The sequence below is a fragment of the Nonomuraea sp. NPDC049758 genome (genome assembly GCF_040674635.1).
Classification (GTDB): domain Bacteria; phylum Actinomycetota; class Actinomycetes; order Streptosporangiales; family Streptosporangiaceae; genus Nonomuraea.
This window is the reverse complement of record NZ_JBFAMZ010000004.1, coordinates 480,661-536,049: the sequence shown is the minus strand read 5'-3', so window position 1 is coordinate 536,049 and position 55,389 is coordinate 480,661. Positions and strand designations below refer to the sequence as shown.

Here is a 55,389-nt window from a genome sequence, read left to right as displayed (position 1 = left end):
CGCCCCTGGCGCCCCTGGACGACACGTCGAGCGCGCCGTCGTGGTCGGTGGCGAGCTTGATGCGGTCGGGCGTCCAGAACTGCACGGCCTGCTCGGCGGGGGTCGCCGCGTTCCTGGACACGACGTCGGGGGCCGAGGTCGTCTCCGCAGCGGCGCCGGTGGTCGTGCCGGCGGCCAGGGCGGCGGCCACCAGTGCGGCGAGGGGGATCGCGATGCGCCTTGCTCGGGAATACATGGAACTCCTCTCGGTTCTCGGCGGCCCAGAGCGGGGTGCTGCGCCCCGGTGGGCCAGGAAAACGTTGAGCACGCTAATGAATGGCGCAACCCGTCAGCCAGAAAGCGGCGCGAAAAGGTCGGCCCCGGTCCCGTTTCGTTATGGAAATAGCGAAATCGCATGTATTCAAAAAGGGCATCTGCCCAGGTCAGATGCATGGCAAAGAGTCTGCAGCACCAGCGGTAACGCTGATTATCAAACGCCACTGCTTATCAACAGAATGTTGTTCTGGTTAGATGTCGGTATGGATCCACGCACCCCCTGTCTCATCGGCGTCGCACAACGCACCGTGCGCGAACAGCCCGGCCCGGAACCGCTCGATCTGTGGGAATCGGTCGCCCGCGAGGCGGCCGAAGACGCCCGGCTGCCCGCCGGGCGGCTCGACTCGATCCAGATCGTCCACACCGACTCCTGGCAGTACGACTCGCCCACCGGGCGGCTGGCCGAGCGCCTGGGCGCCACGCCGCGCCACACCGCCTACTCCAAGGTCAGCGGCACGGCTCCGCAGCTCCTCATCGGCGCGGCCGCGGCCCGGATCGCGGCGGGCGACCTGGACTGCGCGCTGATCACCGGGGCCGAGGCGCTGGCCACCCGGCGGGCCTACCGGCGGGCGGGCGAGCACGTGCCGTGGAGCCACGCCGCCGATCCCAAGCCGCCCTACGGCTGGGAACGGCCCCCGCACCCCGCCGAGCTGGCGCACGACCTGTTCCTGCCCGTGCACACGTACGCGATCATGGAGACCGCGCGGCGGGCGGCGGCCGGGATGACGGTCGAGGAGGAGATGCTCGACCGGGGCCGGATGATGGCGCCGATGACCGAGGTGGCCGCGGCCAACCCGCACGCGTGGCGGCGGGCCGTGCGCACGCCCGAGGAGCTGGTGAAGGGCAACCGGTTCGTCGGCTGGCCGTACACCAGGAACACCGTGGCGGTCATGGAGGTCGATCAGGCGGCGGCCGTCGTCCTGGCCTGCGCGGAGCTGGCCGACCGGCTGGGGGTGCCGGACGAGCGGCGGGTCTACCTGCGCGGCTGGGCGTACGCCGAGGACACCTGGGAGGTGGCGGCGCGGCCCGCGCTCGGCTCGTCGCAGGCGATCGGGGCCGCCGCCGAGGCCGCCTTCCGGCGCGCCGGGCTCGGCCTCGCCGACATGGACGCCCTCGACCTGTACAGCTGCTTCGCCGTCGCGTTGCGGCAGGCGTGCGACGCGATCGGGCTCGACCCGTACGACCGGCGCGGCCTGACGGTCACCGGCGGCCTGCCGTACGCCGGCGGCCCGGCCAGCGACTATGTGCTGCACTCGACGGCCACGATGGCCGGGCTGCTGCGCACGCAGTCGGGCCACGGGCTGGTGACCGGCGTGGGGATGCACCTGACGAAGCACACGTACGCGGTGTGGTCCAGCGAGCCCGGCGGGCCGCCCGGGGACGCCGTACCGGTGTTCACGGCGGCCGGGGTGCCCGTCGTGGGCTCGTACGCCGGGCCCGCCACCGTGGCCGGCTACACGGTCGCGCACGGCCCGGACGGCGAGCCGGACAAGGGCATCCTCGTGGTCGACCTGCCGGCCCGCGGGCGGGCGCACGCGCACGTGCTGGAGCCGGAGCTGCTGGCCGACGCCATGTCCCGGGAGCTCGTGGGGCAGCGGGTCGGCCTGGTCGCGGGCGACGGGCCCAACGTGGCCACCTGGTGATCCCGCCGAGGTTGTGAAGTTGTGACCTCGTACGGCGACTTCGCCGGGTTCGAGGGCTTGCGCGGGCGGATGTCGCTCAACTGAACTGGGGGTGAAGGGCGCAACCCGCACTAACCCGGCGAGGCACGTCGTGTCCGACCAGTTCGACGTCATCGAGGCAGGGGGGCGCGGCCGCCGCCGGTGGATCGGGCTCGCGGTGGTGCTGGCTCTGCTGGTGATCCCGGCCGTCAGCCTGCTGCTCAGTCGCGACCCGCGGCAGGAGCCGCCCCCGCCGTCCGCCACCACGCCCATCCGCTCGCTCACCACGATCGACAACGGCCCCAACGCCCTGCGGATCCCGGCCAGGACCAAGGGCCACGACGAGATCATCGACGTCGTCTTCCCCGACGGGCTGAAGGCCGAGGTGCGCTACCCGGCCGACCTCGACCTCAACGAGCTGGGGGTGCGGCCGTTCCAGGGCGCGTGGATCGACGGGCGGTTCCGGCAGTTCAGCGTGCCGTACAACGGGGTCGCCGAGGTGACCGGCGGCGGCCGGCCGATCAGGAGCTACGGTCCCGGCGTCACCCTGTGGCCGCGCCAGCCGGGCGGGGGCAGCGGGCAGGTGCTGCTCTTCGCGTTCGGACGCTGGCGGGTGGCGATGCAGGACAGAGGCGAGGGGCTGACCTTCGACCAGCGCGCGGCCCTGGCGCGGGATCTGCACGGCAAGGTGACCAGGGACGGCTACCTGGTGCTGTCCGGCGAGGGATCCGTGCGGCTGGCGCCGCCGGGGGCCGTCACTCAGGAGGGGCCGGCCGGGCCGCAGCTCTGGTTCGGCGGCGGAGTGCGGGAGATGGTCGTGCTGGCGCCCACGCCTGACTGCGTCAGGAAGGCCCGGCTGCCGAAGGCGATCGAGGGGCGCGGGCGTCCGGGGGAGTGGACGTGCCGGGGGGACGTGGAGGTCGCCGTCACCGGCTCCGAGGAGTTCCGGCGCCGCGCCCTGGCGGGGATCCGGGTGACGGTCCGGCGGTGAGCGGCGGGGCGGTGTCGGAGGTGGCGGCGGGTCGGTTAGTAGGGTGCGGCCATGTTCGCCGTAACCGCCACACAGACCGATCCCGACAATCCGCTCGCCGGGCTGACGCTCGGTGAGCACCCCGACCCGAAGGCGCCCGACGGCTGGACGACCGTCTCGGTACGCGCCGCCGCCCTCAACCACCACGACCTGTGGACGCTCAAGGGCGTGGGCATCAGGCAGGACCGGCTGCCGATCGTGCTCGGCTGCGACGCCTCCGGCGTGGACGAGGACGGCAACGACGTCATCGTGCACGCCGTCATCGGCACGGGCGCGGACGAGACGCTCGACCCCAGGCGCTCCCTGCTGTCGGAGGTGCACGACGGGACGTTCGCCGAGCGGGTGGCCGTGCCGCGGCGCAACCTCGTGCCCAAGCCGGCCGCGCTCAGCTTCGCGGAGGCCGCCTGCCTGCCCACGGCCTGGCTGACGGCGTACCGCATGCTGTTCGACAAGGCCGGGCTCGAACCGGGCTCGACCGTGCTGGTGCAGGGCGCCGGCGGCGGCGTCGCCACCGCGCTGATCGCGCTCGGCCGCGCGGGCGGCTTCCGGGTCTGGGCGACCAGCCGGTCGGAGGACAAGCGCGAGCGGGCCCGCGAGCTCGGCGCCGACCAGGTCTTCGAGACGGGCGCGCGGCTGCCCGAGCGGGTGGACGCGGTCATGGAGACGGTCGGCCAGGCCACCTGGGACCATTCGCTCAAGTCGCTCAGGCCGGGCGGTCGCATCGTGGTCTCCGGGGCCACCAGCGGCGCGGTCCCGTCCGCCGACCTCAACCGCGTCTTCTTCCTGCAGCTGTCCGTGGTCGGCACCACCATGGGCACCCGCGACCAGCTCCAGCGGCTGGCGGTGTTCCTGGAGCAGACGGGCGTGCGGCCGATGATCGACCGGACGCTGCCGATGACCGAGGCCCGGGACGGCTTCGCGGCCATGGCCGAAGGCGAGATCTTCGGAAAGATCGTCTTTACCAGCTGAATAAGTGAAGGGTTACTTGTCCGCCTTCCGGGTGATACAGGAAGAATGACGTCGTATCACCCTGGAGGGCGTTCACCATGAACGTTGAGCCGTTCGGCCCGGGTTCGATGCATTGGGACACCGCGGGCGAATACCGCAACCTGCTCGTGGCCGGCAGCGCGCTGGTCCTCCAGACCATGCATCCGGCGGTCGGCGCGGCCGTGGCCGAGCACTCGACGTACAAGGACGACCCGTGGGGGCGGCTCAACCGCACGCTCGCCTCCGTCCAGAAGTGGGTCTACGGCGGTGAGGGCGGCCTGGCCGAGGGACGGCGGCTGCGCGAGCTGCACCGCTCCATCAGCGGCGTGGACGAGCACGGCCGCGCCTACCACGCCCTGAACGGCGAGGCGTGGGCCTGGGTGCACCTGTCGCTGTTCGAGCGGTTCATCACGCTCAACCGCTACTTCGGCACCCCGTACACCGAGGAACAGCAGCGCCGCATGTACGCCGAGTCGAGGCAGCTCGGCGCGATCCTGCAGGTGCCGGAGCGGGAGATGCCGGCGGACCTGGAGGCGTTCTGGCGCTACTTCGACACGATGATCGCCGAACGGCTGGAGCCGCACCCGACCGCGCTGGAGGTGCTCGCCGTCATGCGCGGCACGCCCGCCCCGCCCGGCCTGCCGAGGCCGCTGCGCCGCCTGTGGACGCCGGTGGGGCTGGGGTCGGGGGAGTTCAACCACTTCGTCACCGTCGGGACCCTGCCGCCGGCCGCGCGCAGGAAGCTCGGCCTGCGCTGGACGGCCCGGGACGAGCGGCGGCTGCGGCACCTCGGGCACGCCGTGGCGATGCTGACCGAGCGCCTGCCCGAGCGCCTGCGCTACATGCCGGTCGCCTACCACGCCCGCAGAGCGGCCCGCGGCCACGGACGCCCGCAACGCTCATTGCGCTCGGCCTGACGACGGCTCGGCGACGGTTCGGCGACGGCCCAGCGTCGGCTCAGCGGCGGAGGATGTCGCGGATGCGGGCGGACGCCTCGTCGAGCACGGTGTGCAGCTCGTGCAGCTTCTGCGTGGTCAGGGCGGCGTCGGCGGCCTCCGTGCGGGCCTGGGCCACGAAGTCGGCCAGCAGTTCGCCCAGCTCGCTGTCGAGCTCGGTCCGGCGCACGGTGTCGCCGCCGAGCGTGGTCCAGATGTCCGACCAGATCCGCCGCCACTCACCGGCCAGCCGGTCGCTCTCCACCTGCCACTGGTTGGCGTGCGCCATCCACTGCCGCTTCTGCTGCTCCTTGAGCCGTTTGAGCTCCTCGGCGCGTGCCTTGGCGTCGTCGCGGGCGCCGGTGCGCACGTCCTTGGCCATCCGGGTCAGCTCGTCGCGCAGCGACTTCACCGTGTCGCGGACGTCCTCCTTGACCTCGCGGGCGATGTCCCGCACCGAGGCGGAGATCTCCTGCTCCAGGTCGTCGAGCTCGTCGAGCCGGGCGTTGAGCTCCTCGCGGCCCTTGTCGGTGATGGAGAACACCTTCTTGCCCTCGATCACCTCGTGCGTGACCAGGCCCTCCTCCTCCAGGCGGGCCAGCCGCGGGTAGATCGTGCCGGGCGAGGGGGAGTAGACGCCGAGGAAGCGGTCCTGGAGCAGCCGGATGACCTCGTATCCGTGCCGCGGGCTCTCCTCCAGCAGCTTGAGCAGGTACAGCCGGAGCCGGCCGTGACCGAAGACAGGGCTCATTCCTTCTCTCCCTTGAGCAGCGCGACCTCGCCCGAGACGGTGTACGCCGACAGTGAGGCCATGCCGCCCCCCAGCCGTCCGGACAGCGCCTTGGAGCCGGGGCTGTTGTTCGCCGACAGTCCGTCGAACGTGGAGCTCAGCCTGCCGGAGGTGGACCTCATGCTGACGTCGGACTCGACGTTCTCCGGCACCCGCACCAGGATGGCACCCGAGACGCTGTTGAGCGTCACATGACTCGTGGGCCGGAGCGTCAGGTCGGCGGTGATGCGGCCGGACACCGTGCTGGCCTTGAGCCGGCGCGGGCTGCCGTCGGCGAGGGTCAGCTCGCCCGAGACGGTCTTCAGCGCCAGGTCGCCCTCCATGGCCCGGCTCTCGATCGAGCCGGAGACCGTGGTGGCGCTCACCTCGCCGCTCACGCCGTCGAGGACGACCTCGGAGGACACGCTCTTGACCCGGGTGGACCGCTCGAACCCGGCCAGCACCGTGGACGCCGAGACCACCTCCGTGTTCACCCGGCAGCCCTTGGGCACGGTGAGCGTGAGGTTGGTCCTGCGCTTGTCGCGCCGCAGCCAGCCGAGCAGCCCGTCCAGGGTCAGGCCCTCGTAGGTGACGACCAGCTCCTTGGTCAGCGGGTCGTAGCTGACCAGCAGCGGCGCGGCCGACTCGATCTCCGTCAGCTCCAGCGTGGGCGGGCCCTCGCTGGCCAGGACGGCCAGCCTGCCGGCGACGATCCGCACGTCAAGTGACTCAACCGGCCCGAACGTGAGCTGTTCGGGAGCGTCCAGCGTCCACTTCTCCATGAACGTATGCCTCCTTGACGAGTACGTCTCCTACGAGAACACGATATGTCGCGTTACTCGAAAACTCAAGATGTATCGCGTCTCGGCGGCGGAATCCGTCAGTCGTCGTCCTCGTCGTCGAGGCGGGCCAGCCAGGTGGCCAGCCGCTCGATCGGGGTCTCGAACTCGGGATTGAGATCGACGAACTCGCGCAGCCGCTCGCCCAGCCAGAGCACGCTGACCTCTTCCTCGCCCCGCCGAGCGACCAGCTCCTCGATCCCTCGATCGGTGAAGTACATGGGTTCTCTCCTTCGTGCAGGCAGGGGCCTCACCCTGCCGGTCAACGCAGAAGCCCCCGGCCGGACGGCCGGGGGCTCACTGGCGGCCTGCTCAGCCGAAGAGCTGGTGGAGGATCTCCTCCAGCTCGGTGTCGTGCGAGTTGTGCGAACCCGTCGCGGGCGAGCTGTTCGGGGTCCGCGAGACGCGGCGCAGCGACCGGCCGCCGAGCGTCTGCGGGTCTTCGGCCAGCTTCAGCGTCAGGTAGGGCCACGGGCCCATGTTCACCGGCTCGTCCTGGGCCCACACCAGCTCGGCCTGCTGCCCGTAGCGGGCCAGCTCGGCGGTGAGCTCCTCGGTGGGGAACGGGTAGAGCCGCTCAAGACGGACGATCGCGACGTCGTCGCGGCCCGTCTTGTCGCGCTGCGCGGCCAGGTCGTAGTAGAGCTTGCCCGAGACCAGGACGATCCGGGTGACCTTGGCCGGGTCGACCGTGGTGTCGCCGATGACCGGCTGGAAGGTGCCGGTGGTGAAGTCGGACGCCTTCGACGTGGCCGCCTTGTGCCGCAGCAGCGACTTGGGCGTGAAGACCACCATCGGCTTGTGCCGGTTGGACTCCACCTGCCAGCGCAGCAGGTGGAAGTAGTTGGCCGGCGTGGACGGCTGCGCGACCGTCATGTTGTCGAGCGCGCAGACCTGCAGGAACCGTTCGATCCTGGCCGAGGAGTGGTCGGGGCCCTGGCCCTCGTAGCCGTGCGGCAGCAGCAGCACGACGGAGGAGCGCTGGCCCCACTTCTGCTCACCGGACGAGATGAACTCGTCGATGATCGTCTGGGCGCCGTTGACGAAGTCGCCGAACTGCGCCTCCCAGGCCACCAGGGCATCGGGACGCACGACGCTGTAGCCGTACTCGAAGCCGAGCGCCGCGAACTCGCTGAGCAGCGAGTCGTAGACGTAGAACTTCGTGGTGCCCTCGTTGAACTGCTTCAGCGGCGTGTGGTCGGCGCCGGTCATCCGGTCGACCAGCACCGCGTGCCGCTGGGTGAACGTGCCGCGCCGGGAGTCCTGGCCGACCAGGCGCACCGGGTGGCCGTCGATCAGCAGCGAGCCGAACGCCAGCGTCTCGCCCATCGCCCAGTCGATCGAGTCGGTCTCGACCATCTGGCCGCGGCGCTGCAGCACCGGCGCCAGGCGCGGGTGCGGCGTGAAGCCCTCGGGCAGGTTGAGCTGGGTGTCGACGATGCGCTTGAGCGTCTCGTCGCTGATCGCCGTCGGCGTGTCGGCGTGGGACCACTTGACGACCTCGGCCGGGGGCACCCGCATGGCGGCCGCCTCCTTGGGCTTCTTGGCCGCCTCGCGCGTCTCGGTGAACGCCTGCTCCAGCTTGGCCTGGTAGTCGCGCAGCGCCGACTCGGCCTCCTCGACCGTGATGTCGCCCCGGCCGATCAGCGCCTCGGTGTAGAGCTTGCGGGTCGAGCGCTTGGCGTCGATCAGGTCGTACATCAGCGGCTGGGTGAAGGCGGGGTTGTCGCCCTCGTTGTGGCCGCGGCGGCGGTAGCAGATGAGGTCGATGACGACGTCCTTGCGGAACGCCTGGCGGTATTCGTAGGCCAGCTGGCCCACGCGCACCACGGCCTCGGGGTCGTCGCCGTTGACGTGGAAGATCGGCGCCTGGATCATCCGCGCGACGTCGGTCGCGTAGACCGACGAGCGGGAGGAGGCCGGCGAGGTGGTGAAGCCCACCTGGTTGTTGACCACCACGTGCACGGTGCCGCCGGTGCGGTAGCCGCGCAGCTGCGACAGGTTGAGCGTCTCGGCCACCACGCCCTGGCCGGCGAAGGCCGCGTCGCCGTGGACGAGGACGGGAAGGACGGTGAAGCCCTCCTCGCCGCGCTCCAGGAGGTCCTGCTTGGCGCGGACGACGCCCTCCAGCACCGGGTCGACCGCCTCCAGGTGGGAGGGGTTGGCCACCACGGACGCCGTGATCATCTTGCCGCTCGGGGCGGTGAACTCGCCGCTCGCGCCCAGGTGGTACTTGACGTCGCCGGAGCCGTGGGCGGTGCGCGGGTCGATGTTGCCCTCGAACTCGCCGAAGATCTGCGCGTAGGACTTGCCCACGATGTTGGCCAGCACGTTGAGCCGGCCGCGGTGGGCCATGCCGATGACGACCTCGTCGAGGCCCTCGTCGGCGGCGTCGCTGATCACCGAGTCGAGCAGCGGGATCAGGGACTCGCCGCCCTCCAGCGAGAAGCGCTTCTGGCCGACGAACTTCGTCTGCAGGAACGTCTCGAACGCCTCGGCGGTGTTGAGCCGGGACAGGATGTTGAGCTGCTCGTCGCGCTCGGGCGAGGCGTGCGGCTTCTCCACCCGCGCCTGGATCCAGGCCCGCTCCTCGGGGTTCTGGATGTGCATGTACTCGATGCCGACCGTGCGGCAGTAGGAGTCGCGCAGCACGCCCAGGATCTCGCGGAGCTTCATCAGCGGACGGCCGCCGAAACCGCCCGTGGCGAACTCGCGCTCGAGGTCCCACAGGGTCAGCCCATGGGACTGGATGTCGAGGTCGGGGTGCTTGCGCTGCTTGTACTCCAGCGGGTCGGTCTCGGCCATCAGGTGGCCGCGCACGCGGTAGGCGTGGATCAGCTCGATGACCCGGGCCGACTTGGCCACGTCGTCGTCGTGCGAGGCCGAGATGTCCTGGACCCAGCGCACCGGCTCGTACGGGATGCGCAGCGCCTCGAAGATCTCGTCGTAGAAGCCGTCCTCGCCGAGCAGCAGCCGGTGGATCTGGCGCAGGAAGTCGCCCGACTGGGCGCCCTGGATGATCCGGTGGTCGTAGGTGCTGGTCAGCGTCATGACCTTGGAGACGGCCAGGCGCGACAGCGTGTCCGGCGAGGCACCCTGGTACTCGGCCGGGTATTCCATCGCGCCGACGCCGATGATCGTGCCCTGGCCGGGCATCAGGCGCGGAACGGAGTGGACGGTGCCGATCGTGCCGGGGTTGGTCAGCGAGATCGTGGTGCCGGAGAAGTCGTCGACGCCCAGCTTGCCCGCGCGGGCCTTGCGGACGACCTCTTCGTAGGCCACCCAGAACTGGCGGAAGTCCATCTCCTCGGCGCCCTTGATCGAAGGCACGAGGAGCTGGCGCTCACCGTTGCTCTTCTGGACGTCGATCGCCAGGCCGAACCCGACGTGCTCGGGCTTGACCAGCGTGGGCTTGCCGTCGACCTCCGTGTAGGAGTAGTTCATCTCCGGCATCGCCTTCAGCGCCTTGACGATCGCGAAGCCGATCAGGTGGGTGAAGGAGATCTTGCCGCCACGCCCCCGCTTGAGGTGATTGTTGATCACGATGCGGTTGTCGATGAGCAGCTTGGCCGGGATGGCCCGGACGCTGGTCGCCGTGGGGACCGTCAGGGACAGGTCCATGTTGGCGGCCGTGCGTGCGGCGGCGCCGCGCAGCTTCACCTCCTCGGCGCCCTTGGGCACCGGGGTGGCCGGCTGCTTCGGCTTCTCGGCTGCCGGAGGCGCCTTCGGGGGCGCCTTGGGAGGTGCGGGCGCGGTCGCAGTGCCGTTCGCCGCCTCCCTGACCGGGGTCCGGCCCGGTCCGTAATCAGGGTTGTAGTCAGCGAAGAAGTTCCACCAGGCCTTGTCGACAGACTCTGGATCTTGAAGGTACTTCTGGTACAGCTCGTCGACAAGCCACTCGTTCTGACCAAAGCTTGCCAGCGGGTTTGTCCGCGACGACTCAGACGACACGGCGGAAATCGCCCTCTTCCGCAGATCGGCGTTGATGTTAGAGAACCTGTCCAAGGCTACTCGCCCGGACCGGCAGCGCGCGCCGAAGAGCACGCGCCGCCTCGAACGATCCTCTCAGGACACGCCGAAGAGGTCACGCCCGCCTAGTCAATCCAGGGAGAGCCGCCATTGTTACTGTTTGGTATCAACGTATGGCCGGCAGGTTTATTTCCCTCCGGGCACGATTCTGCTGGTGATCCGCACCCCCGGTGACAGCTCCTCCAGCAGCTCCGCCAGCTCCTTGCCGGCCTGCTGGAGCTCCTCCATCGACATGGGCTCCAGCCGTTCGAGGAGGAAGATCGCGTTGGTCGTCTCCTCGGTGAGCCGGGTGCGCGCCACCTGACGCCAGTTCCACCGGCGGCAGGTCACGCCGGCGTCGTCGCGCCAGATCACCTCGCCGGGCTCGGGCTGCCCGAGCGCCTCCTCGGACTGCTCGTCGCCGGTCGCTCGCACCAGCCGGGCCGGGCCCTGGTAGCGGTCGAGGTCCTCGCCGCCGATGGGCAGCGCGTGCTTGACGCTGATCGTGTTGTACGCGTCGACCACCCGGTTGATCTCCGGCAGCGGCATGCGCCGGGTCAGGGCGTCGACCGAGGGCCTGGTGCGCTGCGGCTTGGCGCCGAAGGCGCGGTAGGCGTCCTTCCAGGCGTCGATCTTGCCGGCCTGGACCTCGCACGCCGACGCCTCGGCCAGCCAGGCGCGGGTGCGGTCGTCGGTGGGGCCGTTCCGCAGGCCGTGGGCCAGCATCACCAGCACGGCGAAGTCGGGGCGCAGGGCGAGGACGGCGTCGTCCACGCGGATGTCGTCGAGCATCCGCCCAGTTTAGAAGGTCGGGGAATTCGCAAAAATCACTTTGCAAAAAAGCTTTTGCGGTCTAGGGTCGTGCTCATGGAGGAGCAGTACAGGATCAGTGACCCGCAGGTGCTCAAAGTGGTCGCCCATCCCTTGCGGGTGCGGCTGCTCGGGCTGCTGCGCAGCGACGGCCCGGCCACCGCCAGCGAGCTGGGCCGCAAGGTCGGCGAGAGCTCCGGCTCGACCAGCTACCACCTGCGCGAGCTGTTCAAGTACGGATTCATCGAGGAGGACGCCGACCGGCGCGACGGCCGCGAGCGCCGCTGGCGGGCCCGCCACCGCTACACCTCCTGGGACAGCGGCCAGCTGTCCGGCACCGAGGAGGGCCGCGAGGCGGTCCGGATCATGCGGATGCGCCAGGTCGAGGTCCTCGGCCGGGTCGCGCAGGAGCACGAGGAGCACGACTGGTCCCCCGAGTGGGCCCGCGCGGCCGGGCTGAGCGACCACATCGTCGAGCTGCCCGCGGCCGGGCTGAGGGAGTTCAACGACCGGGCCATGGAGCTGCTGCGCGACCTCGCCGCCCGCTACTCAGGCGACCCCGACGCCCGCCAGGTCAACATCTGGATGGGCGGTTTCCCCCGCGACGGTTCCCCCCGCGACGGTTCCCCCCGCGACGGTTCTCCCCGCGGCGGTTCCTCCACCGACGGTTCCCCCACCGACGGTTTTCCCAGCGACAAGGAGCAGGACCGATGACCGCTCGTTCCGCGTTACGGCGCTACATGCTCGTCAGCTTCCTGACCTGGCTGCCGCTGGGCCTGATGGCCGCCGTCATGGTGCTGCTGATGACCGACAGAGGGCTCAGCCTGACCCAGATCGGCCTGGCGGTGACCGTGTTCTCGGTCGTCACCGTCAGCCTGGAGCTGCCCACGGGCGGCCTGGCCGACGTCATCGGACGGCGGATGGTGCTGGCCGCCTCGGCGGTGTTCACCGCGGCGGCGCTCGCGCTGATGAGCGTCTCGACGACGTTCGGGATGTTCCTCGCCACCTGCGTGATCAAGGGCGTGGCCAGGGCGTTGTCCAGCGGCCCGGCCACCTCCTGGTACGTCGACACCCTGCACGAGCTCGAAGGCGAGGACGCCGACCTCAAGCCGGGCCTGGCGCGCGGCGGCGCGCTGGAGTCGGTGGCCATGTGCGCCGGGGTGCTGGTCGGCGGCGCCGTGCCGCTGCTGGTGCCGCCTGGGACGATCACGCCGCTGGCCGTGCCGCCGCTGCTGGGGGCCGTCGCGGCCGTCGTCCTGCTGGTCGTGGTGGTGTTCGCGCTGCCCGAGCCGGCCCACGCGCGGCGGTCGCTGGGGAGCGTGCTGCGCGAGGTGCCCTCGACGGTGGTCGGCGGGATCCGGCTGGCCGCCGGGGGAGCGGTGCTGCGCCGCCTGATGCTCGCCGCCGCCGCGTCCGGCGTGCTGCTGATGACGATCGAGCTGCTGACCCCCGGCCGTCTGGCCGAGCTGGCCGGCACGTCCGAGCGCGGCAGCCTGGCCTACGCCGTCGTGGCGGCCCTGGGATACGCCGCCAGCGCCACGGGCAGCGCGATCGCGCCCCGCGTGGCGCGCCTGGCGGGCGGCTCGGCCCGCGGCGCGGCCATGGGCGCGGTGCTCTGCGCGCTGTCGGTCGGCTCGCTGGCCGCCACCGCCGGGCTGGACGGCGTGCCCGGCCTGGTGACGGCCGGGCTGGCTTACCTGGTCATGTTCGCCGGGCTGTCGGTGACCGGGCTGCTCTGCCTGGAGATGCAGCACAACGCGGTCTCCGCCGCCGAGCGCACCACGGTCACCTCGACGTCCTCGCTCTCGTTGCAGGCGGGCGGGGTGCTGGCCAACTCCACGCTCGGCGTCCTGGCCGGGCAGGCGGGCGCGTCGGCCGCCTGGTGGGTGGCCTCGGGGGTGGTGCTGGCCTCGGCGCTGCTGTTCGTCGCGATGCCGAGGCCGGGGATCACAGGCTCCAGTCGAGTTCCGGTCCTACCGGAACGATCCTGCTCGGGTTGATGTTCGTCTGGGTCATGTAGTAGTGGCGTCTGATGTGGTCGAAGTCCGTGGTGTCGCGGAATGCGGGGATCGCGTAGAGCCTGCGGGTGTACGCCCACAACGCCGGATAGTCGGTCAGCCGCCTGATCGAGCACTTGAAGTGGCCGTGGTAGACCGTGTCGAACCTGACCAACGTGGTGAACAGCCGCACGTCGCTGTCGGTGAGCGTGCCGAAGAGGAACTCCGACTCGGCCAGGCGCACCTCCAGCAGGTCGAGCGTGGTGAACACGCGGGCGACCGCCTCCTCGTACGCCTGCTGCCCGCGGGCGAAGCCGGCCTCGTAGACCGCGTTGTTGAGGCCGTGGTAGAGGCGGTCGTTCATGATGTCGATGTCCGGGCGCAGGCGTTCGGGGTACAGGTCGGGCGCGCTGCCCCACGACGTCTCCAGATCGAGGGTGATCTGCGGGAAGTCGTTGGTGACCAGGCGTTCTTCCCGGCTGTCCCAGATGCACGGCACGGTGTAGCGGCCCGTGTAGCCCGGTTCGGTCGCGTGGTAGAGCTCCGACAGGTACGGCGGGTCGCCGTCGGGGATCCGCCAGCCCTTCTCGTCGCGGATGGGGTCGACGATCGTGACGTCCAGCAGGTCCTCCAGGCGGAGCAGGGCGCGGACGATCAGCACGCGCTGTGCCCACGGGCAGGCGTAGGAGGCGTAGAGCCGGTAGCGGCCGGGCTCGGGCGGCCCGAGCCGTTCGGTGAAGCGGTTCGGCTGCCGGACGAAGCGGCCATCGTCTGAGATCTCGCGGCTCAGCTTCATGACCCCTAGTAGAACATGATTCGGGACCAGAACTATATTCGGGGCCATGGCTAAGTTCGTGGTGACTCCTTCCAGCGTGGCCCAGCGTGAGGCGTGGATGAGCGGGGCGGTTCCCGAGGTCGAGCGGGTCCGGCCGGGGCTGTGGTCGATCCCGGTGCCCATCCCGGTCAACCCTCTGCGGTACGTGCTGGTCTACGCCCTCGAACTGCCCGACGGCGTGGCCATCGTGGACGCCGGATGGAACACCGACGAGGCCTACGACGCCCTCGCCGCCGGGCTGGCCGTGGCCGGCTACGGGATCGCCGACGTCAGGGCCGTCCTGGTCACCCACCTGCACCCCGACCATTACGGCCTGGCCGGACGCGTCCGCGAGGCGTCGGGCGCCTGGATCGGGCTGCACCCGGCCGACGCGAACCTCGTGCGCGAGCGGTACGACGACGACGCCATCGACTCGCTCGTCCAGCGGGAGCGGGCCCTGCTCCGGCGCTCCGGCGTGCCCGACCTGAGCCTGGACGAGCTGGCCGGGGCCTCCATGATGATCAGGCACATGGTCACGATGGCCCGTCCCGACCGGCTGATCGAGGACGGCGAGGACCTCGGCCTGCCCGGCTGGGACCTGCGGGCCCTCTGGACCCCTGGCCACACGCCCGGCCACCTGTGCTTCGTCTCGCCTGAGCGCAGGCTGCTGCTCTCCGGCGACCACGTGCTGGCGAAGATCACGCCGATCGTGGCCGTGCACCCCCAGTCGGGCCCCGACCCGCTGGCCGACTACCTCGGCTCGCTGGCCGCCGTGCGCGAGCTGGAGGTGGACGAGGTCCTGCCCGGCCACGAGTACCGGTTCCTGGAGCTGGCCGGACGCGTCGACCACGTGCTGGCGCACCACGACGAGCGGCTGGCCGAGATCGAACGGGTCGTCGGCGAGGACGACGGCGTGACCTGCTGGGACGTCGCCACCCGGCTGAGCTGGTCGCGCCCCTGGGAGACGATCCCGCCGTTCATGCGCCGGGCGGCCAACAACGAGACGCTGGCCCACCTGGTATGGCTGGCCGGACGGGGCAGGGTACGCCGGGAGGAGGGCGAGCCCGAGCTCTGGAGACGCGCCTGAGCCGGTCGGTTATCGTACTCCTACCAGAATGTTGTTCTCTTGCTCTGGAGGTTCGATGCTTCGGTTCGATGACAGGGTCGCGATCATCACGGGCGCCGGGCACGGCCTCGGCAGGGCGCACGCGCTCCTGCTCGCCGAGCGGGGCGCCAAGGTCGTGGTCAACGACCTCGGCGGCGCGCTCGACGGCACCGGCGCCTCCACCGGCCCCGCCGCCGAGGTGGTCGAGCTCATCACCAAGAACGGCGGCCAGGCCGTCGCCAACGCCGACAACGTCGCCACCCCCGAGGGCGCCAGGGCGCTCGTGCAGACGGCCGTCGACGCGTTCGGCCGGATCGACATCGTCGTCAACAACGCGGGCATCCTGCGGGACAAGTCGTTCGGGAAGATGACCGTCGAGGACTTCGACGGCGTGCTGGCCGTGCACGTGCGCGGGTCGTACCTGGTCAGCCAGGCCGCCTACCCGCTGATGAAGGAGGCCGGGTACGGGCGCATCGTCAACACCTCCAGCCCGGCCGGCCTGTTCGGCAACTTCGGCCAGGCCAACTACTCCACGGCCAAGATGGGCCTGGTCGGGCTGACCAAGACGCTGGCCATCGAGGGCGCGCGCAACGGCATCAAGGCCAACGCCATCGCCCCCATCGCCTGGACCAGGATGACCGAGGCGCTGCTGCCGGCCGAGTTCGAGGCCAAGTTCACGCCCGAGCGGGTGAGCGCGCTGGTCGCCTACCTCGTGCACGACTCGTGCGAGTCGAGCGGGGAGGTGTTCACCGTCGGCGGCGGGCGGGTGGCCCGCGTGTTCGTGGCCGAGGGGCCCGGCTGGAAGGCCGACGACCTCACCCCCGAGGCGATCGCCGACAACTGGGGCTCGGTGATGGCCGAGCAGCCGTACGTGCTGACGGCCGGCGACTCGATGAAGGCCATGCTCTAGCGCCGGAGCCTGCCGGAAGCCGGTCATCGCCCGCCGGGGCGGTGGCCGGCTTCCGCGCGTTCGGGAGGGTTGCGGCGAACGTCTCATGCCAGGCTTTGTTCGATCTTCGGCATAAGTCCGCGAGGTTCGGTCGAATCAGACTCTTGATTTGCCGCATGAGTGATCTTATTGTTCCCGCATGACCCCCCAGCCGGGCTCGGCTGCCGACGTCCTGACGCTCATCAGCGCCGGATCGGCGACCACCCGTTCCGATCTCGCGCGCCTCACCGGACTGGCCAGATCCACGATCTCCCAGCGGGTCGACGCGCTGATCGAGCGCGGCCTCGTCGAGGAGACCGAGAGCGGCGAGTCCACTGGCGGCCGTCCCCCGCGTCAGCTCCGCCTGCACACCGAGGAGCACGCCTTCGCCGGCGTCGACCTCGGCGCCACCCACTGCCGGGTCGCGCTCATGGACCTGACCGGCGGCCTGCTGGCCGAGTGCGAAGACCCGCTGGAGATCGGCGAGGGCCCCGACAAAGTGCTCGCCCACGTCGACCAGCGGCTCGACCGGCTGCTCGGCGAGGCAGGACGGCCCCGCGCCGCGCTGCGCGCCATGGGCATCGGCGTGCCCGGCCCGGTGGAGTTCGCCACCGGCCGCCCCAACAACCCGCCGATCATGCCGGGCTGGAACGACTACCCCGTCCCCGAATACTTCGACGGCATCCAGGTGCTGGTCGACAACGACGTCAACGTCATGGCGCTCGGCGAGCACCGCAACGCCTTCGCCGGCACCAGCCACCTGCTGTTCGTCAAGGTCGGCACCGGCATCGGCTGCGGCATCGTGGCCGACGGCAAACTCCACAGAGGAGCCCAGGGCTCGGCCGGCGACATCGGGCACATCCGCGTCAGCGGCCACGACGACGCCGGCTGCCGCTGCGGCAACAGCGCCTGCCTGGAGGCCGTGGCCGGCGGCGCCGCCATCGCCCGCCGGCTCGCCGAGCTCGGGCTGGCCGCCGAGACCGGCGCCGACGTCGTCGCGCTCGTCCAGGCGGGCAACACCCAGGCGCTGCGGCTGGTCAGGGAGGCCGGCCGGCTCATCGGCGAGGTGCTGGCCGGCCTGGTCAACTTCTTCAACCCCGAGGTCATCGTCATCGGCGGCGCGCTGTCCCGCGTCCACGAGCACCTCCTGGCCGGCGTCAGGGAGACCATCTACCGCCGGTCGCTGCCGCTGGCCACCCACCACCTGTCCATCACCCCGAGCCGCACCGGGATCAACGCCGCCGCTCTCGGCGCGGGCCTGCTCGCCATCGAGCACTATCTGTCACCGGACAACATCAACCGCATCGTCAACGCCTGAAGGGGACCCCCGATGCTGGTCATGAAGGGCATCGTCAAGCAGTTCCCCGGCGTGCGCGCGCTCGACGGGGTCGACCTCGACGTACGGGCGGGCGAGGTCCACTGCCTGCTCGGCCAGAACGGCGCGGGCAAATCCACCCTGATCAAGGTGCTGGCCGGCGTCCACCAGCCCGACGAGGGCACGATCGTCTTCAACGACGCGCCCGTCCGGCCCACCAGCCCCAACGACGCCATCCGGCTCGGCTTCGCCACCATCTACCAGGAACTCGACCTGGTCGACGGCCTCAGCGTCGCCGAGAACATCTTCCTCGGCCACGAGCACGCCCGCTTCGGGTTCGTCAACCGCCAGGCCGGCCGCCGGGCCGCCCGCGAGGTGCTGGAACGCCTCGGCCACGGCGAGATCCGCCCCTCCACCGAGGTCGGACGGCTCTCACCGGCCGCCAAGCAGGTCGTCTCGATGGCCCGCGCCCTCTCCCACGACGCCCGACTGATCATCATGGACGAGCCGTCGGCCGCCCTGGCCCACGACGAGGTCGCCAACCTGTTCCGCATCATCCGCGAGCTCACCGCCCAGGGCGTGGCCGTCGTCTACATCTCCCACCGGCTGGAGGAGATCCGCGAGATCGGCGACCGCGTCACCGTGCTCAAGGACGGGCGCACCGTCGCCGTCGGCCTGCCCGCCCGCGACACGCCCACCGCCCGCATCGTCTCCCTCATGACCGGCCGCAACGTCGAGTACGTCTTCCCGCCCCGCCCCACCCGGCCGCCCGGCGAGGAGGTGCTGCGCGTGGAGAACCTGACCGCGCCCGGCGTCTTCGCCGACGTCTCCTTCTCCGTGCGCGCCGGGGAGATCGTCGGGCTGGCCGGGCTCGTCGGCAGCGGACGCTCCGAGATCCTGGAGGCCGTCTACGGAGCCCGGCCCGCCGCCGGCCGCGTCACGCTCGCCGGCCGCCCGGCCCGCCGCCGCGTGACCGGCGCCGTCCGGCAGGGCATGGGCCTGGCCCCCGAGGAACGCAAGGCCCAGGCCCTGCTGCTCGACCAGAGCGTCACCGCCAACATCACGCTCGGCACCCTGCCGCAGTTCGCCAGGTTCGGATGGATCGACCGCGGCCGCGAGCGGGCCGAGGCCGCCCGCCTGGCCCAGCTCCTCGACATCCGCCCGCCCGACCCCGACCGCCCGATCAGGACCCTGTCGGGCGGCAACCAGCAGAAGGCCGTGCTCGCCCGCTGGCTGCTCGGCGGACGCAGACTGCTGCTGCTCGACGAGCCCACCCGCGGCGTCGACGTCGGCGCCCGCGCCGAGCTGTACGCCGTCATCCGCGACCTGGCCGACCAGGGCATCGGCGTGCTGCTGGTCTCCAGCGAGGTCCCCGAGGTGCTGGGGCTCGCCGACCGGGTGCTCGTGCTGCGCGAGGGCGCCGTCATCCACGAGGGCGAGGCGGCCGGCCTGGACGAGCACCGCGTACTGGACATGATCATGGATGGGAGGGCCGCGTGATGAGCGAGCCCATAGAGGCGCCCGAACGACCCGCCGCCGGGGTCGCCCGGCCGAGACCGTCCCTGCTGAACGGGGTCGCCGAGATCCGCCACCTCGGCCTGCTGGGCGCGCTGGCCCTGCTCGTGGTCGTCGGCCTGGTCACCCGGTTCGACAACTTCGCCACCACCTCCAACCTGGTCAGCATCCTGGCCCTGGCCGCCACGATCGGCGTGATCACCGTCGGGGCCACCTTCGTGATCATCGGCGGCGGCATCGACCTGTCCGTCGGCGCCGTCATGGCCCTCGCCTCGGTCTGGGCGACCACGCTGGCCACCCAGTCGTACGGGCCGGTGGTGATGGCCGTCTGCGCGATCCTCGTCGGCACCGGGGCCGGGCTGGTCAACGGGCTGCTGATCGCCTACGGGCGGATGGTCCCGTTCATCGCCACCCTGGCCATGCTGGTGGCCGCCCGCGGCCTGGCCCAGCGCATGTCCGACAGGAAGACGCAGCTCATCCACGTCGAGAGCATCGTGCAGCTGTCCACCACGCGGCTGCTCGGCATCCCGCTGCTGGTCTACGTGTTCGCCCTGGTCGTGGTGCTGGGGTGGATCGTCCTGAACCGCACCACGTTCGGCCGCCGCACGTACGCGGTCGGGGGCAACCCCGAGGCGGCCAGGCTGGCCGGCATCGACGTACGCAGGCACACGATGCTCCTGTACGCGCTGTCCGGCTTCTGCTGCGGCGTCGCCGCGATCCTCATCATGGCCCGTACGACGACAGGCTCGTCCACCCACGGCGACCTGTACGAGCTCGACGCCATCGCCGCCGTCATCATCGGCGGCACCCTGCTCACCGGAGGCCGGGGCACGATCATCGGCTCGATCCTGGGCCTGCTGATCTTCACCCTCATCACGAACCTGTTCATCCTCAACGGGCTCAACACCAGCGACCAGCTGATCGCCAAGGGCCTGATCATCGTCGTCGCCGTCCTTCTCCAGCGGCGGAACCTGAAAGCGAGAGCAACATGAGTGAGAACGTCGCGCGCAGGGGATTCCTCGTCGGCGGGGCTGTGCTGTTAGCGGCGGGTTGCACCAGCAACGAGCCGGCGGCCGCTCCCTCGTCGGCGGCGCCCGCGCCCGCCCCCGCCGCGAGCGGCAACGACGAACCCGGCCAGAAGGTGACGATCGGCTTCTCCGCGCCGGCCGCCGACCACGGCTGGATCGCGGCCATCGCCAAGAACGCCGAGAGCGCGGCCAAGCAGTACGGCGACGTCGACTTCAAGGCCGTCGAGCCGACCAACGACATCAACCAGCAGATCTCCGCCGTCGAGTCGCTGATCGCGGCCAAGGTGAACGCCCTGGTCATCCTGCCGAACGACGGCCAGCAGCTGAACCAGGTCGCGCTGCAGGCGACGCAGGCGGGCATCCCGGTCATCAACCTCGACCGGGTGTTCCCCGACAAGCTGGCCTACCGGACGTGGATCGGCGGCGACAACTACGGCATGGGCGTCGCGGCCGGGCACTACATCGGCAAGCAGCTCAAGGACAAGGGCGTCGCGAACCCGGTGATCGTCGAGATCCAGGGCATCGCCACGCTGCCGCTGACCCAGGACCGCAGCAAGGGCTTCGCCGACGCGCTGAAGACGTACGGGTTCAGCGTCACGGCCAAGCAGGACGCCAAGTTCACCGTCGAGACCGGCAACCAGGTGGCGACCTCGCTGCTGCAGGCGCACAAGAAGATCGACGCCCTGTGGAACCACGACGACGACCAGGGCGTCGGCGTGCTGGCCGCCATCAAGGAGGCCAACCGCGACGAGTTCGTCATGGTGGGCGGCGCCGGCTCGCTGAACGCCATGAAGGAGATTCAGGCCGGCACGTCGGTGCTCAAGGCCACCGTCACCTACAGCCCGACGATGGCCTCCTCGGCCATCCGGCTCGCCAGGTTGATCGCGCAGGGCAAGGGCATGAGTGACCTCGTGGAGAATCAGGTTCCCCAGTCGATCACCCTCGCGTCGGAGACGATCACCAAGGAGAACGTCGACAAGTATCTGGCGCTCGGATTCGAATCCTGATCGGGGGTTGCATGTCAGACAAGACCACCATCGGCGTGGGCATGATCGGCTACGCGTTCATGGGCCGCGTCCACTCCCAGGCCTGGCGGAGCGTCGGCGCGTTCTTCGACCTGCCGCTCGCGCCGCGCATGGCGGTGCTGGCGGGCCGGTCGAAGGAGCAGACCGCCGCCGCGGCGGCCCGGCTCGGCTGGGCCGACGTCGAGACGGACTGGCGGGAGCTGGTCCGGCGGGACGACGTGCAGATCGTCGACATCTGCACGCCGGGCGACTCGCATGCCGAGATCGCGATCGCCGCGTTGCGCGCCGGCAAGCACGTGATCTGTGAGAAACCGCTGGCCAACACCGTCGCCGAGGCCGAGGCCATGGTCGCGGCGGCGGCCGCGGCGCCGGGCAGGAGCATGGTGGCCTTCAACTACCGGCGGGTCCCGGCGGTCGCCCTGGCCCGCCGGTACGTCGAGGAGGGCAGGCTGGGCGAGATCCGGCACGTACGCGCCCAGTACCTCCAGGACTGGATCGTGGACCCGGAGTTCCCGCTGGTGTGGCGGTTGCAGAAGGACAAGGCGGGCGCGGGGGCGCTCGGCGACATCGGCTCGCACATCGTGGACGCCGCCGAGTTCGTCACCGGCCAGCGCGTGGCGGGCGTGTCGGGGCTGACGGAGACGTTCGTCAAGGAGCGTCCGCTGGCGGGGGAGTCGGCGGGGCTGGGCGGGTCCCGTACGGAGGAGAGGGGGACGGTCACCGTCGACGACGCCGCGCTGTTCATCGGCCGGATGTCGGGCGGCGCGCTGGCCTCCTTCGAGGCCACCAGGTTCGCGACCGGGCGCAAGAACGCGATGCGCATCGAGGTCAACGGGCAGCTCGGCAGCCTGGCGTTCGACTTCGAGTCCATGAACGAGCTGTGGTTCAGCGAGGGCGGGGGCGGGTTCGAGCGGATCCTGGTGACCGAGCCCGACCATCCCTACGTGGGGGCGTGGTGGCCGCCGGGGCACGGGCTCGGCTACGAGCACACCTTCACCCACGAGATCAAGGACTTCCTGGAGGCCGTCGCGACCGGCACCGACCCTTCGCCGTCGTTCGCCGACGGGCTGCGGGTGCAGCGTGTGCTGGCGGCGGTGGAGGCGAGCGCGGCCGACGGCGGCCGGTACACCCCTGTGGAGGACTGATGAGACCAGTAACGCTGTTCACCGGGCAGTGGGCGGACCTGCCGTTCGAGGAGGTGTGCAGGCTGGCGGCCGAATGGGGCTACGACGGCCTGGAGATCGCCTGCTCGGGCGACCACTTCGACGTGGCGCAGGCGGTGGCGGACCCGTCGTACGTGGAGCAGAAGCGCGCCCAGCTCGACAAGCACGGCCTGAAGGTGTGGACGATCTCCAACCACCTCGTCGGCCAGGCCGTCTGCGACCATCCGATCGACGAGCGGCACAAGGCGATCCTGCCGGCGCGCATCTGGGGCTCGGGCGACCCGGAGTCGGTGCGGCGGGCCGCGGCCGAGGACATGAAGGACACCGCGCGGGCGGCGGCGGCGCTCGGCGTGGACACGGTGGTGGGGTTCACCGGGTCGTCGATCTGGCACACCGTGGCCATGTTCCCGCCGGTGCCGGCGTCGATGGTGGAGGCCGGCTATCAGGACTTCGCCGACCGCTGGAACCCGATCCTCGACGTGTTCGACGAGGTAGGGGTGCGCTTCGCGCACGAGATCCACCCGAGCGAGATCGCCTACGACTACTACACGACGCAGCGGACGCTGGAGGCGATCGGGCATCGTCCGGCGTTCGGGCTGAACTGGGACCCGTCGCACATGGTGTGGCAGGACCTCGACCCGGTGGCGTTCATCCTCGACTTCAAGGACCGGATCTACCACGTCGACTGCAAGGACACCCGGGTCCGGATCGGCGACGGGCGCAAGGGGCGGCTGTCGTCGCACCTGCCCTGGGCGGACATGCGGCGGGGATGGGACTTCGTCTCCACCGGGCGCGGTGACGTGCCCTGGGAGGACTGCTTCCGGGCGCTCAACTCGATCGGGTACGACGGGCCGATCTCGATCGAGTGGGAGGACGCGGGGATGGACCGGCTGGACGGCGCCCGGGAGGCGCTGGGGTACATCCGGCGGCTGAACTCCATCACGCCGCCCGCCACGGCCTTCGACGCGGCCTTCTCCACCACGTAGAGCGTGCTGGTCACGGGCCGGGCGACCGCGCGTCCGGCCCGTGCCGGACGTCCGGGGCGGTCCGGCGCGCGGTCATCAGCCCGACGATCATGATCAGCCCGCAGACGAGGAACGGCCAGCCGTAGGGCCGTCGTGGCGCCCAGCCGTCGAAGGTGGTCGCCACCCCCACCAGCGTGACGGCCGCCGCCGCGAGCCACCCGAGTGCCCGCCCGGCCGCGCGGCCGCGCAGCGACGCCAGCAGGATCGCCAGGACGATCCCCGGCCACGCCATGAGGACGAAGTCCCAGACGTGGGCGGGCCCCGGCGCGTGGGCGCGGAGCGCGCCGTTCAGCGGGCCGGCGGCGAGGTAGAGCGGGAAGGCCATGACGGCCATGGCCAGGTCGCCGTACAGGCCGTCGCCCAGGCTGCCGTCCTGGGTCAGCCAGGTCAGCGTGAGCACCGCGGCGGCGTACGCGAATGCCGCCGACAGTTTCTGGACCCTGGCGATGGCTGCGATCATCGGACGCCTTCCCCTGCCACGTCACCGCTCCGGCGGTCCCACGGTAGAGCGCCCGGCGGGCCGTGGCCGGGCGCATGGGAAACCCTTGCCGGAACCGGTCAGGACCCTGGCGGCGCGGGTGGCGGGCCGTCCCCGTCCTTGGCGCACGCCGGCGCGTCCGCCTCCGCGCCGCCGGGGCCCTGCGGGACGCCCAGCTCGACGCAGCAGTGGCCCGGCCGCGGGATCAGGGGGGCCTGGACGGCCGGGGCGTCGAGGCCGTCGAGGAACCCGGCCAGGAACGCGTGGTTGATGCCGCAGACCAGCTCGGGGCCTTGGCGGCCAGGGGATGGAAGGGGCAGTTGCGCAGCCGGACCAGGGTCGGGGTGTCGCGGCTGGGCTCGGAACCGTGGCGTTCCAGGACCTGCTGGGCGCAGGTCAGCGCGCGCTCGGGGCCGAGCCGGGCACCGCGCAGCCCGCCCGGCTGTTCGTAGCGGGTGGCGAGCAGCCTGGCGTCCACCAGTTTGTCCAGGTGGAAGGCGGCGAGCTTGCGGGAGATCCCGACGCTCTGGGCCGCCTCGTCGCGGGTGACGGCCCGCCCGGGCTACCTGGGCGGCAAGCTCGCCTTCCGCTACGGCGTCCGGGTCGCCGGCGAGGACACCCAGGCCGAGGGGTTCACCACCACCCCGCCACGGTGAGGCGCCGCCTTCGGACACCCGCCTTCTGACATACGAACGGCTCATCCTGGAAAGAAGGAAGCTCGTGGAGATCGCGGCACCCGGCTCGGCTCCGGTCCGGCGGCGGCCGGCTCGCCGGTTCCGGCCGAACGGCACTTCCCCGTCGCGGTCGTGGCGGGTCATGGGCTGTTCGCGGTCGTGACCGTCGTCCTGGTGCTGCTCACCGCGCTCGGCGTGGGCGGGAGCTGACGTGCGCCGCGATCACCACGCCCTTCGCCCAGGAACAGGACAGAAAGAGGAGATCCGACCATGCCTGCACCCGCGACCATCGTGATCGCCGGCGGCGGCCTCGCCGCCGCCAAGGCCGCAGAGGCCCTGCGCGGCGAGGGCTTCGACGGCCGGCTCGTGCTGGTCGGCAGGGAGACACACCTGCCGTACGAGCGGCCGCCGCTGTCCAAGGACTACCTCCAGGGCGCCGGCGAACGCGACAAGATCTTCGTCCACGACCGTTCCTGGTACGACGAGCACGATGTCGAGCTGCGGCTGGGCGTCGAGGTCACCGGCATCGACCCGGCCGGCCACCGGGTCACCCTGAGCGACGGCGAGCAGCTCGGCTACGACCGGCTGCTGCTGGCCACCGGCTCCCGTCCGCGCCGCCCGGACCTCCCCGGGGCCGACCGGCCCGACGTGCTGTACCTGCGTACCGTCGACGACAGCGAACGCCTGCGCGCCACCCTGGCCGGCGCCGGCCGCGTCGCGATCCTCGGGGCCGGCTGGATCGGCCTGGAGGTGGCCGCCGCCGCCCGCGCCGCGGGGGCCGAGGTCACCGTGATCGAGACGGCGTCCGCGCCGCTGCTGCGCGTGCTGGGGCCGCACGTCGCCCAGGTGTTCACCGCGCTGCACCGCGAGCACGGCGTGAACTTCCTCTTCGACGCCCGCCCCGCCGAGATCACCGGCTCCGGGGTCCTGCTCGCCGACGGCGCCCACGTCGAGGCGGACGTCGTCGTGGCCGGCGTCGGCGCCGAACCGGACACCGACCTCGCGCGGGCCGCCGGGCTGACCGTCGAGGACGGCGTCAAGGTGGGGGCCGACCTGCGCACCTCCGACCCCGACATCTTCGCGGCCGGCGACGTCGCCAACGCCTACCACCCGCTGCTGGGCCACCACGTCCGGGTCGAGCACTGGGCGAACGCGCTCAACCAGCCCGCCACCGCCGCCCGCGCGATGCTCGGCCGGGCCGGCGACTACGACAACCTGCCCTATTTCTTTACCGACCAGTACGACCTGGGCATGGAGTACGTCGGCCACGTCCCGCCCGGCCGCACGCCCGACGTCGTGGTCCGCGGCGACCTGGAGGCCCGCGAGTTCATCGCCTTCTGGCTGGACGAGCAGGACAGGGTGCTGGCCGCGATGAACGTCAACATCTGGGACGTCACCGACCACACCCAGGCACTCATCCGGTCCCGCAAGCCCGTGGACCGGACCGCGCTCGCCGACCCCGGCACCCCTCTCGACCAGCTCCTGCCCTCCTGACCCCGGACGCGGCACGGGACGGTCGGTCCCGTGCCGCACCGGAGGAGGGTCAGCGCACGACGCGGCAGACCAGGGCGTCGGAGGTGCCCGCAGCGCGGACATCACCACGTCCGTGGTGAGGAACTTGCAGGCCAGGTACGGGTCACCCGAGCCCGCGTACGTCATCGGGCCGGGGCCGCCGGTGTAGCAGCGCAGGCCGCCGGACTCGTAGAAGCCGATCCACGAGGACGAGCTGACCTTGGCGTGACAGTAGTCGCCGATCGAGAGCGGCCCGAAGGTCACGTCCACGACGGCCGCCTGGGCGGGCGCGGCGAGAGCGAGCAGGCCGGCGGCGGCGAGGGAGAGCAGGGCGAGGCCGCGACGAAGCATGGATACTCCTTGGGGGGTGGTGGGCACTCAACCCGGAGTATCCGTTAGGAAACTTTCCTTAGCAATGGGTTGTGACCGGTTCGGCCGATCGCTGCCTGACCTGCCCGGGGCCGAGGAGCCGGAAGCCCGTTCTCCGGCCCCGGGCCGGGGTCAGTCCATGATGACGATCTGGCGGAGCACCTCGCCGCCGCGCAGGGCCGCGACGGCGTCGTTCAGGTCGCCGAGCCGGATGCGGGCGCTGATCAGCGATTCCAGGTCGAGCTGTCCCGCCTTGTGGAGCTTGGCGAAGTAGGGGAAGTCGTGCCGCACGTCGGCCTCGCCGTACAGGCTGGACAGCAGTCTCTTGCCCTCGAACAGCAGGCTGAAGGCGGAGATGGAGACCATGTCGTCCACCGCGCCGGCGCCCACCACGATGACGTCGCCGCCCGCCCGGGTGAGCTGCCAGGCGCTCTGGATGGTCGCCGACTTGCCGACGACCTCGAAGCCGTAGTCGAAGCCGCTGCCGCCGGTCAGCTCGTTCAGGGCCTCGGGGACCTGCTCGGGCGTGATCGCGTGCGTCGCGCCGACCTTCTTGGCCAGGGCGTGCTTGGACTCCAGCGGGTCGACGGCGAGGATCGTCCTGGCGCCGGAGACGCGGGCGCCCTGGATGACCGACAGGCCGACGCCGCCGCAGCCGATCACCACGACCGTGGAGCCGGGACGCACCTTGGCGGTGTTGATCGCGGCGCCCACGCCGGTCGTGATGCCGCAGCCGATCAGCGCCGCCGCCTCCCACGACACGTCGTCATCGATCTTGATCGCGCCCTGCCAGGGCACGATGACCTCCTCGGCCCAGGTGCCGCAGCCCGCCATGCCGAACGCCGTCGCGTTGTCGCCGCCGAAGCGGAAGTTGCCCTTGCTGAAGGACTCGATGACGTACTTCATGCACATGTACGGCTGCCCGCCCACGCACAGGTCGCAGGACTGGCAGGCCGGGCGCCAGCTGATCACGACGTGGTCGCCCGGCGCGACCGACGTGACGTGCTCGCCCACCTCGACCACCTCGCCCGCGCCCTCGTGGCCCGGGATCAGCGGCACCGGCTGCGGAAGCACGCCGGACATGGCCGACAGGTCCGAGTGGCACACGCCCGTGGCTCTGATCCGTACGCGGACATCGGTCGGCCCGACGGGGGCCAGGGTGATGTCGTCGCGGATGTCCAGCTTGTCGTTGCCTACGGCGTGCAGGATCGCGGCGCGCATGGGGTTCCTCCTCCGGCTACGGCTAGTCCTCTAGCGACAGGGCGGCTTTCGGGCAGGACCTGACCGCGCTGCGGACGCGGTCCTGCATCTCGGGGGGTGGTTCGGGGAGCAGGATGTGCAGCTGGTCGTCGTCGTCCACCTCGAAGACCTCGGGGGCGAGCCCCATGCACACGGCGTTGGCCTCGCAGACCAGTTCGTCGACCTTGACCTTCATGTGAGCCTCCTGTGATCCCATGAGACCACTTTGGTGCGCTCGACGACGTAGGCGATGCGTTTTCTGCCGGTCTGCTCGACGTAGGGGGTGAGCAGGTCGTCCGGCACGCCCGGCGTCATCCTGCGCGCGATCATCATGCCGATGCCGAGCACCCGGTCCCGGTCGTCCACCTGCTCGGCCACGCCGTACACCAGGACGCCGCGGAGCTGGTCGTAGTCGTCGCCCGCCTCGACCAGGCAGCTCACCCGCGGGTCGCGGGCCAGGTTGCGGGCCTTCTGCGCCTTGCCGTACGTCCAGAAGGCGATGCGGCCCTCGTCCAGCCCGTAGAACATGGTCACCAGGTGCGGTGTCCCGTCGGGATTGATGGTCGCGAGCTGGACCTTGCGCGAACCCTCCAGGAACGCCGTGACCTCGTCGTCGGACATCGCGATGCGAGCGCGCTGATTCACGTGCCAAGTAGAACAGGTTGCAAAGAAGCACGGCAAGAGGTCCCTGGAATGTTGTTCGGTTCGGCTAGGGTGCATGCCTATGACGATGCCGCCGGAGCTGCTGCAGGCAGCGGAGCACGCCAAGGGATTCATGCCGCCGAAGGAGGGCCTGGCCCTGTTCGAGGCGGCCTGCCGGTACGGCGGCCTGGGGCCGCTCTGCGAGATCGGCACCTACTGCGGCAAGTCGGCGATCTACCTCGGCGCGGCGGCCCGGCACACCGGCTCGGTGGTCGTCACCGTCGACCACCACCGGGGCTCGGAGGAGATCCAGCCCGGCTGGGCCCACCACGACCCGGCCCTGATGGACCCGCGCTTCGGGCGGATGGACTCCCTGCCCTTCTTCCGCGCCGCCATCGCCGCCGCCGGGCTGGAGGAGGAGGTGATCGCCGTCGTCGGGCGGTCCGACCGGGTGGCCGCGTTGTGGAACACGCCGCTCGGCCTGCTCTTCATCGACGGCGGCCACTCCGAGGAGCCGGTGACCCGCGACTACGAGGGCTGGGCGCCGCACGTCATGGAGGGCGGCGCGCTGGTCTTCCACGACATCTATCCCGACCCGGCCGACGGCGGGCAGGCCCCCTACCGGGTCTACCTGCGCGCCCTTGAGTCGGGTGCCTTCCGCGAGGTGTCGGCCGAGGGCTCGCTGCGCGTGCTCGAACGCGTCGGCCGGGGCGTCTAGCGCCGGTGGCGGCGGTTCCACGACCGGCGGGTGTGGGCCTGCCAGCGCTGGAAGTCCTCGTGGGTGTGGGCGTCGTGGCCGAGGGCCAGCAGCGCCTGGTCGGTCCAGGCGGCCGCCTCGTCGGGGGCGGCGTCGGCCAGGATCGGCACGGCCAGCCTCGCGTGGTCCGGCAGCGCCCCCGACCGCAGCCGCGCCGTGACCGCGAAGGCGCAGCCCTGGGCCAGGTGGGCGCGGAAGCCGTCGGCTCCGGCGTGCTCGGTCAGCCACCACAGCTCGTCGCTGTCGGCGCCGCCGGTGTACGTGGCCGCGAACCCCACGCCGCTCCACAGGTCGGCCCGCCGGCTCGCCGGGAAGCCCGCGATGCGCGCGCCGACGTCGTCCGGCGAGGCGCAGTCGTGGTACCACAGCAGCCGGCCGAGGCCCTGGTCGAAGACCGCGCAGTGGGCGCGGGTGAGCAGGTCCGGCATGCTCCTGCGGCCCACCATGCGGTCCGCGCGCGACAGGCTCCACTGGAAGCCGAACCCGTCCACGGCCAGCCAGCGCATCAGCGGGTGCGCCCGCCGCGCACCCCAGACCGGACGCAGCCGCAGCAGCGCGTAGCCGCGTCCGGCGCCGACGTACGCGGCGTGGCGGTGATGCTGGGCGGGGCCGGCCAGTAGCTCGTGAAGGCGCCGGCCCCGGGTCAAGGTGAGCAGGTCGAGCACGGTGCAGGCGGCCGCCGCGCCCTCGTGGCCGAACGGCCGCTGCTCGGGTGAGAGGTCTTCGATCTTCTCGACTTCCCGCGACATGACCGCGTTGAAGCCGAACACGTACGACTGCTCGGAATCCGTGAAGACCGTCCGGGGAGCGCCGGGGCGCAGCCGGAACCTGCGCCGGCCCAGATCGGACTCCGAAGGATCCTTGGCCAGAAACCTCCGCAGCCCCCTCGCCGGGGACAGTGTCGGCTCGATCCTGACCTGGTCCAAGAACGCTGTTGTGCCCGTGTCGCCCACGCTTCCCCCGAAGACGCCTCCTACGGCCAGACACGAAGCTAGTAACCCCATTGCGCCGTTCACCGGCGGCGCACCGGATGTCCCCGGCAAAGAACCCGCAAAAGCCCTTGCGCCGACGCCGTGCGGGATCAGCCGGGAGGCGCCGACCTGAACGACTGACGCTCCACGCACCCGCACGCCTCCGGATCCGACACCGACGTGCCCGCGATGTCGCGGAACAGCCCGGAACCGGGGGACAGGCGCTGCAACGCGTCCGCGGCGAGGATGGCCGCGGCCGCGGTGTAGCCGGAGCGCTCGTGCGGGAAGTGCTTGCGGTTGACGAACTGCCAGCCGGTCCAGTACGAGCCGTCCTCGTGGCGCAGGTGCTGGACGTCGGCGAAGAGGGCGGCGGCCCGCGTACGGTCGCCCATGGCGTCCAGGGCCAGCACCAGCTCGCACGTCTCGGCCCCGGTCACCCACGGCTGGTCGGACACGCACCGGATGCCGAGCCCCGGCACCACGAACGTGGACCACTCGCGCTCCAGCAGCTCGAACGCCTGCCGCCCGCGCACCGCGCCGCCCAGCACCGGGTAGTACCAGTCCATCGAGAACCGGCTCTTGTCGGCGAACGCCTCCGGGTGCGCCGACAACACGTGGGCCAGCCGGTCGGCGGCCAGCTCCCAGTGCGGCTGCGGGTCGCCCAGGTGGTCGGCGAGCAGCACGCCGCAGCGCAGGCCCTGGTGGATCGAGGAGCACCCGGTCAGCAGCGCGTACGCCGCCGCCCGGCCGTGGGCGTCCCGCTCCCAGACGATCTCGCCCCGCTCGGTCTGCAGGCCCACCACGTAGTCGAGCGCGGCCTTGACCATGGGCCAGTGGCGCTCGGCGTGCCCGCGGTCGCCGGTGACGAGAAGGTGGTGCCAGACGCCGGCGGCGACGTAGGCGGCGTGGTTGGACTCGCCGCCCGCCTCGGTGGCCACGCCGTCCAGCAGCTTCATCGGCCAGGAACCGTCGGGGCGCTGGTGGCGGCCCAGCCACTCCCAGCCGCGCCGCACCGGCTCGGTCAGCCCGGCCACGGCCATGCCCATCAGGCACTCGACGTGGTTCCACGCGTCCACGTGCCCCTCGGGCCAGGGCACGCCGCCGTCGTCCTGCTGGATGGCCGCGATGCTGAGGGCCGTGCGGACGACCTCCTCGCGGGAGATCATGGCTTCTTGACGTAGAGGACCACGCTCTTGCCGATGAGCGGGTTGAGCAGCGCCTCGGCGATCCTGGTGGCGGCCGGGCGCTTCATGATGTCCCACACCAGCAGCTCGTGGTACGCCTTGGCGACCGGGTGGTCGTCGTTGTTGACGCCCACCGCGCACTTGATCCACCAGTACGGCGCGTGCAGACCGTGGGCGTGGTGGTGCGGGCCGATCTCGAAGCCGACGGACTTGAGCTTGGCCGACAGCTCGGCCAGCGTGTAGATCCGCACGTGGCCGCCGGGGGCGGTGTGGTAGTCCTCGTCCAGGGCCCAGCAGATGCGCTCGGGCAGGAAGCTCGGCACGGTGATCGCCGCGGTGCCGCCCGGCTTGAGCACGCGGAAGATCTCCCGCATCGCGCTCATGTCGTCGGGGATGTGCTCCAGCACCTCGGCCGCGATGACCCGGTCGAAGCCGCCGTCCTCGAACGGCATGTCCAGCGCCGTGCCCTGGACGGTCTCGCCGGTCGCGCCCAGCGGCACCTCGCCCGCCTTGTCCATCGCCACGAACATGGCCGCCACGTTGTCCAGTTCGGCCTGGTCCATGTCGAAGGCGACGACGTCGGCGCCCTGGCGCAGCACCTCGAAGGCGTGCCTGCCGCCGCCGCAGCCCAGGTCGAGCACGCGCACGCCGGGGCCCACGGGGAGCCGGTCGAAGTCCACGGTCAGCACTTTGTCGCTTCTCCTTGATCAGCTCTTGGGGCTTTGCGTTCGGGGGGTCAGCGGCGGCTCTTGTGCGCCGCCATCGCCTCGCGGTACGCCTCGACCGTCCGCTTGGCGACGACGTGCCAGGTGTAGCGCTCCATGACCCGGTCGTAGCCGGCCCTGCCCACCCGCTCGCGCTCCTCGGGGGAGTCGTGCAGGCGGCGCAGCACGGCCGCCAGCTCCTCGGCGTCGCCCGGCGGGACCTGGACGGCGGCATCGCCCACGACCTCGGGCAGCGCGCCCGTACGGCTGGCCACCAGGGGCGTGCCGCAGGCCATGTGCTCGACGGCGGGCAGCGAGAAGCCCTCGTACAGCGAAGGGACCACGGAGATCTCCGAGGTGGCGATCAGCTCGCCCAGCTCGTCGTCGGAGATGCCGTGCACGAAGCGCACCCGGTCCTGCAGCGACAGCTCCTGGACCAGCCGCTCGGTCGGGCCGCCCGGGGTCGGCTTGCTGACCACGGTCAGGTTCACGTCGCGTTCGGTGGCGAGCTTGGCGACCGCGCGCAGCAGCGTGGCCACGCCCTTCATCGGCGAGTCCGCGCTGGCCACCGCGACGATCGAGCCCTTGCGGCGGGGCTTGTCCGGGCGCGGGTGGAAGTAGCGGGTGTCCACGCCGAGCGGGATCAGCCGCATGTTGGCCTGCGGGACGTTGAAGTCCCGGTGGATGTCGGCCAGCGACGACTCGCTGACGGTGAGGATCGGGCTGAGCCTGGGGGCGACGCGCGACTGCATCTTCACGAACCCGTACCAGCGGCGCATGGTGAGCTTCTTGTAGCCCGTGGCGGCCTCCAGCTCGATCCGCCGGTCGACGCTGATCGGGTGGTGGATCGTCCCGACCACGGGGAACAGCTTCTGGATGCCGAGCAGGCCGTAGCCGAGGGTCTGGTTGTCCTGGACGACGTCGAAGTCGCCGACGCGCTTCTTCAGCTCGCGGTAGGCGCGCAGGGTGAAGGTGAGCGGCTCGGGGAAGCCGGCCGTCCACATGGTGCCGACCTCCAGGAGGTCGATCCAGTCGCGGTACTCGGCCAGCTTCGGGGTCCTGAACGGGTCCTCGTCCCGGTAGAGGTCGAGGCTGGGCACCTCGCGCAGGACGACGCCCTCGTCCAGCTCGGGGTAGGGCGGTCCGGAGAACACCTCGACGTGGTGGCCGAGCGCGACCAGCTCACGGCTCAGGTGCCGGAGGTAGACGCCCTGCCCGCCGCAGGTGGGCTTGCTGCGATAGGACAGCAGCGCGATCCGCAGCGCCTCGCTCACGGACACCCCTTTCTCCGCCGGTAGGCCCATGTTTTCTGCGGTAAGGCCCCAAGAGGCGGGCGTGTACCGTGAAAGATGACCTTAGTCCGAGAAGGCTACCATTCGGTAGGTCACCTGGAATTGTTCACAACAGTCTCCACAGGCCGTGCGAACTGCGACATTAAGGTAACCGAGCGTGGTTCGGTGGAACAGGTTCTAGTGGGCTTTGGTGCTGCGTCCAGGCGCTTAGCTGTACATTCCCGTCCCAAAGGGACGCGGTGCGGGCCACCGTACCTACGTGATAGTTGGAGGACCCCTTGGCCAGGCGCGCTCTGATCACCGGCATCACCGGCCAGGACGGTTCCTACTTGGCCGAGCACCTGCTCGACCAGGGTTACGAGGTGTGGGGGCTGGCCCGCGGGCAGGCGAACCCGCGCGTCTCGCGCATGCGCAAGCTGCTGGCCGACGTCCAGGTGGTGCGGGGCGACCTGCTGGACCAGGGGTCGCTGATCTCCGCGGTGGAACGCGTTCAGCCCGACGAGGTGTACAACCTGGGGGCGATCTCGTTCGTGCCCATGTCGTGGGAGCAGGCCGAGCTGACCGCCGAGGTGACCGGTATGGGCGTCCTGCGGATGCTTGAGGCCATTCGGGTGTGTTCGGGCGTGTCGCGGGGCGGGGGATCGTCGTCCCCGGGGCAGATCCGCTTCTACCAGGCCTCGTCCTCGGAGATGTTCGGGCAGGTCACCGAGACCCCGCAGAACGAGCGCACCGCCTTCCACCCGCGCTCGCCGTACGGGGTGGCCAAGGCGTACGGGCACTTCCTCACGCAGAACTACCGCGAGTCGTACGGGATGTTCGCGGTGTCGGGCATCCTGTTCAACCACGAGTCGCCGCGGCGCGGCGCGGAGTTCGTGACCAGGAAGGTCACCCTCGGGGTGGCCCGGATCAAGCTCGGCCTGGCCACGGAGCTGCGGCTGGGCAACCTGGAGGCGCGCCGCGACTGGGGCTACGCGGGCGACTACGTCAAGGCGATGCACCTGATGCTCCAGGCCGCCAACCCCGAGGACTACGTGATCGGCACCGGGCGGATGAAGTCGGTGCGGGAGCTGGTGGAGGCCGCCTTCACGGCCGCCGGGCTGGACTGGGAGCGGCACGTGGTGGTCGACCAGGCGCTGCACCGCCCGGCGGAGGTGGACCTGCTGTGCGCCGACCCGAAGAAGGCGCGGGCGCAGCTGGGGTGGGAGCCGCGGGTGTCGTTCGACGAGCTGGTCGCGATGATGGTCGAGAGCGACCTGCGCCTGCTGTCCGCCGGCGGCGACCCCGACCAGGACAGCTCCTGGCCCTAGAGCCGGTTCCGCACCCCTTGGCCCGCCCGGTCCGGTGCGGGCCTTTTTGCTGCTTACGGCTGCTCTCGGTCTGCCTCATTGACAAAGAGGATTTTTACGTAAAAGATTGTTTTTGCGATGAGAGATGTCCTGTATCTGGAACAGATCGAGCAGGCCGAGGCGCTGCTCAAGCCGCAACGGGTCGAGGTGCTGAGGCAGCTGGCCGAGCCGCGTACGTGCTCGGAGGTCGCCGAACGCCTCGGGCAGACGCCGCAGCGGGTCTACTACCACGTCAAGCGGCTGGTCGAGGCCGGTCTCGTGGAGCTGGTGTCCGAGCGCAAGGTGCGCGGCGTCCACGAGGGCATCTACCAGGCCGGCGCCCGGTCGTACTGGTTGTCGCCGCGGCTGGTCGGCCGGATCGGGCTGCGCAAGGCGCGCGACGAGCTGAGCCTGGGCTACCTGCTCGACCTCATGGAGGAGGTCCAGGCCGACATCGCTGCGCTCGACCGGGACGCGCCCGAGCTGCCGTCCATCGGCCTGTCCGGAGAGATCCACGTGCGTCCGGAGAGCCGCCAGCAGTTCCTGAACGACCTGCAGGGCATGCTGCAGGAGCTTTTCACTCGTTACGGCGGCGCTGAGGGGGACGCCTTCAAGCTCGCCGTCGCCTGTTACCCCAAGGGAGAAGAGCATGAGTGAGCCGATGATCGCGAAGGTCCGCGTCCAGGCGCCGGTCAAGGAGGTGTGGCACGCGCTCACCGATCCGGCCGCGGCCCGGGTCTGGCTGGCCGAGCACGTCGAGGTGGACCTGCCGGACTGGTTCGAGTTCTGGGGCCGTACGACGCCGGAGGGCGACGCGCCGCACCAGCGGGTCCTGTCGGCCGACGAGCGCGGCGTGCGGTTCGCCTGGCTGCTGGACGGCGTCGAGACGACCGCCGAACTCGCGGTCGAGGAGGACGGCGACTCGGCGACGATCGTCTCGGTGACGCAGTCGCACTTCGACTTCCAGGACGTCGTCACCGGCGCCAGCATCCGGGGCGTGCTGCAGACGTACTGGTTCCAGGTGCTGGCCAGCCTGGCCGAGCACGTCGAGGGCCGCCCGCTCACGCCGCGCGCCGACTTCACCGCGCGCGAGCTGCGCGCCGAGGTCACCATCGACGCGACGCCCGCCCAGGTCTTCGAGTCGCTGGTCGACTCGGAGACGGTGAGCGAGTGGTTCGGGATGCCGATCGAGATCGAGCCGTACGTCGGCGGCCGGTTCGCCATGGGCGGGTTCGCGAACGACCCGTCGCCGGCCAAGGTGCTGGAGCTGGAGCCGGAGCGCCGGTTCTCCGTCGACTGGGGCGGCGCCGGGGTGAGCTCCTGGGAGCTCGCCGGGTCCGCCGGCCGGACGCGGCTGACGCTCGTGCAGAGCGGCTTCGACGCCGAGCGCCCGCCGTACGCGGCCTGGGGCGGGATGCTGTCCGGGGTGGCGGAGCTGCGGCGTTACCACGAGGTGCCGGACTGGCGTCCGATGTGGGTCGCCTGACCACACCGGGTCAGCCTGGTCGGCGCGGTGTGTCGTGGCCGCCGTCCGGCAGGTGGTCGAGGACGGTCTCGGCGATCGTGGCCAGCACCTCGATCTGCTCCCGCGAGAGCAGGTCGATGAAGTGCCTGCGCACCGACGCCACATGGGCGGGCGCCGCCTCCTGGATGGCCCGCAACCCTCCGTCGGTCAGCACGACCACGGCCCCGCGCGCGTCCCCCTCGAACCCCTCGCGGGTGACCAGCCCTCGCTGCTCCATCCGCGAGATGTGCCGGGAGAGGCGGCTCTTCGACCAGAGCATGCGGTCGGCCAGCGCGGTGAGCCGCCACCGGTGGCCGGGCGTGGAGGTCAGCGCCGACAGGACGTCGTAGTCGGGGGCCGACAGCCCCGAGTCGCTCGCGAGGTCGCGGCTGACCTGGGCGTCCAGCAGCAGGCGCATCCTGCGGTAGCCGATCCAGGCCCGGAACTCGGCGTCGTCCAGCCAGTTGGGCTCCATGACCCGGAAGTTTAGTTGACGTGTAACCGACCTCCGCTCTAGGTTTACATGTAAACCAAAGCGGAGGAGGCGGTCGTGTTCGGACTGGGCATATCGACGTCGGCGGCGCCGGGGGCCGATCCCGTGGGCGACGCCCGCGCGGCCGAGGAACTGGGCTTCGACTTCGTCTCGGCGTCGGACCACCCCTGCGGCGTCGAGCCCACGTACGAGCTGTGGACGATGCTGACCTGGGTGGCCGCCGCCACCTCGCGGATCAGGGTGGCGACGCGGGTGCTGGGAGTGCCGTACCGGCCGCCCGCGATGGTCGCCAAGATGGCCGAGACGCTGCACCGGCTGTCCGGCGGCCGGCTGATCCTCGGCCTCGGCGGCGGCTACTCCGACGAGGAGTTCCGCGCGTTCGGGCTCGGGGTGCCGACGCCCCGCGAGAAGGTGGACGGCATGGTGGAGGCCGTCCAGGTCATCCGCGGCCTGTGGTCCGAGTCGGACTTCACCTACGAAGGCTCCCGCTACCGCACCGATCGGGCCACCATCGAGCCCAAGCCCCTCAGCCCCATCCCGATCTGGCTGGGCACGTACGGGCCGCGCGCCCTCGACGCCACCGGCCGGCTGGCGGACGGCTGGATCCCGTCCCTGGGGTTCGCGCCGCCGGAGCGGGCGGCGGCCATGCGCGACCGGATCCTGTCGGCCGGTCGCGCCGTCGAGTGCGTCTACAACGTCACTTTTCGGATCGGCGCCCCCACCGAGACCCACGGCGTGGGCGACGGCGTGGTCGCCGGCTCGGTGGCGGAGGTGACCGACCGTCTGGCGGCGTTCGTGGGCCTGGGGTTCACGTCGATGAACTTCACGCCCCTCGGCCCCGGCCCGCGCGCCCAGGCCGAACGCCTGGCCGAGGACGTCCTGCCCGCGCTGCGCGCGGCGGCCTCCTGACCGGCGGCGGCCTGCCGGGAAGGCGATCCGGGCCTGCGGCGAAGCATGGGTGACCGTCCACCACTTCGTGAAGGCAGCCTGATGACGGAGACGAGAACGTGATCGCCGAAGCGGGCGAACAGCTGACCGACGCCGAGCCGGCCGCCCGGTGCCGGCGGGACCGATCGGCCTCTGCGACGATGCGGCGGAACCGCTGAGTGAGTAGCCCTACGGTTGTCCACAGAACGCGGTTCGGCCCTGCGGGGGCCCGGGTGAGGGCGTCAGCCTGGACCCCGTGAACGCCGCACTCTCGTTGCTCGGCCGCGCCGAGCGCATCACCCGGTCCTGCCGGCAGGCCGTCGTCTGCCGGCAGACGGCCGCACACGTCTGGGGCCTGAGCGTGCTCTCCGTCCCCGAGGCCGACTGGCCGGTGGAGGTGATCGCTCCCGCTCACCTGGCGATCCCCGGCTGCGTCACGTACGTGGGCGAACCGCCCGCCGACGACGTCACCGACCACGGGGGCGTCCGGCTCACCACCATGGCGCGCACGGCCCTCGACTGCGCCCGGTCGTTGCCGCGTCCCGAGGCGGTGGCAGCGCTCGACCAGTTCGCGCGGCGGGGCGTCGACATGGAGGCGCTGTGGCGTCGTCCGCTCAACTCCTGGCGGCTGCGCGACACGCTGAGCCTGGCCGACGGCGGCGCCGCCTCGCCCAGGGAGAGCTGGCTGCGGGTCGTCCTCGTCGACGGCGGCCTCCCCAGACCCGCCACGCAGCTCGCCGTGCCCCTGGACGGCGGCCGGCACGCCTACCTCGACCTGGGGTGGGAGCCGTACCAGGTGGGGGTCGAGTACGACGGCCAGGAGCACCACACCTCGCCGGCGGACCGGCGGCGTGACGCGGCCCGCCGCGAGGAGCTGCGGCGGCTGGGCTGGCGGGTGATCGCCGTACGCCGCGACGTCATCCCCGGCCAGATCGCCGGCCTCCTCCGGCACGTCGCCGACGCGTTGATCGAGCGCGGCTGGCAACCCGGCCCGGAGGGCACCGTCCGCGTCCTCCGCCAGATCCGCGCGGCCCGCCGCGGAACCGCTCGCCATCCCCGGCGCCGGCGGTTCTCGTGAGGGCGTCCCCAGCGGCTCGGAGGGCTTCGGCAAGGTCAGGCGATCGTGACCGGGAGCTCCTTGATGCCGTTGATGAAGTTCGAGCGCAGGCGGCGGGCCGGGCCGGCCTGGCGGATGCGTGGCCGACGCCTGGCCAGCTGCTCGAACAGGACACGCAGTTCCAGCTTGGCGAGGTGGTTGCCGAGGCAGAAGTGCGCGCCGCCGCCGCCGAACCCGATGTGCGTGTTGGGGGTGCGTCCGATGTCGAAGACCTCCGGATCCGGGAACACGGAGGCGTCCCGGTTGGCGGAGGAGTAGAAGACCACGACCTTGTCGCCGTCCTTGATGGGCTGCCCGCCGAGCACCTGGTCCGCCATCGACGTGCGCCGGAACAGGTTGACCGGCGAGACCCACCGGACGATCTCGTCGGCCGCCGTCCTGGCCAGCGTGGGGTCGGCCACCAGGCGGTCCCACTGGTCGGGGTGCTCGAAGAGGGCCAGCATGCCGCCGGAGGCCGCGTTGCGGGTGGTCTCGTTGCCCGCGACGATCAGCAGCAGGACGAACAGGTCGAACTCGTCCTCGCCGAGGGTTTCGCCCTTGTCGTCGGGCTGGAGGAGCTTGGTGATGATGTCGTCCTTGGGGGCGGCTCTGCGCTGCGCCGCGAGCTCGTTGGCGTAGGCGTACACCTCCATGGCGGCGCCGGAGCCCTCCTCGGGGGTCGCCGCGTAGTCGGGGTCCTGGGCGCCGATCATTCGGTTGGACCAGGAGAACAGCTTGTCGCGGTCGGTCGCGGGAGCGCCGAGCAGCTCGCAGATCACGTACAGGGGGAGGGGGGCGGAGACCTCGGTGACGAAGTCCACCTCGCCGGAGCACTTGTCGAGCAGGTCGTCGCAGATGTCGCGGATGTGCTGTTCGAGGGCGCCGATCGTCCGGGGGGTGAAGCCGCGGTTGACCAGGGATCGCCGCCTGGTGTGCTCGGGCGGGTCCTGGTTGAGCATCATCAGCCGCTGGAGGGCGATCTGGTCCTCGGGCATCTCGTCGAAGAGGGCGAGCTTCTTGGCCGAGGAGAACAGGTCGGAGTGGCGGGACACGTGCACGACGTCCTCGTAGCGGGTGACCGCCCAGAACCCGGGCTCGCCGTCGTGCCAGTGGACGGGGGAGTTGGCGCGGAGCCAGGCGAGCTGTTCGTGGGGTGGGCCGGAAGTCGCGTAACGGTCCCTGTCGACGAGGTCGATATGCACGCGCGGTCACCTCTTGATCAAGCGCTTGGTTTATTCGTACTGAAACGTGTTCTATTACGCCACTGTACGGCCGTCAAGTAGCCCACCCCACCACCCTCGAGACACCCCCGCCATAACCCCAGAGCAGACACCCCCCTTCCCCGCCCGCCATAACCCGACAGCAGACAACCTCTCACCACCGGCGCTTCCTCACCCACGCTCCAGCCCAAGCACCACAGCGGTGCCGCCCCCAGCGCTCACCACCCCCAACCCCTCACCCGCATGGGACCTGCACTTCTGGTAGGGCGGCCTGGCCGCCGTACGGGTCCGCGCCCGATATGCCCCTTCCTCTCATGGACCTGCCCCCCTCCGATACGGCCCCCGTGCCGCCCTTCACCCATGTGGGGTGCACCCTCTTGTAAGGCCTCTCACCCGTACAGCCCCCTCACCCGCATAGCCCTGTAGTACTCGTACGGCGGCCTCTCACCCGTACAGCCCCTCACCCGCATGGCCCTGTAGTCCCGGTACGGCGGCCCTCACCCGTACAGCCCGCGTACGACCGCCACCGTCTGGCCCATCACCTGCATGCCCCCGGCCCGCACGGCCCTCCGCCGCTCTCCTGGAAGGTCAGGCTGCTGCATCCGGGGTTGATGAACCTGCGGACTGTTGTTGGCGGTGCAGGCGAGAACTCGGCGCTCTCGCCCGTAAGGCCCGCCGAAGGCCCGAAGGCCCGAAAGCCCGGGGGCGGTCCCGGGGGCGCGGGGAATGGGGGAGCGGAGAAGGGGGCGAGGTGGTCGATCAGGGCCCGATGTCTGTGGGTGTGTGGTCGGTGTCCTTGAGGTGGAGGGCGAGGCGGGTGCGGTCGGGGATGCCGTACTTGCGCAGCAGGCTTGAGACGTGGTTCTTCGCCGTGCCCTCGGTGATGCGCAGCCGTGCCGCGATCTCCCGGTTCGTGGCCCCCGCGGCGATCAGCTTGGCGATCTCGGACTCCCTGGTAGACAGACGTTCCTGGTGAGGCAGCGCCGTGGGCGCAGCGGGGGTGCGCCGTAACTCGGCCACCAGACGTTCGGCGACGGGCGAGGCGAGCACCGTCTCCCCGCGGCTCGCCCGGCGGATGGCGTCGACCAGTTCCTCCGGCGTGCAGTCCTTGAGCAGGTAGCCGACGGCCCCGCCGCGCAGGGCGCCGAAGATGTAGTCGTCCTCGTCGAAGGTGCTGAGCACGATCGCGGCCACGCCGAGATGCCCGGCCGACAGCCGGCGGATGAGCTCGACGCCGTCCATCCTGGGCATCCTCGCGTCCACCAGCGCCACGTCCGGCCGGCACTGCGCGGCCACGCGCAGCGCCTCCTCGCCGTCGGCGGCCTCGCCGGCCACCTCGATGCCGTCCTCGATCTCCAGCATCTTGCGCAGCCCTCGCCGGATCAGCTCCTGGTCGTCGGCCAGCAGGACCCTGATCGTCGTCATGTCACCCCGCCCGCGTCTCGCCGTCCGGAATGTGCTCGCGCCGAGTCATGACGCTACCTCGCCGAGCCGTGCCGGGAGCTCCGCCCGTACCTCGAAACCGCCTTCCGGGCGGTCGCCCGCGACCAGGGTGCCGCCCACCGTGCGGGCGCGTTCGGCGAGGGAGCGCAGGCCGAAGCCGTCGCGCGCGTCCGCGCGCCGGCCCGCGCCGTCGTCGGCGACCACCAGGACCACCCGTCCGCCGCCGAAGGTCAGCCGTCCGCGGACGTGGCGGGCTCCCGCGTGCCGGACGGCGTTCGTCAGGCCCTCCTGCAGCACGCGGTAGAGCACCAGCTCCACGTCGGGCTCCAGCGGCACCTCCGCACCCTCGACCTCGAAGGACACCGCAAGCCCCGTGCCGTCGAACGAGGCCGCCAGCCGCTCCAGCGCCGCGCTGCTGACCTGGCCCTCCAGTTCGAGCGGACGCAGGGCTCTGACCCAGCGGCGGGCGTCGGCCAGGGCCGCCACACTGGTCTCCTTGGCCAGCCGCACCTCGTCCCAGGCGGCCTCGGGGCGGCGCGTACGTAAGCGTCCGGCGTTCTCCAGGCTGATCTTGATCACGGTCAGGTGGTGGCCGATAGAGCCGTGCATCTCCGCCCCCATCCGCGCCCGCTCCTGCGCGACCGTGAGCTCCCGTACGCGGGCGAGCAGCCGCTGCGCCTCGGCCCGCCGGCGCCGCGCCTCCAGCACGGCCGACGTCATGCCGAGCACGAACGAGGCGGCCACGACGAACGGCACGGCCTGACCGGCGGCGTCCATCAGACTCCGGTCGTACATCACGATGTCCAAGGTGGACATGACAGCGGTCAGGCAGCCGATGATGATCGTCGCGGCGCGCATGTCGTACACGAACGCGACGTTCGCGATGGCGATGAGCGTCAGCAGCATGTGCGACCCGTCCGAGCCCAGTGGTCCCAGCGCGAGGGTGGCCAGCAGGAACACCAGCGCGACCGGACGCCGCCACCCGGTGGCGCGCCGCCAGGGCAGCAGCAGCCACAGCGCGGCCACGAGCGCCAGGACGGCATAGAACATCACGATCTGGGCCGGCGTTCCCAGGCCGGAGGCGTACGCGATCGCGGTGCCCGTGAGCACCACCCAGAACACCACGCTGAACAGGGCCGGCCGGTCGGGGTCACGCAGCCTGGCCAGAGAGGGCGGCATGCCCGACGACTCTAGCCGCGCGCGTGGGAGCTGTGATCCTCCCTCAGGCCCATGACGATTGTCATGCTGGATTCAGACTCCGGGCTGATGTGCCGACCAGGTCCGGTTACCTAGCGTGTTCTTCCATGACCCGAGCCACACATCCCGTCTGGGCAGTGCTGATTACCGTGGCCGCCACCTTCGCGCAAGTCATCGTCGGCACCGCCCCAGTGACCCTCCTCCTGGCCTCCGACCATCCCCTCTACCGGCCGCTCGGCATGATCGGCATCACGCTGGCCGCGCTCGGGCTGGTCTATCTGATCCGGCGCTTCCTCGGCAGGCAGTCCTGGGCCGGCGTCGGCATGGAACGATCCCGGCGGGCCGTGCCGCAGCTGCTGCTGGGGGTCGTGGCGGGCGCGGTCCCGACGGTGGCCGCCATCCTGTTGTCGCTGGCGTTCGGCGTGACGTCCTTGGCGCCGACCGAGACGATCCTCGCCAATCCGGGCCTGGTGCCGTACGGCATCGCGTTCGCCCTGCTCAGCCAGGCGTTTCCGGAGGAGTTACTGTGGCGGGGGCACCTGTTCGACACCCTCTCGGCGCGGTTGTCGCCGAGAGCCGTGCTGATCGTGGTGTCGGTGGGGTTCGGCGCGCTGCACATCCTCTCCAACAGCCCGGCCGACTCACCGGCCGAACGGCTGCTGTACGTGGTGCAGGCCATCGCACTCGGCTTCGCGTGCGCGGCGGCGCGGGCGCGTACGGGAGCGTTGTGGATGGCAGTCGGCGTGCACCTCGGCCTGCACACCGGCAACCTTCTGCTCCCGACGGAGGCCGTCCACTACGGCGTGCAACTCGTCATCCTGACCTGCACGCTCACCTTCAGCGGGCTGTTGCTGCTCCGGTACGGGAAGGGAACGCGAGAGCAGGAGGCATGCCACCCGGGGCCCAGCACTTACGAGCCGGGCCGCTGACGTTCTCCGGCGCACGTCGCCGACGGCCGCCCTCACCTACGGGCGTACATCGCGGCGACAACCACGACACACATCAGGCCCAGCCGTCCGAACCTGGTGGGCCGCCCATCCCCATCTCCACATGCACTGCACGCTGACCGGCGTCTCCTGGTCGGGCCTGGTCGGACGTTGGCGGGGTGTCTTCGCCGACGTGACAGCGTTGGAGCTGGCCTCGGTCCAGGGGGCCGCATGCACCGCACGCCGAGTGTCGCCTCCTGGCCGCACCCGGTCGGACGTTGGGGCGTCCCCGTCGGCGTCACGGGGCTGGGGCTGCCCGGGATCCAGGCGGCTGAGCGCGGAGCCGCCAGGAGTGGGCGAGTGGAGGGGGAGAAGCGTGAGGTACCTCCGATGTTTTGGGAGATTCTGTGGCTCGACAGGGGAGGGGAATCTTCGGAGCTATCAGGGCTGAGGAAGGTGGTTGGTTGGGGTTCGAGGTGTCGTTCTGGGTTACGGATCGGATGTATCCCGCTGGACGCCCTTGACACGCGCCGCCATGTCGCAGCAGCATCTGAGGCACAGACATCCGATGAATAAGCGAAGGGTGCGGTGTGAAGCTGCTGCGAGTGGGACCTGTCGGACAGGAGCGGCCGGTGGTGATGGACGCCTCCGGCACCCTGCGCGACATCGGGGAGCCCGAGATCGACGGGGCTTTTCTCGCCTCCGGGGGAGTGGCGCGCGTGCGTGACGCGCTGGAGCGCGGCGACCTGCCCGTCGTCGACGCCGCCGGGCTGCGGGTGGGCGCGCCGATTGCCCGGCCGGGCAAGGTGGTCTGCATCGGGCTGAACTACCGCGACCACGCCGCCGAGTCCGGCGCGGAGCCGCCCGCCGAGCCCGTGGTGTTCATGAAGGCGGCCAACACCGTGATCGGCCCGTACGACGAGGTGCTGGTGCCGCGTGGCAGTGTGAAGACCGACTGGGAGGTGGAGCTGGCGGTCGTGATCGGCCGGCGGGCCCGCTACCTCGACAGCCGGGACGAGGCCCTCGACGTGATCGCCGGGTACGCGATCTCCAACGACGTCTCCGAGCGGGAGTTCCAGCTCGAACGCGGCGGCCAGTGGGACAAGGGTAAGTCGTGCGAGACGTTCAACCCGCTGGGTCCCTGGCTGGTGACGGCGGACGAGGTCGGCGACCCGCAGAGCCTGGGGCTGCGCCTCTGGGTGAACGGCGAGCCGCGCCAGGACGGCGGCACCAAGGACATGATCTTCGACGTGGCCGAGATCGTGCGGTACCTGAGCCGGTTCATGGTGCTCGAACCCGGTGACGTGATCAACACCGGCACCCCGGCCGGGGTCGCGATGGGCATGCCCGGCCAGCCGTACCTGCGGGCGGGCGACGTGATGGAGCTGGAGATCGACGGGCTCGGCCGCCAGCGGCAGACGGTGGGGCAGGCCTGATGGCGTACAGAATCGTCGCGCTGGAGACGCACGACGTGCGTTTCCCCACGTCGCGGGAGCTGGACGGCTCGGACGCGATGAACCCCGACCCCGACTACTCCGCCGCCTACGTGGTGCTGAAGACCGACGACGGGGTCGAGGGGCACGGGTTCGCGTTCACCATCGGACGCGGCAACGACGTGCAGACCGGAGCGATCCGGGCCCTTGAGCCCTACGTGCTCGGCCGGGACGTCGAAGACCTCGGCGCGCTGTACAAGGAGCTGGTCAACGACTCGCAGCTGCGCTGGCTGGGCCCGGAGAAGGGCGTCATGCACATGGCGATCTCCGCCGTGGTCAACGCCCTGTGGGACCTGAAGGCCAGGCGGGCGGGCAAGCCGGTGTGGCGGCTGCTGTCGGAGATGTCGCCCGAGGAGATCGTCGGGCTGATCGACTTCCGCTACCTGAGCGACGCGCTCACCCAGGACGAAGCCCTCCAGATCCTGAAAAATGCGGAAGAGGGGAAGGAAGAGCGGATCCAGCGGCTCATCGAGACCGGCTACCCCGCCTACACCACCTCTCCCGGCTGGCTCGGCTACGACGACGACAAGCTGCGACGCCTCTGCAAGGAAGCCCTCGACCAGGGCTTCGGCCAGATCAAGCTCAAGGTCGGCGCCGACCTCGACGACGACCTGCGCCGCTTCCGCGTGGCCCGCGAGGTCTGCGGCCCCGACTACCCGATCGCGATCGACGCCAACCAGCGCTGGGACGTCGCCTCGGCCATCGAGTGGGTGAGCGCGCTGAGCCCGTACCGGCCGCACTGGGTGGAGGAGCCGACCAGCCCCGACGACGTGCTCGGCCACGCCGCCATCGCCGAGGGCATCAGGCCGGTCCCGGTCGCCACCGGCGAGCACGTCCAGAACCGCATCGTCTTCAAGCAGCTCCTCCAGGCCGGCGCGATCTCCTACCTGCAGATCGACGCGGCCAGGGTCGGCGGGGTCAACGAGAACCTGGCGATCCTGCTGCTCGCGGCCAAGTTCGGCGTGCCGGTCTGCCCGCACGCGGGCGGCGTCGGGCTGTGCGAGCTGGTGCAGCACCTGTCGATGTTCGACTACGTGGCGATCACCGGCACGATGGACGGCCGCGTGATCGAGTACGTCGACCACCTGCACGAGCACTTCGTGCACCCGGTCGTCATCGACCACGGCCGCTACACCGCTCCCATGGCCCCCGGCTTCAGCGCCGAGATGCACGCGGCGTCGATCGCCGCCCACAGCTTCCCCGACGGCCAGGTATGGAGGGCCACGTCATGACGCTCAAGGCCATCGTGACCGGCGGCGGTTCAGGCATCGGCCTGGCCACCGCCACCCTGCTCGCGGCGCGCGGCATGCACGTCGCCTGCCTCGACCTCGCGCCGCCCGGCGACCCCTTCGTGGGGATCAAGGCGGACGTGGCCGACGACGCGTCCGTGCGCGCGGCGGTGGCCGAGGCCGCGGAACGGCTCGGCGGCATCGACATCGTGATCAACAACGCGGGCGTCGGCGCCCAGGGCACGGTCGAGGACAACCCGGACGAGGAGTGGCGGAAGGTCTTCGAGGTCAACGTGTTCGGCATCGTCCGGGTGAGCCGGGCGGCGCTGCCGTACCTGCGCAGGTCCGAGCATGCGGCCATCGTCAACACCTGCTCGATCGCGGCCACCGCGGGGCTGCCGCACCGGGCGCTCTACAGTGCGACCAAGGGCGCGGTGTTGTCGCTGACCCTCGCCATGGCCGCCGACCACGTCCGCGAGGGCATCCGCGTCAACTGCGTCAACCCGGGCACCGCCGACACCCCGTGGGTGGGGCGGCTGCTCGACTCGGCCGACGATCCCGAGGCCGAACGAGCGGCGCTGAACGCCAGGCAGCCCATGGGCCGCCTGGTCAGCGCCGAGGAGGTCGCCGCCGCGATCGCCTATCTGGCAGGTCCCGAGTCCGCCGCGACCACCGGCACCGCGCTCGCGGTCGACGGCGGCATGCAGGGGCTACGGCTCCGGCCAACCAACCAAGGAAGGTAACCCCCCATGAAGATCGGTCCGGTGGTCGCGAGCGCGGCCCTGCTGGCGGTCGTCGCCGCCTGCGGCTCCAGCGGCACGAACGGCTCCAGCGGCTCCACGGCGGAAGGGGGAGGTGGCGGCAAGGTGGGCATCGACCACCCGCGCGCCGACTCCGACTTCTGGAACTCCTACATGAAGTACGTCCCGCAGATGGCGACCGAGCTCAAGGCCGACCTGATGCCGGCGACGAACTCCCAGAACGACGTCTCCAAGCTGGTCAACAACGTGCAGGCGCTGGTCGGCCAGGGCGCCAAGGCGATCGTCATGGCCCCCCAGGACACCGGCGCCATCGCCAACACGCTGCAGCAGCTGGAGAACAAGAAGATCCCCGTGGTCACCGTGGACACCCGGCCCGACAAGGGCAAGGTCTACATGGTCGTCCGCGCCGACAACCGCGCGTACGGCACCAAGGCGTGCGAGTTCCTCGGCGAGAAGCTCGGCGGCAAGGGCAAGGTCGTCCAGCTTGAGGGCGCGCTCAGCTCGATCAACGGCCGCGACCGGTCCGAGGCGTTCAACGAGTGCATGAAGAGCAAGTTCCCCGGCATCACGGTGTTCAGCGAGCCGACCGAGTGGGAGGGCAGCAAGGCGGCGTCCATGCTGCAGACCCGCCTGGAGCAGAACCCGGACATCAAGGGCATCTACATGCACGCCGGCGGCGTGCACCTGGCTCCGACGCTGCAGGTGCTCAAGCAGAAGAACCTGCTGGTCCCGCCGACCGACCCCAAGCACGTCTTCGTGGTCTCCAACGACGGCATCCCGCAGGAGTTCGAGGAGATCCGCAAGGGCAACATCGACGCCACGGTGTCGCAGCCGGCCGACCTCTACGCCCGGTACGCGATCTTCTATGCCAAGGCGGCGGTCGACGGCAAGACGTTCCAGCCGGGCCCGACCGACCACGGCAGCAACATCATCCAGCTGCCCAACGGCTTCGAGGACCAGCTCCCGGCGCCGCTGGTGACGAAGGACAACGTGGACGACCAGAACCTCTGGGGTAACCAGGTCAAGTGATGAAATATCACGTTGAAGCCCGAAATGTCGTCAAGCGTTTCGGTCCGACCACCGCGCTGAACGGCGCGGAGATCGCCATCGCCGAGGGCCAGACCCACGCCCTCGTCGGCCGGAACGGCGCGGGGAAGTCCACCCTCGTGTCGATCCTCACCGGGCTCCAGCGGCCGGACGAGGGCGAGGTGCTGTTCTCGGGAGAGGCGGCGCCCGCCCTGGCCGACCGCGACGCCTGGCGGCAGCGCGTCGCCTGCGTGTACCAGAAGTCCACGATCATCCCGGCGCTGACGGTCGCGGAGAACCTGTTCGTCAACCGCCAGACCGGCCGCGGCCGGATGATCAACTGGCGGGCGCTGCGGGCCAAGGCGCGCGAGCTGCTGGACACCTACGAGGTGGACGTCGACCCGCAGGCGCTGGCCGGCGAGCTGGGCGTCGAGCAGCGGCAGCTCGTGGAGATCGCGCGGGCGCTGTCGTTCGGCGCCCGGTTCATCATCCTCGACGAGCCCACCGCCAGGCTCGACGGCCCGGCCATCGAGCGGCTGTTCACCCGCATGCGCTCGCTGCGCGAGCAGGGCGTCACGATGATGTACATCTCCCACCACCTGGACGAGGTGTACGAGATCTGCCAGAGCGTCACGGTCTTCCGCGACGCCCGGCACATCGTGACCCGGCCGGTCGCCGGGTTCCCCCAGGACGAGCTGGTGGACGCGATGACCGGCGAGGCCACGGCCGCCTACGAGTCCCGGCGGCGCGTGCCCGGCGAGGCGGTCGTGTTGTCGGGCGCGGGCCTGTCGCTGACCGGCCGCTACCAGGACGTGGACATCTCGGTCAGGTCCGGCGAGGTCGTGGGCCTGGCGGGCTCGGCGAGCAGCGGCAAGGTCGGCCTGGCCGAGACCCTGGTCGGGCTGCGCAGGCCGGACACGGGCGTGGTCACGATCGACGGCACCCGGGTCAGGCCGGGCGACGTGCCCGCCGCCATGCGCGCCGGGCTCGGGTTCGTGCCCGAGGACCGGCACCACGAGGGATTCGTGCCGATGTTGTCGGTGGGGGAGAACGCGACCCTGCCGATCGCCCACAAGCTGGGCGCCTACGGCATCGTCTCGCCCGCGCGGCGCCGGGCCAGGGCCGTCCAGATGATCGAGAGCCTGGACATCAAGACCGAGGGGCCCGACCAGCCCGTCGGCGACCTGTCCGGCGGGAACGCGCAGAAGGTCGTGTTCGCGCGGGCGCTCGTGGACGACCCGAGGGCGCTGGTCGTGATCAACCCGACCGCGGGCGTCGACGTCAAGGCCAAGCAGGCCCTGCTCGGCGCGGTCGAGGACGCGGTCGGCCGGGGCGCGGGGGCCGTCGTGGTCTCCGACGAGCTCGACGACCTGCGCATCTGCGACCGGGTGCTGGTGATGTTCCACGGCAGGGTCGTCAAGGACGTGCCGCGTGGCTGGACCGACCACGAGCTCGTGGCCGTGATGGAAGGCATACAAGAGTGACCACTTTGACTGCTCCGGCCCCCCGGCTGAGGCTGGCCAGGTTCCGCGACCTGACCCTGGTGCCGGTGATCCTGCTCCTGCTGGTCGTGGGCGCGTTCCTCGACCCGACCTTCCTGACGGCGGGCAACCTGACGAACGTCCTGCAGCAGCAGGCGGCGATCTCGCTGCTCGTGCTGGCCGAGGCGATGATCCTGATCGCCGGGAAGTTCGACCTGTCGCTGGAGTCGACGGTCGGCACCGCGCCCGGCATCGCCGTGATGCTGGTCGTCCCGGCCTCGGCGGGCGGGTTCGGCCTCGGGCTGCCCGGCTGGCTGGTGATCCCGCTGGCCCTGCTCGTGGGCGCGGCCATCGGCGCGTTCAACGGGTTCCTGATCATCAGGTTCCAGCTGTCGGCGTTCATCGTCACGCTGGCCATGCTGATCATCGTGGACGGCCTCCAGCAGGGGCTCACCCAGGGCAAGACGCTGTTCGAGCTCCCCGACTCGATGCTCTACCTCGGCAGCGCCACCTGGCTCGGCCTGCCCGCCGCCATCTGGATCGCCGCGCTGCTGTTCGCCGCCGGCATCTTCGGCCTGACCTATCTCCGGCTCGGCCGCTCCCTGTACGCCATCGGCGGCAACGCCGACGCCGCCCGCGCCGCCGGCATCCGGGTGGACCGCGTGCTGTTCGGCGTGTTCGTCCTCGGCGGGATCCTGGCCGCCACGGCCGGCATCCTGGAGACCGGACGTCTGGGCGCGATCGGCAACGAGATGGGCGACGGCTGGATCTTCATGGTCTTCGCCGCGGCCGTCATCGGCGGCGTCAGCATGGACGGCGGCAAGGGCACCGTCCTCGGCGCGCTGACCGGTGTGCTGGTGATCGGCCTGGTCCAGAACATCCTCACCCTCATCGGGGTCTCCGGTTTCTGGCAACCGGTCATCTACGGTGGCATCATTCTCATCGCACTGATCATCAGCAGGATCGCCGGCGGAAAGGCGCAGGACTGATGGAACGCCTCGCCCTGCGCACCAGGCTCCGGCCCGGGTGCGAGGAGACCTACGAGCGGGAGCACGCCACGATCCCGGCCGCCCTGGAGTCCGCGCTGCGCGCCCACGGCGTGATCTCGTGGCGCATCTTCCGCGACGGCCTCGACCTGTTCCACTTCGTGGAGGTCGAGGACTACGCCGCGCTGCAGGCCGCGCTCAAGGACGACCCCGCCGACCAGGCCTGGCAGCGCCAGATGAACCGCCTGCTCGACGGCGACTTCGACCAGTCGGCGGGCGGCCTGCGCCAGGTCTGGGAGCTCACGTGATCGATCTGCCCCGCGTCGGCCTCGGCGGCGCCCCGCTCGGCAACCTCTACCAGGCGGTCTCCGGCGAGCAGGCGCGGGCCACGGTCGACGCGGCCTGGGACAGCGGCGTGCGGCTCTTCGACACCGCGCCCCACTACGGGCTGGGGCTGTCCGAGCGCCGCCTGGGCGCCGCGCTCGCGGAGCGGTCGGGCTACGTCCTGTCCACGAAGGTGGGCCGGCTGGTGGTGCCCTCGCAGGTGCGCGACGACGACGAGATGTTCGACGTCCCGGTCGGGCTGGGCCGCGAATGGGACTTCTCGGCCGACGGCGTGCGCGACTCTTTGGAGGACTCCCTGGCCCGGCTCGGCCTGCCGGAGATCGACATCGCGCTCATCCACGACCCCGACGACCACCTGGAGCAAGCGCTGGCCGAGGCGTACCCGGCGCTGGCCGAGCTGCGGGAGCAGGGCGTGGTCAAGGCGATCGGCGTCGGGATGAACCAGTGGCAGGCGCCGCTGCGCTTCGTCCGGGAGACCGGCGTCGACGTCGTCATGCTCGCCGGGCGCTACACGCTGCTCGACCAGTCGGGGCTGCCGCTGCTGGACGAATGCGCCGAACGCGGCGTCCGGGTGCTGGCCGCCGGGGTCTTCAACAGCGGCCTCCTGGCCACGCCGGCCCCGTCGGGCACCTTCGACTACGCGCCAGCGCCGGCGCCGCTGCTGGACCGGGCCGCCCGGATCGCCGCCGTCTGCGAGCGCCACGGCGTCTCGCTGCCGCAGGCGGCCATGGCCTTCCCGCTGCGCCATCCGGCGGTCGCCTCGATCGTGCTGGGCGCCCGCGCGCCCGAGGAGGTCCTGGCCAACGCCGCCCTGTGGTCCCGCCCGGTCCCCGAGGAGCTGTGGCTGGAACTGGCCGGCGAGGGCCTGCTGAGCTGACCGCGGCCGGGCCCCCGCCCGGCCGCCGTCCTCGTTCGGTGCACCTGTACGTACGCGCCGAAGGCCAGGGCCACGTCCCACACCCGGGAGAAGACGATCACCCGGCCGCCGTCCAGCCCGCCGCAGGCGACCGGCTTGCTGACGGCCGACGTGATGCCCTGCGCCGCGACGTCGTCGAACCAGTTGGTGTAGGAGTAGACCGGGCCGCCGCTGTCGCCGTGGGCCACGGCGCAGCCGCCGACGACGCTCTTGGCCCTGACCATGTGCTTGACGTACTGCCCGTTCGTGTACGTGCCGCTCCACCCGGTCTCGGTCACCTTGATCAGGCAGTACTCGCCCAGCGACGCCCCCGAGTTGCACACGAAGTTGCCGACGTACGCCTTCCACAACACGACCACCCGGTTGCTGGTGGCGGCCGCCGGACCGCCGTCGAAGACGTCGGCCGTGGCGTCGGCCAGGACGATCGCGGCGTCCCGCTTGGGGAGCCGCCACTGCAGGTCGCCCATGCGGTTCGCCGGGCTGCCCGAGCCGCCGCCGTCGTAGAAGGAGTCCCAGAACTCCCCGCAGTGGGCGGCGGTCAGGAAGCCGGGATTGCCGTTCTTGTCGTAGACGGCGAACCCCGAGGTGCAGCCGGAGCCCGTCCTGGCGTTCCAGGTCCGGCCGCCCGCGTAGTAGCTCGGGACGTCGTCCTGCCTGCTGTAGGCCGGGTCGAAGCGCTCGCCGCGCTCCAGCGTGATCGGCGCGGTCGCGCCGCTCGGCCGCTGGAGCTGGTCGGGGACGGTGTCCTCGTCCGGGACCGAGAGCCGCACGCCGCTCCCGTCGGCCTGCGGGGCGGCGCCCGTCACCTGTCCGGACTCGCTCCATTTGTCGGCCTCGGCGAGGAGGTCGGCGTAGGAGAAGGCGGACGGGAGCACGGAGATCGGCGCGGTCAGCCGTCCCTCGTCGACCACGGCCCGCACGGGCGCGGGCACCTGGCCCTTCCAGTACAGGCGGACCTCGTGGTTCTCGGGCGCGACGACCACGCCGCCGTACCCGTCGGAGGTCTCGGCCAGGGCCGTGACGCGGTCAGCGACGGCGTTCAGCCGGGTCTGCTCGGCGAAGAGCGCGTCCCAGCTCGCGAAGCCGCCGGGGACCTGGCCGCGCGGGCCGGTCGAGTCCCGGGCCGGCGGCTTGCCTCCGGCGCCGGCGGACTGCCGGGTGTTCTGCATGGATCCCCTCATGTCTGGATGAGGGGCCATCACAGCAGGCGATCCGGCACGTCTACCGCGTCCAAGTACCGCTCCGCGCTGTGCTTTGCGGGCTTGCGGCCTCAGGAGGGGATGAACAGCCAGAACGCGGACGTGCCGGACTCGTAGCGGGAGTCCAGGCGTTTGGCCACCACGCCGGGCAGGCCCTGCTCGCGCGCCGCCTGCCGGACCGCGCCTGCCTCGCCGGGCCACGAGGGCGCGGTCTGCCAGCGGGGGCCGGCCAGCCCGAGCGACTCCAGGGCGGCCCGCCGGTCGGCGAACGGCTCGTCCACCAGGGAGCGGCCCTCGTCGTACAGCAGGTCCTGGACGACCAGGAGCTCGGTCCCGGCCAGCGTGACCACCTCGCCGTCCAGCACCGCCGTCCGGCTGCCGAACGACTCGGCCAGCGGGCGCAGCCACGGATGCTCGCGGGCGGCCGTCGTGCGCCCGCCGTCGACGGGGACCAGGAGCCGGCGTCCGCCCCAGGCGAACTCGAAGGCGTAGGCGGCGGCGTCCCTGGGCGGCCGGGCGCGCTCGGTGGGCAGCATGGGCTCCACGTCGGGGAACGGGTCGCGGACGGGGGCGTCCATGCGGTGGATCATCCAGTTCTTGCCCCGCGTCCGGAACAGCACGAACCGCCCGGAGGCCCGCCGGCCGTGCAGGACGAACTTGACCTCGCGCTCGGACCACTTCTCGGTCTCGTACGTGCCGGTGTCCCAGACGGTCATGGTGCCGCCGCCGTACTCGCCCTTGGGGATCTCGCCGTGGAAGGTGAGGTACTCCATCGGATGGTCCTCGGTGTGCACCGCCAGGTGGTTGGTGCCGGGGTCGGCGGGCAGGCCCTTGGGGACCGCCCAGGAGGCCAGCACGCCGTCGCGTTCCAGCCGCAGGTCCCAGTGCAGGGACCGGGCGTGGTGCTCCTGGATGACGAACGCGGCGCCGCCACCGTCCTCGGGAGGGGTGGCGGGCACGGGCTCGGGGGTCCGGCTGGGGTCGCGTTTGCTGCGGTATCGCTCCAGTTTGTCGGCCACGACACGGTTACTACCCGGGGAACGGGCGCCGATCAGTCGAGGGCCTTGCGCAGCCACGCCTCCACGCCCGCCACGTGCACGGTGGCCCACGACCGCGCCACGTCCGGCTGGCGGGCGGCGATGGCCTCGTAGATCGCGGTGTGCTGCTCGCGGGTCTTCTCCATCGCGCCCTCCTGGGTGAGGCCCCGCCACACCCGGGCCCGAGTGGTCGGACCTGACAGGCTCTCGATGAACGAGCAGAGCACGCTGTTGCCCGACCCGCGCGCGATGCGCTGATGGAACTCCAGGTCGTTGGCGACCAGCTCCTCGACTGTCGGCTGCGCGGGCAGCGAGTCGAGGATGCGCCGCAGTTCCTCGATGTCCTCGTCGCGCATGAGCTCGGTGGCGAGGGCGGTCGCGGCCGGTTCGAGGATGCGCCGCACCTCGAAGAACTGGATCACCGTGTCGTCGCGATGCAGGTCGAGCACGAACGACATGGTGTCGAGCAGCAGGTGCGGCTCCAGGCTGGTGACGTACGTGCCGTCGCCCTGGCGCACGTCGAGGACGTTGATCAGGGCGAGCGCGCGCACGGCCTCGCGCAGCGAGTTGCGCGACAGGCCGAGTCGCTCGGCGAGGTCGGCCTCCTTCGGCAGACGGTCGCCCGGGGTCAGCTCCCCGGAGAGGATCATCTGCTTGATCTTGTCGATGGCCGCGTCGGTGACCGCCACACTCTTCTCCCTAGACATCGGATGTCTAGGAGTCTAGAGCCTGGAAGCGTACGGGATCGACGTCCGGGACGCGGCGGATCAGGCCACGGGTCTCCAGGGTGCGCAGATGGGCCGCGGCCTCGCCGGCCGCCATGCTGCGCAGCACGGGGGCCAGGTCGTCCCAGGGGCGGTTCCAGGTCATCATCGAGGCGACCTCCCAGATGGTCAGCGGTCGCGACCGCTCGGCCATGAGGGTGCGCAACCGGATCAGCTTCTCCTCGTGATGGTGGCGGATCTCGGCGGCGCGCGCGGCAACATCGGGAAATATCCACTCGTGTGCCGGCAGGGCGTCCAGGGGGCCCAGCTCGCCGACCCGGTCGAGCGAGTCCAGGAAGTCGCCCAGCGGATCGATGTCGTCGCGGTCGTAGGGATAGATCCCGATGTGCGGGGTGATGTCGGGAAGGACGTGGTCGCCGGTGAACAGCCGGTCGGCGTCCTCCAGGTGCAGGCAGATGTGGCCCGGCGTGTGGCCGGGGGTGTGCACGGCGCGCAGCTTGCGGCCGGGCAGCTCCACCAGGTCGCCGTCGCGCAGCTCGCGGTCGGGCAGCGCGGGCGGCGTCGGCCGGGCGCCCATCGCCTCGCGCACCTCGCCGGGGTCGGCGCCGGCCCGCCTGAGCATGTCGGACTGGAAGCTCGCGTGCTCCTCCGCGGCGAACCGGTGCATGAGCCGGACCAGCGCGGCGTCCTCCTCGTGCATGGCGATCCAGGCCCCGGACGCCTCCTTGACCTGCCCGGCCAGCCCGGCGTGGTCGGGATGGAAGTGGGTGACGACCACGCCGCTCACGGTCGCGACGTCGAGCCCGAGCGCGGCCAGGCCGCCGCTGAGCGCCTGCCAGGCGTCGGGATGGTTCCACCCGGCGTCCACCAGCACCGGCCCGCGCGGCGACTCGACGGCGTAGACCAGCGTGTAGCCGAGCGGGTTGCCCGGGATGGGCACCGGCACGCTCCACACCCCGCCGCCGAGCT

General features: G+C 71.2%; 54 protein-coding genes (2 of these 54 cut by a window edge). 31 read left to right on the top strand and 23 right to left on the bottom strand.

Going from position 1 to position 55,389, the window contains the following annotated elements; translation table 11 throughout:
- Nucleotides 1-235: the 5' portion of a serine protease gene (locus tag AB0J46_RS13940; RefSeq protein ID WP_364330813.1), read on the bottom strand. Its footprint begins 896 nt before the window's first position; only the first 235 of its 1,131 coding nucleotides appear in the window; it begins with the start codon at nucleotides 233-235; its stop codon lies beyond the left edge, outside the window.
- A gap of 283 nt (nucleotides 236-518) precedes the next feature.
- On the opposite strand from AB0J46_RS13940, the gene AB0J46_RS13935 reads away from it, so the two are divergent.
- From AB0J46_RS13935 to AB0J46_RS13920, 4 genes are all read left to right on the top strand, one after another.
- Complete coding sequence (locus AB0J46_RS13935) at nucleotides 519-1,958, top strand: acetyl-CoA synthetase (RefSeq protein WP_364330810.1); 1,440 nt, start codon at nucleotides 519-521, stop codon at nucleotides 1,956-1,958.
- Nucleotides 1,959-2,088: 130 nt separating this feature from the next.
- A complete protein-coding gene (locus AB0J46_RS13930; protein WP_364330807.1) occupies nucleotides 2,089-2,967 on the top strand; it encodes a hypothetical protein in 879 nt (292 codons plus the stop codon).
- A gap of 51 nt (nucleotides 2,968-3,018) precedes the next feature.
- Nucleotides 3,019-3,975: a zinc-binding dehydrogenase gene (locus AB0J46_RS13925; RefSeq protein ID WP_364330804.1), complete on the top strand. Its 957-nt coding sequence runs from the start codon at nucleotides 3,019-3,021 to the stop codon at nucleotides 3,973-3,975.
- A 77-nt stretch (nucleotides 3,976-4,052) separates the two neighbouring features.
- Complete coding sequence (locus AB0J46_RS13920) at nucleotides 4,053-4,910, top strand: oxygenase MpaB family protein (RefSeq protein ID WP_364330801.1); 858 nt, start codon at nucleotides 4,053-4,055, stop codon at nucleotides 4,908-4,910.
- Between the two features lie 40 nt (nucleotides 4,911-4,950).
- Here AB0J46_RS13920 and AB0J46_RS13915 read toward each other — a convergent pair whose 3' ends face one another.
- From AB0J46_RS13915 to AB0J46_RS13895, 5 genes are all read right to left on the bottom strand, one after another.
- Complete coding sequence (locus tag AB0J46_RS13915) at nucleotides 4,951-5,679, bottom strand: helix-turn-helix transcriptional regulator (RefSeq protein WP_358288920.1); 729 nt, start codon at nucleotides 5,677-5,679, stop codon at nucleotides 4,951-4,953.
- Complete coding sequence (locus AB0J46_RS13910; protein ID WP_364330797.1) at nucleotides 5,676-6,479, bottom strand: DUF4097 family beta strand repeat-containing protein; 804 nt, start codon at nucleotides 6,477-6,479, stop codon at nucleotides 5,676-5,678. Before AB0J46_RS13910 ends, AB0J46_RS13915 begins: the two co-directional genes overlap by 4 nt.
- A gap of 98 nt (nucleotides 6,480-6,577) precedes the next feature.
- Nucleotides 6,578-6,757, bottom strand: a complete 180-nt coding sequence (locus AB0J46_RS13905; RefSeq protein WP_364330794.1) for a DUF6104 family protein — start codon at nucleotides 6,755-6,757, stop codon at nucleotides 6,578-6,580.
- A gap of 91 nt (nucleotides 6,758-6,848) precedes the next feature.
- Nucleotides 6,849-10,487, bottom strand: coding sequence for a multifunctional oxoglutarate decarboxylase/oxoglutarate dehydrogenase thiamine pyrophosphate-binding subunit/dihydrolipoyllysine-residue succinyltransferase subunit (locus tag AB0J46_RS13900; protein WP_364330790.1), 3,639 nt, complete (start codon nucleotides 10,485-10,487; stop codon nucleotides 6,849-6,851).
- Between the two features lie 204 nt (nucleotides 10,488-10,691).
- On the bottom strand, nucleotides 10,692-11,336 hold the full coding sequence (locus tag AB0J46_RS13895; protein ID WP_364330787.1) for a phenylalanine--tRNA ligase beta subunit-related protein: 645 nt from the start codon (nucleotides 11,334-11,336) through the stop codon (nucleotides 10,692-10,694).
- A 75-nt stretch (nucleotides 11,337-11,411) separates the two neighbouring features.
- Between AB0J46_RS13895 and AB0J46_RS13890 the strand changes: the two genes are divergently transcribed.
- Both AB0J46_RS13890 and AB0J46_RS13885 read left to right on the top strand, forming a co-directional pair.
- Nucleotides 11,412-12,068: a winged helix-turn-helix domain-containing protein gene (locus tag AB0J46_RS13890; protein ID WP_364330784.1), complete on the top strand. Its 657-nt coding sequence runs from the start codon at nucleotides 11,412-11,414 to the stop codon at nucleotides 12,066-12,068.
- Nucleotides 12,065-13,354 (top strand): MFS transporter, encoded by a 1,290-nt coding sequence (locus AB0J46_RS13885; RefSeq protein WP_364330781.1) that lies wholly within the window; start codon nucleotides 12,065-12,067, stop codon nucleotides 13,352-13,354. Before AB0J46_RS13890 ends, AB0J46_RS13885 begins: the two co-directional genes overlap by 4 nt.
- Here AB0J46_RS13885 and AB0J46_RS13880 read toward each other — a convergent pair.
- On the bottom strand, nucleotides 13,302-14,147 hold the full coding sequence (locus tag AB0J46_RS13880; protein ID WP_358288903.1) for a glutathione S-transferase C-terminal domain-containing protein: 846 nt from the start codon (nucleotides 14,145-14,147) through the stop codon (nucleotides 13,302-13,304). The genes AB0J46_RS13885 and AB0J46_RS13880 overlap by 53 nt on opposite strands.
- A 46-nt stretch (nucleotides 14,148-14,193) precedes the next feature.
- On the opposite strand from AB0J46_RS13880, the gene AB0J46_RS13875 reads away from it, so the two are divergent.
- From AB0J46_RS13875 to AB0J46_RS13840, 8 genes are all read left to right on the top strand, one after another.
- Nucleotides 14,194-15,252, top strand: coding sequence for an MBL fold metallo-hydrolase (locus AB0J46_RS13875; protein ID WP_364330778.1), 1,059 nt, complete (start codon nucleotides 14,194-14,196; stop codon nucleotides 15,250-15,252).
- A 55-nt stretch (nucleotides 15,253-15,307) separates the two neighbouring features.
- Complete coding sequence (locus AB0J46_RS13870) at nucleotides 15,308-16,180, top strand: SDR family oxidoreductase (protein ID WP_364330775.1); 873 nt, start codon at nucleotides 15,308-15,310, stop codon at nucleotides 16,178-16,180.
- Between the two features lie 178 nt (nucleotides 16,181-16,358).
- A complete protein-coding gene (locus tag AB0J46_RS13865) occupies nucleotides 16,359-17,516 on the top strand; it encodes an ROK family transcriptional regulator (protein ID WP_358288897.1) in 1,158 nt (385 codons plus the stop codon).
- A gap of 12 nt (nucleotides 17,517-17,528) precedes the next feature.
- Nucleotides 17,529-19,013, top strand: a complete 1,485-nt coding sequence (locus tag AB0J46_RS13860) for a sugar ABC transporter ATP-binding protein (protein WP_364330772.1) — start codon at nucleotides 17,529-17,531, stop codon at nucleotides 19,011-19,013.
- Nucleotides 19,013-20,020, top strand: a complete 1,008-nt coding sequence (locus AB0J46_RS13855) for an ABC transporter permease (RefSeq protein ID WP_364330769.1) — start codon at nucleotides 19,013-19,015, stop codon at nucleotides 20,018-20,020. The genes AB0J46_RS13860 and AB0J46_RS13855 overlap by 1 nt, the downstream gene beginning before the upstream one ends.
- Nucleotides 20,017-21,063 (top strand): ABC transporter substrate-binding protein, encoded by a 1,047-nt coding sequence (locus AB0J46_RS13850; protein ID WP_357984925.1) that lies wholly within the window; start codon nucleotides 20,017-20,019, stop codon nucleotides 21,061-21,063. The genes AB0J46_RS13855 and AB0J46_RS13850 overlap by 4 nt, the downstream gene beginning before the upstream one ends.
- 11 nt (nucleotides 21,064-21,074) lie before the next feature.
- On the top strand, nucleotides 21,075-22,226 hold the full coding sequence (locus AB0J46_RS13845; protein ID WP_364330765.1) for a Gfo/Idh/MocA family oxidoreductase: 1,152 nt from the start codon (nucleotides 21,075-21,077) through the stop codon (nucleotides 22,224-22,226).
- Entirely contained in the window at nucleotides 22,223-23,230 is a 1,008-nt protein-coding gene (locus AB0J46_RS13840) for a sugar phosphate isomerase/epimerase family protein (RefSeq protein WP_352323548.1), read from the top strand. Before AB0J46_RS13845 ends, AB0J46_RS13840 begins: the two co-directional genes overlap by 4 nt.
- 10 nt (nucleotides 23,231-23,240) lie before the next feature.
- Here the strand turns inward: AB0J46_RS13840 and AB0J46_RS13835 are convergent, their stop codons facing one another.
- Nucleotides 23,241-23,729 (bottom strand): hypothetical protein, encoded by a 489-nt coding sequence (locus AB0J46_RS13835; protein WP_364330762.1) that lies wholly within the window; start codon nucleotides 23,727-23,729, stop codon nucleotides 23,241-23,243.
- A 223-nt stretch (nucleotides 23,730-23,952) separates the two neighbouring features.
- Nucleotides 23,953-24,225: a hypothetical protein gene (locus AB0J46_RS13830; RefSeq protein ID WP_364330759.1), complete on the bottom strand. Its 273-nt coding sequence runs from the start codon at nucleotides 24,223-24,225 to the stop codon at nucleotides 23,953-23,955.
- A gap of 28 nt (nucleotides 24,226-24,253) precedes the next feature.
- On the opposite strand from AB0J46_RS13830, the gene AB0J46_RS13825 reads away from it, so the two are divergent.
- Together AB0J46_RS13825 and AB0J46_RS13820 are read left to right on the top strand one after the other, a co-directional pair.
- Nucleotides 24,254-24,403, top strand: coding sequence for a hypothetical protein (locus AB0J46_RS13825; protein WP_364330756.1), 150 nt, complete (start codon nucleotides 24,254-24,256; stop codon nucleotides 24,401-24,403).
- Nucleotides 24,404-24,691: 288 nt separating this feature from the next.
- Nucleotides 24,692-25,915, top strand: a complete 1,224-nt coding sequence (locus AB0J46_RS13820; RefSeq protein ID WP_364330753.1) for an FAD-dependent oxidoreductase — start codon at nucleotides 24,692-24,694, stop codon at nucleotides 25,913-25,915.
- Nucleotides 25,916-26,434: 519 nt separating this feature from the next.
- Here the strand turns inward: AB0J46_RS13820 and AB0J46_RS13815 are convergent.
- Genes AB0J46_RS13815 through AB0J46_RS13805 form a run of 3 tightly spaced genes read right to left on the bottom strand, consistent with a single transcriptional unit; the run spans nucleotide 26,435 to nucleotide 28,186 of the window.
- Nucleotides 26,435-27,523 carry a Zn-dependent alcohol dehydrogenase gene (locus tag AB0J46_RS13815; protein ID WP_358288864.1) on the bottom strand — a complete coding sequence of 363 codons (1,089 nt, stop codon included), beginning with the start codon at nucleotides 27,521-27,523 and terminating at the stop codon, nucleotides 26,435-26,437.
- A 22-nt stretch (nucleotides 27,524-27,545) separates the two neighbouring features.
- The gene (locus AB0J46_RS13810) at nucleotides 27,546-27,737 is read right to left on the bottom strand and encodes a ferredoxin (protein ID WP_352324009.1); all 192 of its coding nucleotides are present in this window, start codon (nucleotides 27,735-27,737) and stop codon (nucleotides 27,546-27,548) included.
- Nucleotides 27,734-28,186: a pyridoxamine 5'-phosphate oxidase family protein gene (locus AB0J46_RS13805; RefSeq protein ID WP_364330748.1), complete on the bottom strand. Its 453-nt coding sequence runs from the start codon at nucleotides 28,184-28,186 to the stop codon at nucleotides 27,734-27,736. Before AB0J46_RS13805 ends, AB0J46_RS13810 begins: the two co-directional genes overlap by 4 nt.
- A gap of 85 nt (nucleotides 28,187-28,271) precedes the next feature.
- On the opposite strand from AB0J46_RS13805, the gene AB0J46_RS13800 reads away from it, so the two are divergent.
- Nucleotides 28,272-28,901, top strand: coding sequence for a class I SAM-dependent methyltransferase (locus AB0J46_RS13800; RefSeq protein WP_364330959.1), 630 nt, complete (start codon nucleotides 28,272-28,274; stop codon nucleotides 28,899-28,901).
- On the opposite strand, the gene AB0J46_RS13795 is transcribed toward AB0J46_RS13800, so the two are convergent.
- The 4 genes from AB0J46_RS13795 to AB0J46_RS13780 all read right to left on the bottom strand — a co-directional run bounded on the left by AB0J46_RS13795 (nucleotide 28,898) and on the right by AB0J46_RS13780 (nucleotide 33,103).
- Nucleotides 28,898-29,866, bottom strand: coding sequence for a DUF1702 family protein (locus AB0J46_RS13795; RefSeq protein ID WP_364330745.1), 969 nt, complete (start codon nucleotides 29,864-29,866; stop codon nucleotides 28,898-28,900). The genes AB0J46_RS13800 and AB0J46_RS13795 overlap by 4 nt on opposite strands.
- Nucleotides 29,867-30,021: 155 nt before the next feature.
- Nucleotides 30,022-31,077 (bottom strand): prenyltransferase, encoded by a 1,056-nt coding sequence (locus AB0J46_RS13790; RefSeq protein WP_364330742.1) that lies wholly within the window; start codon nucleotides 31,075-31,077, stop codon nucleotides 30,022-30,024.
- On the bottom strand, nucleotides 31,074-31,784 hold the full coding sequence (locus AB0J46_RS13785) for a methyltransferase domain-containing protein (protein ID WP_364330739.1): 711 nt from the start codon (nucleotides 31,782-31,784) through the stop codon (nucleotides 31,074-31,076). Before AB0J46_RS13785 ends, AB0J46_RS13790 begins: the two co-directional genes overlap by 4 nt.
- 47 nt (nucleotides 31,785-31,831) lie before the next feature.
- Nucleotides 31,832-33,103, bottom strand: a complete 1,272-nt coding sequence (locus AB0J46_RS13780) for a glycosyltransferase family 4 protein (protein ID WP_364330736.1) — start codon at nucleotides 33,101-33,103, stop codon at nucleotides 31,832-31,834.
- 266 nt (nucleotides 33,104-33,369) lie between these two features.
- On the opposite strand from AB0J46_RS13780, the gene AB0J46_RS13775 reads away from it, so the two are divergent.
- The 3 genes from AB0J46_RS13775 (at nucleotide 33,370) to AB0J46_RS13765 (ending at nucleotide 35,902) form a co-directional block, all read left to right on the top strand.
- The gene (locus tag AB0J46_RS13775) at nucleotides 33,370-34,398 is read left to right on the top strand and encodes a GDP-mannose 4,6-dehydratase (protein ID WP_357973477.1); all 1,029 of its coding nucleotides are present in this window, start codon (nucleotides 33,370-33,372) and stop codon (nucleotides 34,396-34,398) included.
- Between the two features lie 117 nt (nucleotides 34,399-34,515).
- Entirely contained in the window at nucleotides 34,516-35,073 is a 558-nt protein-coding gene (locus AB0J46_RS13770) for a helix-turn-helix domain-containing protein (protein WP_352324016.1), read from the top strand.
- On the top strand, nucleotides 35,066-35,902 hold the full coding sequence (locus AB0J46_RS13765) for an SRPBCC family protein (protein ID WP_364330731.1): 837 nt from the start codon (nucleotides 35,066-35,068) through the stop codon (nucleotides 35,900-35,902). Before AB0J46_RS13770 ends, AB0J46_RS13765 begins: the two co-directional genes overlap by 8 nt.
- A gap of 10 nt (nucleotides 35,903-35,912) precedes the next feature.
- Here the strand turns inward: AB0J46_RS13765 and AB0J46_RS13760 are convergent, their stop codons facing one another.
- Nucleotides 35,913-36,395 carry a MarR family winged helix-turn-helix transcriptional regulator gene (locus AB0J46_RS13760; protein ID WP_364330728.1) on the bottom strand — a complete coding sequence of 161 codons (483 nt, stop codon included), beginning with the start codon at nucleotides 36,393-36,395 and terminating at the stop codon, nucleotides 35,913-35,915.
- Between the two features lie 75 nt (nucleotides 36,396-36,470).
- Here AB0J46_RS13760 and AB0J46_RS13755 point away from each other — a divergent pair, with 75 nt between their 5' ends.
- Nucleotides 36,471-37,322: an LLM class flavin-dependent oxidoreductase gene (locus tag AB0J46_RS13755; protein ID WP_364330725.1), complete on the top strand. Its 852-nt coding sequence runs from the start codon at nucleotides 36,471-36,473 to the stop codon at nucleotides 37,320-37,322.
- 274 nt (nucleotides 37,323-37,596) lie between these two features.
- Complete coding sequence (locus AB0J46_RS13750; RefSeq protein WP_364330722.1) at nucleotides 37,597-38,418, top strand: hypothetical protein; 822 nt, start codon at nucleotides 37,597-37,599, stop codon at nucleotides 38,416-38,418.
- Between the two features lie 35 nt (nucleotides 38,419-38,453).
- Here AB0J46_RS13750 and AB0J46_RS13745 read toward each other — a convergent pair whose 3' ends face one another.
- The 3 genes from AB0J46_RS13745 to AB0J46_RS13735 all read right to left on the bottom strand — a co-directional run bounded on the left by AB0J46_RS13745 (nucleotide 38,454) and on the right by AB0J46_RS13735 (nucleotide 42,278).
- Nucleotides 38,454-39,638 (bottom strand): cytochrome P450, encoded by a 1,185-nt coding sequence (locus tag AB0J46_RS13745; protein WP_358288833.1) that lies wholly within the window; start codon nucleotides 39,636-39,638, stop codon nucleotides 38,454-38,456.
- Between the two features lie 777 nt (nucleotides 39,639-40,415).
- Nucleotides 40,416-41,081, bottom strand: coding sequence for a response regulator transcription factor (locus AB0J46_RS13740; RefSeq protein ID WP_364330717.1), 666 nt, complete (start codon nucleotides 41,079-41,081; stop codon nucleotides 40,416-40,418).
- Nucleotides 41,082-41,126: 45 nt separating this feature from the next.
- On the bottom strand, nucleotides 41,127-42,278 hold the full coding sequence (locus tag AB0J46_RS13735; protein WP_364330714.1) for a sensor histidine kinase: 1,152 nt from the start codon (nucleotides 42,276-42,278) through the stop codon (nucleotides 41,127-41,129).
- A 155-nt stretch (nucleotides 42,279-42,433) separates the two neighbouring features.
- On the opposite strand from AB0J46_RS13735, the gene AB0J46_RS13730 reads away from it, so the two are divergent.
- The 9 genes from AB0J46_RS13730 (at nucleotide 42,434) to AB0J46_RS13690 (ending at nucleotide 51,420) form a co-directional block, all read left to right on the top strand.
- The gene (locus AB0J46_RS13730) at nucleotides 42,434-43,225 is read left to right on the top strand and encodes a type II CAAX endopeptidase family protein (protein ID WP_364330711.1); all 792 of its coding nucleotides are present in this window, start codon (nucleotides 42,434-42,436) and stop codon (nucleotides 43,223-43,225) included.
- 587 nt (nucleotides 43,226-43,812) lie between these two features.
- Nucleotides 43,813-44,658, top strand: a complete 846-nt coding sequence (locus tag AB0J46_RS13725; RefSeq protein WP_352324024.1) for a fumarylacetoacetate hydrolase family protein — start codon at nucleotides 43,813-43,815, stop codon at nucleotides 44,656-44,658.
- Nucleotides 44,658-45,947 (top strand): L-fuconate dehydratase, encoded by a 1,290-nt coding sequence (locus AB0J46_RS13720; RefSeq protein WP_364330707.1) that lies wholly within the window; start codon nucleotides 44,658-44,660, stop codon nucleotides 45,945-45,947. The genes AB0J46_RS13725 and AB0J46_RS13720 overlap by 1 nt, the downstream gene beginning before the upstream one ends.
- Entirely contained in the window at nucleotides 45,944-46,687 is a 744-nt protein-coding gene (locus tag AB0J46_RS13715) for an SDR family oxidoreductase (RefSeq protein WP_364330704.1), read from the top strand. Before AB0J46_RS13720 ends, AB0J46_RS13715 begins: the two co-directional genes overlap by 4 nt.
- 6 nt (nucleotides 46,688-46,693) lie before the next feature.
- The gene (locus AB0J46_RS13710) at nucleotides 46,694-47,734 is read left to right on the top strand and encodes a sugar ABC transporter substrate-binding protein (RefSeq protein WP_358288823.1); all 1,041 of its coding nucleotides are present in this window, start codon (nucleotides 46,694-46,696) and stop codon (nucleotides 47,732-47,734) included.
- Complete coding sequence (locus AB0J46_RS13705) at nucleotides 47,734-49,215, top strand: sugar ABC transporter ATP-binding protein (RefSeq protein ID WP_364330700.1); 1,482 nt, start codon at nucleotides 47,734-47,736, stop codon at nucleotides 49,213-49,215. The genes AB0J46_RS13710 and AB0J46_RS13705 overlap by 1 nt, the downstream gene beginning before the upstream one ends.
- On the top strand, nucleotides 49,212-50,201 hold the full coding sequence (locus AB0J46_RS13700) for an ABC transporter permease (protein WP_364330697.1): 990 nt from the start codon (nucleotides 49,212-49,214) through the stop codon (nucleotides 50,199-50,201). Before AB0J46_RS13705 ends, AB0J46_RS13700 begins: the two co-directional genes overlap by 4 nt.
- A complete protein-coding gene (locus tag AB0J46_RS13695) occupies nucleotides 50,201-50,506 on the top strand; it encodes an L-rhamnose mutarotase (protein ID WP_358288817.1) in 306 nt (101 codons plus the stop codon). Before AB0J46_RS13700 ends, AB0J46_RS13695 begins: the two co-directional genes overlap by 1 nt.
- Entirely contained in the window at nucleotides 50,503-51,420 is a 918-nt protein-coding gene (locus tag AB0J46_RS13690; RefSeq protein ID WP_364330693.1) for an aldo/keto reductase, read from the top strand. The genes AB0J46_RS13695 and AB0J46_RS13690 overlap by 4 nt, the downstream gene beginning before the upstream one ends.
- A 1,309-nt stretch (nucleotides 51,421-52,729) precedes the next feature.
- On the opposite strand, the gene AB0J46_RS13685 is transcribed toward AB0J46_RS13690, so the two are convergent.
- The 3 genes in view from AB0J46_RS13685 to AB0J46_RS13675 are tightly spaced (at most 32 nt apart) and all read right to left on the bottom strand, a layout consistent with a single transcriptional unit that may run on beyond the window.
- Nucleotides 52,730-53,677, bottom strand: a complete 948-nt coding sequence (locus AB0J46_RS13685; RefSeq protein ID WP_364330690.1) for a DNA polymerase ligase N-terminal domain-containing protein — start codon at nucleotides 53,675-53,677, stop codon at nucleotides 52,730-52,732.
- A 32-nt stretch (nucleotides 53,678-53,709) separates the two neighbouring features.
- Entirely contained in the window at nucleotides 53,710-54,384 is a 675-nt protein-coding gene (locus AB0J46_RS13680; RefSeq protein WP_352322012.1) for a FadR/GntR family transcriptional regulator, read from the bottom strand.
- A gap of 25 nt (nucleotides 54,385-54,409) precedes the next feature.
- Nucleotides 54,410-55,389, bottom strand: the 3' portion of a protein-coding gene (locus AB0J46_RS13675; protein WP_364330686.1) for an MBL fold metallo-hydrolase. Its footprint extends 46 nt past the window's final position; the window shows 980 of its 1,026 coding nt (coding positions 47-1,026); its start codon lies off the right edge, out of view; its stop codon occupies nucleotides 54,410-54,412.

Excerpts from the sequence above, each read along its gene's own strand:
- AB0J46_RS13715 (WP_364330704.1), top strand. The coding sequence starts at position 45,944 with ATGACGCTCAAGGCCATCGTGACCGGCGGCGGTTCAGGCATCGGCCTG.
- AB0J46_RS13855 (WP_364330769.1), top strand. The coding sequence starts at position 19,013 with ATGAGCGAGCCCATAGAGGCGCCCGAACGACCCGCCGCCGGGGTCGCC.
- AB0J46_RS13695 (WP_358288817.1), top strand. The coding sequence starts at position 50,201 with ATGGAACGCCTCGCCCTGCGCACCAGGCTCCGGCCCGGGTGCGAGGAG.
- AB0J46_RS13835 (WP_364330762.1), bottom strand. The coding sequence starts at position 23,729 with ATGATCGCAGCCATCGCCAGGGTCCAGAAACTGTCGGCGGCATTCGCG.
- AB0J46_RS13760 (WP_364330728.1), bottom strand. The coding sequence starts at position 36,395 with ATGGAGCCCAACTGGCTGGACGACGCCGAGTTCCGGGCCTGGATCGGC.
- AB0J46_RS13710 (WP_358288823.1), top strand. The coding sequence starts at position 46,694 with ATGAAGATCGGTCCGGTGGTCGCGAGCGCGGCCCTGCTGGCGGTCGTC.
- AB0J46_RS13740 (WP_364330717.1), bottom strand. The coding sequence starts at position 41,081 with ATGACGACGATCAGGGTCCTGCTGGCCGACGACCAGGAGCTGATCCGG.
- AB0J46_RS13885 (WP_364330781.1), top strand. The coding sequence starts at position 12,065 with ATGACCGCTCGTTCCGCGTTACGGCGCTACATGCTCGTCAGCTTCCTG.
- AB0J46_RS13705 (WP_364330700.1), top strand. The coding sequence starts at position 47,734 with ATGAAATATCACGTTGAAGCCCGAAATGTCGTCAAGCGTTTCGGTCCG.
- AB0J46_RS13890 (WP_364330784.1), top strand. The coding sequence starts at position 11,412 with ATGGAGGAGCAGTACAGGATCAGTGACCCGCAGGTGCTCAAAGTGGTC.
- AB0J46_RS13880 (WP_358288903.1), bottom strand. The coding sequence starts at position 14,147 with ATGAAGCTGAGCCGCGAGATCTCAGACGATGGCCGCTTCGTCCGGCAG.
- AB0J46_RS13845 (WP_364330765.1), top strand. The coding sequence starts at position 21,075 with ATGTCAGACAAGACCACCATCGGCGTGGGCATGATCGGCTACGCGTTC.
- AB0J46_RS13735 (WP_364330714.1), bottom strand. The coding sequence starts at position 42,278 with ATGCCGCCCTCTCTGGCCAGGCTGCGTGACCCCGACCGGCCGGCCCTG.
- AB0J46_RS13770 (WP_352324016.1), top strand. The coding sequence starts at position 34,516 with ATGAGAGATGTCCTGTATCTGGAACAGATCGAGCAGGCCGAGGCGCTG.
- AB0J46_RS13905 (WP_364330794.1), bottom strand. The coding sequence starts at position 6,757 with ATGTACTTCACCGATCGAGGGATCGAGGAGCTGGTCGCTCGGCGGGGC.
- AB0J46_RS13720 (WP_364330707.1), top strand. The coding sequence starts at position 44,658 with ATGGCGTACAGAATCGTCGCGCTGGAGACGCACGACGTGCGTTTCCCC.
- AB0J46_RS13810 (WP_352324009.1), bottom strand. The coding sequence starts at position 27,737 with ATGAAGGTCAAGGTCGACGAACTGGTCTGCGAGGCCAACGCCGTGTGC.
- AB0J46_RS13815 (WP_358288864.1), bottom strand. The coding sequence starts at position 27,523 with ATGCGCGCCGCGATCCTGCACGCCGTAGGCAACGACAAGCTGGACATC.
- AB0J46_RS13790 (WP_364330742.1), bottom strand. The coding sequence starts at position 31,077 with ATGATCTCCCGCGAGGAGGTCGTCCGCACGGCCCTCAGCATCGCGGCC.
- AB0J46_RS13860 (WP_364330772.1), top strand. The coding sequence starts at position 17,529 with ATGCTGGTCATGAAGGGCATCGTCAAGCAGTTCCCCGGCGTGCGCGCG.
- AB0J46_RS13915 (WP_358288920.1), bottom strand. The coding sequence starts at position 5,679 with ATGAGCCCTGTCTTCGGTCACGGCCGGCTCCGGCTGTACCTGCTCAAG.
- AB0J46_RS13850 (WP_357984925.1), top strand. The coding sequence starts at position 20,017 with ATGAGTGAGAACGTCGCGCGCAGGGGATTCCTCGTCGGCGGGGCTGTG.
- AB0J46_RS13935 (WP_364330810.1), top strand. The coding sequence starts at position 519 with ATGGATCCACGCACCCCCTGTCTCATCGGCGTCGCACAACGCACCGTG.
- AB0J46_RS13910 (WP_364330797.1), bottom strand. The coding sequence starts at position 6,479 with ATGGAGAAGTGGACGCTGGACGCTCCCGAACAGCTCACGTTCGGGCCG.
- AB0J46_RS13920 (WP_364330801.1), top strand. The coding sequence starts at position 4,053 with ATGAACGTTGAGCCGTTCGGCCCGGGTTCGATGCATTGGGACACCGCG.
- AB0J46_RS13780 (WP_364330736.1), bottom strand. The coding sequence starts at position 33,103 with ATGGGCCTACCGGCGGAGAAAGGGGTGTCCGTGAGCGAGGCGCTGCGG.
- AB0J46_RS13870 (WP_364330775.1), top strand. The coding sequence starts at position 15,308 with ATGCTTCGGTTCGATGACAGGGTCGCGATCATCACGGGCGCCGGGCAC.
- AB0J46_RS13820 (WP_364330753.1), top strand. The coding sequence starts at position 24,692 with ATGCCTGCACCCGCGACCATCGTGATCGCCGGCGGCGGCCTCGCCGCC.
- AB0J46_RS13765 (WP_364330731.1), top strand. The coding sequence starts at position 35,066 with ATGAGTGAGCCGATGATCGCGAAGGTCCGCGTCCAGGCGCCGGTCAAG.
- AB0J46_RS13875 (WP_364330778.1), top strand. The coding sequence starts at position 14,194 with ATGGCTAAGTTCGTGGTGACTCCTTCCAGCGTGGCCCAGCGTGAGGCG.
- AB0J46_RS13895 (WP_364330787.1), bottom strand. The coding sequence starts at position 11,336 with ATGCTCGACGACATCCGCGTGGACGACGCCGTCCTCGCCCTGCGCCCC.
- AB0J46_RS13865 (WP_358288897.1), top strand. The coding sequence starts at position 16,359 with ATGACCCCCCAGCCGGGCTCGGCTGCCGACGTCCTGACGCTCATCAGC.
- AB0J46_RS13800 (WP_364330959.1), top strand. The coding sequence starts at position 28,272 with ATGCCGCCGGAGCTGCTGCAGGCAGCGGAGCACGCCAAGGGATTCATG.
- AB0J46_RS13925 (WP_364330804.1), top strand. The coding sequence starts at position 3,019 with ATGTTCGCCGTAACCGCCACACAGACCGATCCCGACAATCCGCTCGCC.